This is a genomic window from Pseudomonas sp. P20, from assembly GCF_016463925.1.
GTDB classification, from domain to species: Bacteria; Pseudomonadota; Gammaproteobacteria; order Pseudomonadales; family Pseudomonadaceae; genus Pseudomonas; species Pseudomonas aeruginosa.
The window spans coordinates 57672-110844 of sequence record NZ_JAEMVM010000010.1 but is presented as its reverse complement, the minus strand read 5'-3'; the positions used below and the strand labels follow the sequence as shown (position 1 = coordinate 110844).

Genomic DNA, 53173 nt, shown 5'->3' with positions numbered 1-53173 from the left:
AACGGCAACTGGCTCGGTCCCACCCTGTTCCGCGCAGTGACGCCGAAGATGGGCCTGTACCGCGAGGAAATCTTCGGCCCGGTGCTGGCTTGCCTGGAGGTCGATACCCTGGAAGAGGCGATTGCCCTGGTCAACGCCAATCCCTATGGCAACGGCACCAGCCTGTTCACCCGCTCCGGCGGCGCCGCTCGGCGCTACCAGCACGCGGTGCAGGTCGGCCAGGTGGGGATCAACGTGCCGATCCCGGTACCGCTGCCGTTCTTCTCCTTCACCGGCTGGAAGGGTTCCTTCTACGGCGACCTGCACGCCTACGGCAAGCAGGCGGTGCGCTTCTATACCGAGACCAAGACCGTCACCAGCCGCTGGTTCGACGATGAACCGACGACCGACGAATCGTCGGCCGGCCCGAACATGACCATCCATCTCAAGTGACCCGAGGACCTATGGATTTCGACCTCACCGAAGAACAACGCCTGCTGGTGGAGAGCGCCCGCGCCTTCGCCCGCCACGAACTGGCGCCGAAGGCGGCCGACTGGGACCGCGACCATCACTTCCCGGTGGAAGTCATCCGCGCCGCCGCCGAACAGGGCTACCTCGGCCTGTACATCGCCGAGGAAGACGGCGGCCTGGGCCTGTCGCGGCTGTCCACTTCGCTGATCTTCGAGCAACTGGCCGCCGGCTGCGTGGCCACTACCGCCTACATCAGCATCCACAACATGGCCGCCTGGATGCTCGCCTCGTTCGGCGACGCGGCGCTGAAGGAGGCCTGGCTGCCCGGCCTGATCGGCGGCGAGTCGCTCGCCTCCTATTGCCTCACCGAGCCCGATGCCGGCTCCGACGCCGCGCGCCTGCGCACCCGCGCCCGCCGCGAGGGCGACGAATACGTGCTGGACGGCAGCAAGTGCTTCATTTCCGGCGCCGGCAGCACCCAGGTGCTGATCGTCATGGCGCGCACCGGCGAGGACGGCGCCAGGGGCATCTCCTGCTTCCTGGTGCCGGCCGACGCGCCCGGCATCCGCTACGGCCGCAACGAGGACAAGATGGGCTGGCGCGCGCAGCCGACCCGCACCATCACCTTCGAAGGCGTGCGCATCCCCGCCGGCAACCGCATCGGCCCGGAGGGCCAGGGCTTCGTCTATGCCATGAAAGGCCTCGACGGCGGCCGCCTGAACATCGCCAGTTGTTCCCTGGGCGCCGCCCAGGCGGCGCTGGAGCAGTCGATGCGCTACGTCGAGGAGCGCGAGCAGTTCGGCAAGCCGCTGGCGACCTTCCAGGCCTTGCAGTTCAAGCTCGCCGACATGCTCACCGAACTCACCGCCAGCCGCCAGATGGTCCGCCTCGGCGCCCATCGGCTGGACCGCGGCGACGCCGAGGCGACCCTGTACTGCGCAATGGCCAAGCGCTTCGCCACCGACCGCTGCTTCGATGTCTGCAACGAGGCCTTGCAACTGCACGGCGGCTACGGCTATCTCAACGATTATCCGCTGGAGCGCTGGGTACGCGACACCCGCGTGCACCAGATCCTCGAAGGCACCAACGAAATCATGCGGGTGATCGTCGCCCGCCGCCTGCTGGAGCAGGGTGGCATGCTCGATCGCCTGCTGTGAACGCCGCGAACCATCGCATCCGATAGTGCCGGGACGCCCCGGCCCATGATCCAGTGAGGGACTTCATGAACACTGCCGTCGAACCCTACAAGGCTTCCTCCTTCGACCTGACCCACAAGCTCACCGTGGAAAAGCACGGGCACACCGCGCTGATCACCATCAACCACCCGCCGGCCAACACCTGGGACCGCGACTCGCTGATCGGCCTCCGCCAACTGATCGAGCACCTCAACCGCGACGACGATATCTACGCCCTGGTAGTGACCGGCCAGGGGCCGAAGTTCTTCTCCGCCGGCGCCGACCTGAACATGTTCGCCGACGGCGACAAGGCCCGCGCTCGCGAGATGGCCCGCCGCTTCGGCGAAGCCTTCGAGGCGCTGCGCGATTTCCGCGGGGTGTCGATCGCGGCGATCAACGGCTACGCCATGGGCGGCGGGCTGGAGTGCGCCCTCGCCTGCGACATCCGCATCGCCGAGCGCCAGGCGCAGATGGCCCTGCCGGAGGCCGCGGTGGGCCTGCTGCCCTGCGCCGGCGGGACCCAGGCGCTGCCCTGGCTGGTGGGCGAAGGCTGGGCCAAGCGGATGATCCTCTGCAACGAGCGGGTGGATGCGGAAACCGCCCTGCGCATCGGCCTGGTCGAACAGGTGGTGGACAGCGGCGAGGCGCGCGGCGCCGCCCTGCTGCTGGCGGCCAAGGTGGCACGCCAGAGCCCGGTGGCGATCCGCACCATCAAGCCGCTGATCCAGGGTGCCCGCGAACGCGCGCCGAACACCTGGCTGCCGGAGGAGCGCGAGCGCTTCGTCGATCTGTTCGACGCCCAGGACACCCGCGAAGGGGTCAACGCCTTCCTCGAGAAGCGCGATCCCAAGTGGCGCAACTGCTGAGCCTTCCCATCGAACCCGGCGGGCTGCGCCACAGCCCGCCCGAGCCGAGAGCCCCGACATGAACGTGCTTTTCGAAGAACGCCCGAGCCTGCATGGCTTCCGCATCGGCATTGCCACCCTGGATGCGGAAAAGAGTCTGAACGCCCTGTCCCTGCCGATGATCGAGGCCCTGGCGGCGAAACTCGACGCCTGGGCCGAGGACGCCGGCATCGCCTGCGTGCTGTTGCGCGGCAACGGCGCCAAGGCCTTTTGCGCCGGCGGCGACGTGCGCAAGCTGGTGGACGCCTGCCGCGAGCAACCCGGCGAGGTACCGGCCCTGGCGCGACGCTTCTTCGCCGATGAATACCGCCTCGACTACCGCATCCATACCTACCCGAAACCCTTCATCTGCTGGGCCCACGGCTATGTGATGGGTGGCGGCATGGGGCTGATGCAGGGTGCCGGGATTCGCATCGTCACCCCGTCCAGCCGCCTGGCGATGCCGGAGATCGGCATCGGCCTGTACCCAGACGTCGGCGCCAGCTGGTTCCTCGCCCGCCTGCCCGGCAGGCTCGGCCTGTTCCTCGGCCTGAGCGCGGCGCAGATGAACGCCCGCGACGCTCTCGACCTCGACCTGGCCGACCGCTTCCTTCTCGACGACCAGCAGGACGCCCTGCTCGCCGGCCTGGTGCAGATGAACTGGAACGAGTCGCCCCAAGTGCAACTTCACAGCCTGCTTCGCGCCCTCGAACACGAGGCCCGCGGCGAACTGCCGGAGGCCCAGTTGCTCCCGCGCCGGCCGCGCCTGGACGCACTGCTCGACCAGCCGGACCTGGCGAGCGCCTGGCAGGCGCTGGTGGCGCTGCGCGACGACGCCGACCCGCTGCTTGCGCGTGGCGCGAAGACCCTGGCCGAGGGCTGCCCGATGACCGCGCATCTGGTCTGGCAGCAGATCGAGCGTGCGCGCTACCTGTCGCTGGCCGAGGTGTTCCGCCTGGAATACGCCATGAGCCTGAACTGCACGCGCCATCCGGACTTCGCCGAGGGGGTACGCGCAAGGCTGATCGATCGCGACAACGCACCGAACTGGCATTGGCCGCAGGTGGAATCGATCCCGCAGGCGGTGATCGAGGCGCACTTCGAGCCGACCTGGGAGGGCGAGCATCCACTGGCGGGGCTCTGATCCGCCGCGCCGCCCTCTGCCGAAGGAGGGCGCGGACCCGCCACGTCCATAGCGTCTAAGCTGTTTCACAGCATCCCCAAGAGGCCTCGCGGCCGCCACAGGAGGAGCTCCATGAAACAGATCGCCTTCATCGGCCTCGGCCACATGGGCGCGCCGATGGCCACCAACCTGCTCAAGGCCGGCTACCTGCTGAACGTCTTCGACCTGGTGCAGAGCGCCGTCGACGGCCTGGTCGCCGCCGGCGCCAGCGCCGCCCGCAGTGCCCGCGACGCGGTGCAGGGCGCCGACGTGGTCATCAGCATGCTGCCGGCCAGCCAGCACGTCGAAGGCCTGTACCTCGACGACGATGGCCTGCTCGCGCACATCGCCCCCGGCACCCTGGTGCTGGAATGCTCGACCATCGCCCCGACCTCGGCGCGCAAGGTCCACGCCGCCGCCCGCGAGCGCGGCCTGGCGATGCTCGACGCGCCGGTGTCCGGCGGCACTGCCGGCGCGGCAGCCGGCACCCTGACCTTCATGGTCGGCGGCGACGCCGAAGCCCTGGAGAAGGCCCGGCCGCTGTTCGAGGCCATGGGTCGCAACATCTTCCATGCCGGCCCCGACGGCGCCGGCCAGGTGGCCAAGGTGTGCAACAACCAGCTCCTCGCGGTGCTGATGATCGGTACCGCAGAAGCCATGGCCCTGGGCGTGGCCAACGGCCTCGAGGCGAAGGTGCTGGCCGAGATCATGCGCCGCAGCTCCGGTGGCAACTGGGCGCTGGAAGTCTACAACCCCTGGCCGGGGGTTATGGAGAACGCTCCGGCGTCGCGCGACTACAGCGGCGGCTTCATGGCCCAGTTGATGGCCAAGGACCTCGGGCTGGCCCAGGAAGCCGCCCAGGCCAGCGCCAGCAGCACGCCGATGGGCAGCCTGGCGCTGAGCCTGTACCGTCTGCTGCTGAAGCAGGGCTATGCGGAGCGGGACTTTTCCGTGGTGCAGAAATTGTTCGATCCGACCCAAGGCCAATAGACAGGCAGGCGGGTCCGCGCCCAGGCTGGTCGATTCGACGATGCGAGGAGCCCGCCTTGAACGCCCTGCTGCTGCGTTACCGTTTCCGCCTGCTGTTCTTTTCCACCGTGCTGTTCACGGCGATCCTCGGCCTGCCGTCGAGCACCAAGCCACGGGTGCTCGGCAGCCTCCTGCTGCTGGTGCTGGCCGGGATGAACACCTTGCGCAGACGCAGTCCGCTGGTCTACCTGACGGCCTTCTTCGGCCTGTTCAGCCTGGCCCTGTACACCACTGCGGACTTCAGCAGTCCCTACTCCAGCCTGCCGCCCGGCCTGCTGCGCGGGCTGAGCCTGATCCTGCTGTACCTGACCCTGTTCGCCGCGCTGTTCCGCCGCGTCACCCAGGAGCGCCCGGTGACCCACGAGCTGCTCTACGGACTCTGCGCGCTCTACCTGCAGATGGCGCTGGCCTTCGCTCTCGCCTACTACATGGTCGAACAGATGCAGCCGGCCAGCTTCATCGCCAGCCATGGCGCACTCGGCCTGGATACCTTCGTCTACTACAGCCTGGTGACCCTGACCACCGTGGGCTATGGCGACATCCAGGCGATCAACCCGCTGGCGCGCCTGCTGGCCGGCAGCGAAGGAGTGATCGGGGTCCTGTTCATCGCCCTCGCCGTGGCCCGCAGCCTGACCCTGATGAGCGACAGCGAGGAGGTCTGATTATTAAGCTGGGCTAACGAGTGCATCCCCCGCGCAGCGGTTTATCCCGGCGAGCGCAGGGCGGATGATGCTGATCGACGCCGCTCTGCGGCATTTCTCGAACGGAAGGTGCAGCATGAAAATCGCCCTGATCGGCGCCACCGGCCACGTCGGCCACTATTTCCTCAACGAAGCCCTGCAACGCGGCCACGCGGTGACCGCCCTGGTCCGCGACCCGAGCAAGCTGGCGGCGTGCGACGGCCTCTGCGTAGCGCAGGCGGACGTCAGCGACCCGGCCCAGGTGGCCAGCGCCGTGGCAGGCCACGAGGTGGTCATCAGCGCTTTCAACGGCGGCTGGGGTAGCGCCGACCTCCGCGCCCGCCACGCCGCCGGCAGCCAGGCCATTCTCGACGGCGTGAAACGCTCCGGCGTGCCGCGCCTGCTGGTTCTCGGCGGCGCCGGGAGCCTGGAGATCGCCCCCGGCCAGCGCCTGGTGGACAGCCCGGAATTCCCCGAGCAGTGGAAGCAGGGCGCCCTCGGCGCCGCCGACGCCCTCGACCAACTGCGCGGCGAGCAACGACTGGACTGGGTGTTCCTCAGCCCGGCGATGCTCCTCGAACCCGGCCAGCGCAGCGGCAAGTTCCGCCTCGGCGGCGACCAGGTTCTGTTCGACGCCAAGGGCGAGAGCCGGATTTCCCTGGAAGACCTGGCGGTAGCCATGCTCGACGAGGCCGAGCAGCCCCGTCATCATCGCCAGCGCTTCACCGTGGCCTACTGAAAAGACCAGGCGCCCCTCTCGGGCGCCTTCGTCGTCAGCCTTCGGACTTCGCCGCCGGCGTGACGATATCGAACCAGAAGTCGAAGTCGCCGAGCATGCCGAACAGTTGCCCCAGCAACAGCGGATTGCCGGAACTCTTCAGCTTGCCCTCGAAGACCAGGCGTACCGCCGATACCTCTTTGAGCAGCAGCCGGTTGAGATCGGCGCGGTCGATGCTCACGGTCTGCCCGGCGTCCTCGCTCTGCACGCCGCGCAGGTTGTTCAGGTGCGAGTTCTTCAGTTCCAGCAGGTAGTTCTCACCGATGTCCGGCAGGCGCAGGTTGATGCTCAGCGCCTTGCCCTCCGCAGCGCCGGCGTCCAGGCGCACGCCGAGATAGTCGAACAGCAGGCCGGTGTCCATCGCCGCCAGGGCATCGGCGCTGCCGGCCTTCATCGTCGGCTGGTCGCGCGGTACGCCGTGGCGCAGTTCGTAGGCGGCGCTGAGGTAGCTGTTGCGCCAGCCGGCGTTCTCCGCCTGGTAGCCGAGCTGCTCCAGGGCGTCGGCCTGCAGCTCGCGCGCGGCCCGGTTATCCGGCTCGGCGAAGACCAGCCTGTTGACCACCTCGACCACCCAGCGGTATTCGCCCCTGGCGTACGACGCCCGCGCTTGCTCCAGCAGGCGCTCGGCGCCGCCCATGTATTCCACGTAGCGGCCCGCCGAGTCCTCCGGGCTGAGCGGGTCGAGGCTCGCCGGGTTGCCGTCGTAGTAGCCCAGGTAGCGGTTCAGCACGGCCCGTGCGTTATGGCTGACCGAGCCGTGGTAGCCGCGGTCGTACCATTCCTGGTTGAGGCTGGGCGGCAGGCGCAGGCGGTTGTGCACCTGGCCGATGGTCACGCCCTGGTTGGCCAGGTGCAGGGTCTGGTCGTGCAGGAAGCCGTACAGGTCACGCTGCTTCTCCAGCACCTCGACGATCTCCGCGTTGCCCCAGCGCGGCCAGTTGTGCACTGCGAACATCACCTCGGCCTGCCTGCCGAAACGATGCAGCGCCTGGTTGATGTACTTGCTCCAGCCCAGCGCATCACGTACCTCGGCGCCGCGCAGGGTGTACAGGTTGTGCAGGGTGCCGACCACGTTTTCGGCCATCAGCAGGGCCTTCTGCCGCGGCAGCCAGATGTTCATCTCCGCCGGCGATTCGGTACCCGGCGTGTTCTGGAAGGTGAACGGCACGCCGTCCAGCACCAGGTCCTCGCCCTCGCTTTCGATCAGGCGGGTCGGCGCCAGCAGGCTCAGCGGTCCGCGCGCCAATCCCTTGCCGATGGCCATGTCGACCTGCCCCTGCGGCCCCTTGGGCAGTTGCGTGCCGTACTGGTAGGTGGCGCGGCGCATCATGGCGTTGCCGGCCAGGACGTTCTCCTTGATCGCCGCCTCCATGAAGCCGGCCGGAGCGATGATCTGCACCGCGCCGCTGGCGACCTGCTGTGGCTCTACCAGACCGCGCACGCCTCCAAAGTGATCGGCGTGGGCGTGGCTGTAGATCACCGTACGGATCGGCCTCTCGCCCAGCTCGCGGCTGACCAGTTCGTAGGCCGCCCTGGCGGTGGCCGGGGTGGTCAGGGTGTCGACCACGATCCAGCCGCTGTCGCCGCGGATGAAGGTGATGTTGGCCAGGTCGAAGCCGCGCACCTGGTAGATACCCTCGGCAACCTCGAACAAGCCGTACTTGAGATTGAGCAGGGCCTGGCGTTGCAGGCTGGGATTGATGCTGTCGCGAGGCTTGCCGTCGAGGAGGAAGTCGTAGCCACCGAGCTGCCAGGCGACGCTGCCGTCGGGGTTGCGGATGAGTAACCGCTCCGGGCGCCGGATCAGGCCGCGGTCGGCGCGCTCGAAGTCGGCGCGGTCGGCGAAGGGCAATTTCGCTTCGACCCGCCGCTGGGCCTCGACGGTGAAGGCACTGGGCGGTTTGGGCGCGGTGGTTTCGGCGGCGCCGGCGAGCAGCGGGGCGAGCGCCAGGAGTGCAAGCAGACGGCTCATCGGATACTCCGTTTTATTGTTGTGGGCTTCGGCTGGCACTATGCCGAGCGGCACGGCAATAATTCCAATGCATTCCAGGTCCACATTCGATACGGAGTCCGCATGAGCGATCTACGCCAGTTCCGCCACTTCGTCGCCCTCGCCGAGCACGGCCACTATGCCCGCGCCGCCGAAGCGGTGAATCTCAGCCAGCCGGCGCTGTCACGCAGCATCCAGGCGCTGGAGGGACAGTTGGGTTGCACCCTGGTGGAGCGCGGCAGCCGCGGCGTGGCCCTCACGGCCCACGGCCGGCTGGTGCTGGAACACGCTCGGCGCCTGCTGGCCGGGCATCGCGCACTGCACAACGCGGTGAGCCAGTTGGCCAATCTCGACAGCGGCGAGCTACGCCTGGGCGGCGGTCCCTTCCCCGCCGCACGGCTGTTGCCCGAGGCACTGGCCGGTTTCTCCAGCGCCCACCCACGCGTGCGCGTCGTACTGCTCATCGAAGACTGGCAGACCCTACGCCAGCGCCTGCTGGATGACGCCGTCGAACTCTTCGTCGCCGATATCCGCGAGCTGCAAGGCGATCCGCAGTTGCGCATCCACCCGCTACGCGAGTATCCCGGCGTACTCTTCTGCCGCCCCGGCCATCCGTTGCTGCGTCTGGTGAGGCCGAGCGCCGAGCAACTGGCCGACTACCCGCTGGCCGGCCCGCGCCTGCCCGAGGCAGTCCGCGGCGACCTGGCGCGCCTGCTGCAACGCGAAGAACCGCTCGGCATACAGTGCGACGACGTGCTGATGCTCAAGGGCCTGGTCGGCTCCAGCGAGCTGATCAGCCTGGCGCCCTGGGACGTGGTTGCCGCCGACGTCGAGGCCGGCCGTCTGGCGCTGCTGCCCTGGCCCGCCGGCGCCGAGCCCGCCCGCGCCAAGGGCTCCGCCTACGGTCTGGTCAGCCGCGCCGGCCGCAGCCTGTCGCCGGCCGCGGCAGTGTTCGTCGAGCGGGTGCTGGAACAGGACCGGCGCTTCGCCGCCACCTGAGGATCAGCGCCAGCGAGCGTCGTCGCGGCGCTCCTGCCAGGAACGGTTCCAGTCGCGCCCGCGGTTGTCACGGTCGCGGTCGTGATAGCGCTCGTAGCGGTAGTCGGGACGATGCCGGTGGTCGTTGCGGTCGTAGACCACGCAGGCCGACAGCGGCAGGACGAGGATCAGCAGGGAAAGCAAACGACGCATGGCGCCTCCTGTGCGGTTCCGGCCTCTCCTGCGGATGCGGGAGGATTGCCTGTTCCGGAACCTGCACATCGGACTGCGCGGCGCGCGGGCGGTGCCCGCGGCGAGAGTAAAGCCTGGGTAAATCAGCCGAGGCTACGCAGGTGCAGGACGCCGAACAGCAGCACCTGGAGGCGCTCCAGCCAAGGTGCCGGGCGCGCCTTGAGACGCCCGTTGAGCAGCAGGATCTCGGCGGCATGGACCAGCACCAGCACGCCGGACAACAGCAGGATCGGTCGATGCAACTCGCCCAGCGGGTAGGCCAGGTTGACCAGCGCGACGAGCCAGAACATCGCCAGGGCGCCCTTGGCGAACGACAGAAAATGACTCATGGGAACCTCCTCGTTTCGGTATCGGCAGAGTGTGCCGAGCAAATGCGCCAAGAGGGTCCGCACTTTCGACTGGAAAGCACGACGGCGCCCGCAGGCGCCGCCTTTCCTTGCGCACCTCAGTTGCGCCAGCGAGGTGTCCCGCCCTGCTGGCCCTGGTGTCCCGGACGATCCTGCCGACCGTGTTGTTGCCAGCGTTGCGGAGAATGCCCGCGCCATTGCGGCTGGCCGCCGCGCTGCCAGTTGCCCGGATGCCGCTCGCCACGATGGGCCGGGCGCGATTCGTGGTAGCGCTGCTGGTAGCGATATTGCTCGCGCCGGTAGTCGCGGTGGCCATCGTAGCGGCGTGGCGCCGGGTAGTAGCGTTGGTCGTAGTAGCGCGTCGAGTAGTAGCGCCGTTCGCTGCGCCAGCCATCGTCATACACGCGATAGCGCGGCACTTCGTAGGCGTAGCCGTAGGGCTGGCCGCGATAGTGGCGCCAATCGCCGTCATCGTAGTCGTAGTCATACACCGCGCAGCCACCCAGGCTGGCGAGAAGCAGAAGAAGCGGGACTCTCAGGAATGTGCGCCACATGGCAGCCTCCTGCGGCCCCGCTGCCGACCGGCCGGACGACCGGCGACGCCGCGAGGCGCGCATACGACGTGAAGACTCGGGAAATGGAAGTGGGCTCAGCACCAGCCTTTCTTGGCGTGGCCCGGAGGACAATGGGGCGGGCCGCCGCGATCGTAGCCGTAGTAGCCATCGTCGAACGGATCCAGTTCGACGTAGGCGCCCGGCACCCGAACGCTGCAACCGCTCATCAGGAAGGCCGCCAGTAGCAGCCCGAACAATCGCATGACCATCAGCATTCTCCTTCATCGCAGAACGCAGCCGAACCACGCCTGGACAAGATCCCGATGGAGCGGGAAGCCGGTTGCGGCGGTTGCAACCCGGCTGCAATAGAGACCGAAGGAAAAAACGGAAATTCCCTGAATCCGACCAACGACACGGGCCTCCAGAACGTGACCGCAGCCGGCGTTTCTCGGTAGAGTGCGCGGACCAAGGACTGCCGGCCCCGCCGGAACCGCTCAAGGAGCATGCATGCAACCCATCGACCGCGCCCAGGCACAGCAGCGCGCCAACGACATCCTGGTGTTCCAGCGCGAGCTGCAACGCCTCGACCAGGAGCAGGCGTTCCGCCTCGAACCGGCCCAGGCCCGGCAACTCGCCGACTATCACCTGGCCCTGCTGGACAGCTACCGCGACCGTTTCGACATCGACCACGACCTGCGCAGCCAGCAACTTTCGCTGGGCATGCGGGTAGCCTCGTTCTTCGGCGCCCTGGCCTTCGCCGCCAGCGTGTTCCTGCTGTTCTATCGCTTCTGGGGCCTGTTCCCCACCGTCGCCCAGGTGGCGATCCTGATCGGCAGCGCCTTCGCCGCGTTCTTCGCCACGCTCTGGGTCCAGGCCAAGGACGCCTCGGGCTACTTCAGCAAGCTGGCGGCGATGGTCGCGTTCGCCTGCTTCGTCCTCGACCTGACCATGCTCGGGCAGATATTCAACGTCACCCCCAGCGACCTGGCGCTGGTGCCCTGGGCGCTCTACGCCCTGCTCCTGGCCTACCTGTGCAACGCCCGCCTGCTGCTGGCGGCGGCGATCCTCTGCGTGATGGGTTTCATCGCCGCGCGCGTCGGCACCTGGGGCGGCGGCTACTGGCTGAGCGTAGGCGAGCGACCGGAGAACTTCTTCCCCGCCGCCGCGCTGATCTTCGCCGTGCCGCTGTGCTTCGATCAGCGCAACTTCAGCGGCTTCGCCGTGATCTACCGGGTGTTCGCCCTGCTCGGCCTGTTCCTGCCGATGCTGGTGCTGGCCAACTGGGGCTCAGGCAGCTACCTGGCGTTACCGTCGGCGCTCATCGAGGGGCTCTACCAGGTCGCCGGCTTCGTCGCCGCCGCCCTTGTGATCTGGCTCGGCGCGCGACGCAACTGGGCGGACGTGAGCAATACCGGGATCACCTTCTTCGTCATCTTCCTCTACACCAAGTTCTTCGACTGGTGGTGGGAAGCGATGCCGAAGTACCTGTTCTTCCTGGTGCTCGGCCTCAGCGCCCTGCTGATCCTGCTGGTCCTGCGCCGCCTGCGCACGCCCCTGGGCATCGCCGCGAGGACTGACGCATGAATCGCAACCGTCGCAACGCCCTGATCGCCGGCAGCCTCCTGCTGCTGGCGGCGAACCTGGCCGCCCTCGGTGGCGTCGCCTGGAACCGGTCCGGCGAGGCCGAAAGCAAGCTGGTGCTCAGCCAGCGCGAGCTCCAGCGCAACTGGTCCTACGGTTTCTGGAGCGAAGAGAACAGTGGCGTCGAACTGCGCCTGGAGCTTCGCTCGCCGAGCAGCGAGCCGCCCAGTGACCTCGCTCCCCCGCTGCCGCCCGAGCAGATGCGCGCCCTCGGTTTCAGCATCCCGGACGCGCTCGACGAAGAGAGCGTATGGCGCTACCGCCGCCAACAGGAAAAACAGGTGCTGCTGGTCCTGGAGCTCGACGGCCCGGCCTATCGCCGCGAAGTACGCCTGGCCGAGGAGCGCCTGGCCGAGGCCCGCGCCCGCAGCAAGGCCCTGCCCAAGGACGAAATGCTGTCCAGCCAGATGGAGGCCGCTCGCCACCAACTGAAGCATGAGCAGGGAGAGGCCAGCCGACTGTTCATCGTCGACACCGGCCTCGACCTGGCCGCCCTGCGCCAGCGCTACCCCGAGCGCCAGCGCTACGCCATCGTCAAGGGCCGGGTGCGTCCCTGGTCCGCGGTCGACGGAGGCAGGACGCTGGTCGGCGGCTACATCAGCCGTACCGACCTCGCCGCGATCAACGTGCCACGACAATGGCACGCGGTATTCGCCAAGGTCGACGGACAAAACTACCGGCTAGCGCCGCTGGAACTGCACCTCAGCTTCGGCCAGCGCCTGGAGCCCTGGATCACCAACGCCGTTCGCCGCTGAAACGCCCCGCCTGGCGCACGATGCTTGCATCCGCGCGCCGGGCCCTGCACCCTGGGCACCCGCCAGCCATCCACCGCGCCATGAACAGCGAAATCGATCCAGGCCGCTGCCCGCTGTGCCAGCAATCCAACCGCTGCACCCTGGCCTATCCCGCTAGCGCCACCCAGGCTTGCTGGTGCTTCACCACGGAGATCGATGCGGCCGTGCTGGAGCGGATTCCCGCCGAGCTGCGCCGCCGCGCCTGCCTCTGCCCACGCTGCGCGCAACTGCTGCCGCCCGACGCCGACGACTGATGCGCCTGGACCGCTTCCTCGCCAACCTGCCCGAACTCAGCCGCCGCGACGCGCAGATGCTGATCGCCGGTGGACGCTTGCGCGTGGACGGCCAGGTGGTGCGCGACGGCACCCACGAGGTGCGGGTGTTCAGCCGGGTGGAACTGGACGAGCGGCTGCTCCAGGCTGGCAAGCCGGCGCGCTACTACATGCTGCACAAACCGATGGGCTGCGTCAGCGCCACCCGCGACCCGCAACACCCGACCGTCCTCGACCTGTTCCCGGAAGACCTGCGCGACGACCTGCACATTGGCGGTCGTCTCGACTACAACACCACCGGCCTGATGCTGCTGACCAACGATGGCCAGTGGTCGCGCCGCCTGACCCTGCCGGGCAGCCGGCGCGACAAGGTCTACTACGTGGAAACCGAGGCGCCCATCGACCAACGCTACGTGGATGCCTTCGCCGCCGGCCTCCACTTCCGCTTCGAAGACCTGGTCACCCTCCCCGCGCAGCTCGAACCGATCGGCCCACGCTGCGCCCGCCTGACCCTGCACGAAGGCCGCTATCACCAGGTCAAGCGCATGTTCGGCCACTTCGACAACAAGGTGCTGCGCCTGCACCGCGAGCGCATGGGCGATATTTGTCTCGACCCGCAGTTGCCGCCGGGTGCCTGGCGCCCCCTGAATGCTGAAGAAATCTGTTCGGTGTGAAACCCCGCCGCCCGCCGCCTGTCCACCGAAAGAGGCCGGACCGCAGGGGTTTGGCCGGCCGTCGCGAGCGACGCTAAGCTGAATGGCATCTGTCGGAGCGACAGCCTTTCCCGCATGGAGCAAGAGAAAGCGCCAATGAAAAGATCCCTTGCCGTACTGCTGCTGGCCTTCGCCGTCGGCAGCCTCCACGCGGCGCCCGCCAGCCCAGCGAACGCGCCTTTGCCGCCGGCCGACATCAAGGCGCGGCTGAAGAGCATGAAGCCCGGCGAGTACCTCTGGTACCCTGAGGTTTCCCCGCAGGGACCAGTGACCATCGTGGTCAGCCTTACCGAACAGAAGGCCTACATCTACCGCAACGGTATCGCCATCGGGGTCAGCACCCTCAGCTCCGGCAAGAAGGGCCGGGAGACCCCGACCGGAGTGTTCTCGATCCTGCAAAAGAGCGTCGACCACAAGTCCGACCTCTACAACAGCGCGCCCATGCCCTACATGCAGCGCCTGACCTGGGACGGCATCGCCCTGCACGCCGGCAACCTGCCCGGCTATCCCGCCTCCCACGGCTGCATCCGCCTGCCCATGGCGTTCGCCAAGAAGCTCTACGGCATCACCGGATTCAGCTCCACCACGGTAATCATTTCCAACGCCAGCAGCGCGCCGAAGGAAGTCGACCACCCCGGCCTGCTGGCACCGACGGTAGCGGACGGGCGACCGGTGACGCTGCCGGTGGAGCCCGGAGAAATCGCCTGGAACGACCCCGGCGCGGAACGCGGTCCGTTGTCGGTGCTGATCAGCCGCGCCGACCAGCGCGCCTATGTCTATCGCGGCGGCCAGCGCATCGGCACCGCACCGGTGCAGTTGCCGGCACGCCCGCAAACCGGCATGGCGGTGTTCTCGCTGCTGGAAAAGCCGACCCCGGAAGAAATCAGCGAGACCTCGCCGAACCTGCGCTGGTCGGTGGTCCAGGTGAGCAACCCGGGACAGGGCCTGACACCCTCCGAGCAACTGGGCAAGATCCGCATGGACCCGACCTTCGTCCGCGAAATGCTCGGTGCCATGGACGTCGGCAGCACCCTGGTGATCACCGACTGGGCCTCGACCCGGGACACCCACAGCGACTCCGATTTCACGGTGATCGCCACGGAAACACCGAACAATCCGACGAAATCGCTTAAAAAGTAGTCGGCAAGTTGTTCAAAAATCGAGCACAATGCCTCTCATCCGGTAAAAACCACACTGAACCGATGGGAATACTGCTCGTATGCCAACCTTCCTCCGTGCCGCCCTGCGCAGGCTGAGCCTGGCGGGCGCCACCCTTTGCGCACTGGCCAGCGGGCCGGTATTCGCCATGCCACTTCCCTCCGCCAAGGACCTGCAGAAACTCGCTCCCCAGGCCAGCCTGCCGACCCTCGAACTGGCCCTTACCGCCTATGCCTGCGCGAGTGCCAGCCAGGGCGGCGACAACGGCCTGCTGACGGTGATCGACTACTCGCGGCCGTCGCGCGACAAGCGTCTCTGGGTATTCGACCTGAAGGCCCGCAAGCTGCTCTTCGAAGAGTGGGTGACCCACGGCAAGAACAGCGGCGATGACCTTGCCACCTCCTTCTCCAACCGGCCGAACAGCTACCAGTCGTCGATCGGGCTGTTCCAGACCGGCCAGCTCTATACCGGCAAGCATGGTCAGTCGCTGCGCCTGGTTGGCCTGGAGCCGGGCTTCAACGACAAGAGCGAAGAACGCGCCATCGTCATGCATTCCGCTGCCTACGCCGATCCCAGGGTGGTTCCCGGACTCGGTCGCCTGGGCCGCAGCCAGGGCTGCCCTGCGGTACGCCCGGCCGTAGCCGCCCGGCTGATCAACACCCTCAAGCGCGGCAGCTACGTGTTCGCCTACTACCCACAGCCGAAGTGGCTGGAAACCTCGCGCTTCCTCGCCCCGCAGAGCTGCGCCGTGGCACGTGCGGCGCGTACGCCGGAAGTCATCGCCAGCCTGCTCAAATGAACCGCCGGGGCGGCGGCCGCGCCGTCCCTTTCCTTCCCGGCATCCCGAAATCGCAGCATCGGTACTTGCCTCGCGGCATTTCGTCGGATTCCAGCCCCCCTTCCCCCATCCAAAAGCGAAACAGGGCTTGCAGCCCGGCACGCCGGCTGCTTAACTGACGCTCACGTTGTGACTGACCAGTCACAAACGACTTCCAAGAAAGCCCGCGTGACTGCCCGCGCTTCGGCGCCGGCCTTTCCTGCCCGGCCAATAGCCGCTTCGCCAAAATCCGAGAGGATTTCGGACGCTCTCTATTTGCCTGTAAGTCGTTGAAAATCAAAAGTTTATCAAATCCATCCGAATGACATTCAACTGTCATTGGGAGGCGCTTTCATCTGCCCATGAGCATTTTGTATTCGCCGCGACAAGCAGGTCGCCGCGTTCCCATCGAACGATTCCAGGAGGAAGCGACATGAGGCCGGAAACAGCCATCATCGAGATCCACGGGCAATACAGGATTCACACCGAGTTCTACGGCAACCCCGCGGCGCAGCAGACCATCATCCTGGTCAACGGCTCGCTGTCGACCACAGCGTCCTTCGCCCAGACCGTGAAGTACCTGCAGCCGCATTACAACGTGGTGCTCTACGACCAGCCGTATGCCGGCCAGTCCAAACCCCATAACGAAAACCACACGCCGATCAGCAAGGAATGCGAGGCCAGGATCCTGCTGGAACTGATCGAACGCTTCCGTGCCGAGGTAGTGATGTCGTTCTCGTGGGGCGGCGTCGCCACCCTACTGGCCCTGGTGCAACGTCCCGGACGGATCCGCAGGGCGGTGGTCAACTCATTCTCGCCTCAGCTCAACCCGGCCATGCTCGACTACCTGCATCGCGGCCTCGACTACCTCGCCGCCTGCGATCGCACCCAGATCGGCAACCTGGTCAACGAAACCATCGGCCGCTACCTGCCGCAGTTGTTCAAGCGCTACAACTTCCGCCACGTCAGCAGCCTGGACGAGCACGAATACCACCAGATGCACTTCCATATCCGCGAAGTGCTGCGCCTGAACGCCGATAGTTATACCGAGAGCTTCGCCGGCATCGAGATCCCGGTGCTGTTCATGAACGGCGAGCTGGACATCTACACCACGCCCCACGAAGCCCGCCAGTTCGGCCAACTGATCCGCGGCGCGGAATTCCACACCATCCGCAATGCCGGCCACTTCATCGACGTCGAGCACAAGGCCGCCTGGCAACAGACCCAGGACGCCCTGCTGGCCTTCCTCCGCCCGCAGCGCACGCAGCCGCTCAACCCGATCTACCGCCCCCAGCCCAACGGCGCCAGCGTCCCCCTCGCCGCCCTCGCCAGCTAACCGCCACCGCCACGGGGAGCCCCGCTCCCCTGGCGGAAAAACCCAGCGAAATCAACAAAAACCCCGCCCCGGGCTTCACCTGCCGCCGCGCATCTGGTAAAAAGGCGCCCTGGCCGCAAAAGCCATCCGAGCGGGCGTCGTATAATGGCATTACCTGAGCTTCCCAAGCTCATGACGAGGGTTCGATTCCCTTCGCCCGCTCCAGTATTTCCGGGCCTTCCAGCCGCCCAGGCGCATCGAGCGCAAGTGCTGGGGGCCGTTTCGGGGGCCGTTTGCGTGCGTCACTGGCAAGTGCGCACGGAGAGCGAACAAACGGCAGAGAGCCAGGTTCCAATGCCCGCCCCGCCTGGCAACCCCTCGTTTTATGTTGACCCATCGAAATTGGGTAATTTTGGTAATTCGTTTTCAGAACTGCCATTTCCTCCTTTCAATTCAATAGCTTACAGAAGCTTTTTAAAGGTAATAATAGGGTAATTTTGAGGTAATCGAATTACCTTTGTGCTGGGTAAGCTCGCCGATTTATGAACCCCTTATAAATCAATGGCTTACAAAAAAATTACCTTTCCAATTACCCTAAATTACCTTTCAAGGTAATTGCTGAAAGCCAGTAACCACGCGGCATACAGCCCGCTTAGAACCCCAAATTACCGAAATTACCTTTTTCCGAGGGGTCAACAGAAAAACGCCCCCAGGAAGGCCCCTTGCCGCCCTCAGAAAAGGGCCTCTGGTGCAGGGATTCGCAGGGATTTCCGAGTTCGGAAATCGGAAGGTAGCGCCCAGCCTGGGCCGTTGGCGGCGCTGTGCAGAAGTGCAGAAAAAGAGGTCTATTTAGAGCGGAGGCGTGGCGGGGGGACGACTGCGCGCGCCGAGCGGAATTGCGCAAAAACCATTCATTTTTCCTTTAAAATGGCATTTCTCGATAGAGAAAGCTGATTGGCGCCAACCGGTGGTTGTAGGCGAGATTTGAGCTGTGATGGGTGACAGGAGGTCCCATGCCGTTAAGCGCTGAGGAGCAGGCAATTTGCGATGGCGCCATCGCGTTCGCCAGAGCGAACAAGAAGTCCATTGCAAAGCGGCTAACAAGCCCCCAGATATATGCTCGAGAGGAAAACCCCGTGTCAGTTTTCATGGCCGGGTCCCCTGGGGCAGGCAAGACAGAAGCCTCGATCGAGCTCCTGTCTCAGTTCGACGAGATCGGGTCAAAGGTTCTACGGATCGATCCAGACGAATTGCGGTCTGAGTTCGAAGGGTACACGGGAGGGAATTCCTGGCTGTTCCAACCTGCCGTCTCTATTTTGGTAGAGAAGATTCATGATTTGGCCCTGGATCAGCGACAGTCATTTCTCTTGGACGGCACGCTAGCCAACTACGAGATAGCAGAGCGGAACATCCAGCGATCCTTGCGCAAGGGCAGGACTGTGCTAATCCTGTACGTGTACCAGCGGCCTGACCTTGCATGGGAATTTGTCCAAGCTCGAGAGCGAGTAGAGGGAAGAAAAATCCCGATCGAAGAGTTTGTGAGACAGTATTTCGCGGCGAGAGACGTCGTGAATCGGCTCAAGCAACGCTTCGGAGGGTCGATAGAGGTGGATCTGCTGCTGAAAAACAACGACGGATCCCACCGTGTTTACGAGGCGAACATAGACCGGATTGACAGCCATGTCCCCGAAACCTATGATCGCGCGTCCCTTGAGCAGATGCTTTTACAGCGAGGCTAAGGATTGAAATGAGCATTTTTACAGTGAAAAAGCCGGGCACAACCACGAAATTCTCTGAATTCGTTCGTAACGCGTCTTCCGAAGAGAAGAAGCGTGTATACAAAGTCGTGATGAAGAAATCCACCGAGCGCCAATGCAAGGTGCTAGCAGCAGCTGCTGCAGGCTGAACTCAAAGAGATTCGAAAAGGCCCTCATCAAGTGAGGGCTTTTTTTTGCCTCGCGCAAAAGCTCGGTAGATCAACGGAGCGAAGGCAGGCCCAAGGCAGTGAACCTCACAACCTCCTCCCCGATCAGCTCATTGACCTGCTGCAGGCGCGCCTGCATTGGCTCGAGTTCCAGGCTGGCCCAGACCGCTGCCGCGTCGCTGATGGATCCGAACCCACCAGCGTTCTGCGGCACAACCCCCATCAGTTGCGGATAGACCCGCAGGCCGGCGAGCTGGTCGTCGCGGCTGATGTTTTTGATCGAGCCGAACTCGTCCTTGGCCGCCACCTCGCTGACCGGAATCAGTTGGATCCCCTCCTTCTTCCCGTTCGGCGCGTAAACGAACAGGTTGCGGAAATTGCCCGGCCCCTTCGCGGTCTTCAGCGCCGTGCGCAGCGCGTCGATGTCTTCCTCGTTCTGTGCGGCGTCGGTCATGTAGAGGATGAAGCCGGCGTGGCTGCCGTTGTTGTAGTACTTGCGCCGGAACAGCGTGGCCGACTCGTTCAGCAGAGCGCTCTGTAAGGCGCAGAACCACTCCGGCACCCCGTAGATTTCCTGGTTGATGTCGGCCTCGCGCAGCTGGATCACGCTGCCCTTCTCGAATTCGTGCTCATCCTTCCAGCTGCGCACCTGGTAGAACGTCTCCAGATCGGTGCCGCGGCGTATGTATTTCGCCAGAGGCGCCTGCAGCGGCATCCGCGTGCCCAGGCGAGAGCGAGGCTGCTCGAGGTAGGCCGAGCCGAATGTCAGCCAGTCCAGGGAGAACTGCTCGAACGTCGCCCGGCTGAGCAGGCGGTGTGGGATAAACGTCTTGGCCAGCATGTTGCGCTTGAACTTCAGGCCCGACTGCAGGTAGACGCTCGACCCCACCGCCTTGGCCAGCCCCTCCATGGACAGCGGCGGCTCGTACCACCGCCCGTTCGACCAGCACTCGAGGTAGTCGAGGATGCCCCGCCCGTCGAGCACCGGCATCGGGTCGCCGAAGGTGAAGGCCTCGGCACGGCCACCCTGGCGCGGGATGAACTCGCCTTCCTGGGCGGACTGGACTGTAACTGGCTGCTGGCGGCGGTGGCTGCGACGTTTGCTCATCCGAAAATCTCCATGCGGCCGGTATTCGCGGGGGTCTGCCCCTCGAGCGGCTCGTTCTGCAATGCGTGGAATAGCGCCCAGGCCAGATCGGCGTGGCCGGTGTTGTCGTTGCGGCCGGCGGTATAGGTGAACTGGCGCCCACCGGCCGTGATGGTCTTGCGGATAGCCATCAGCGCCTGGGCCAGGTCGGTCCAGCCGGCGTCGAATTCGAGGCGGCCGTTCTTGATCACTGACCAGGCCTTCATGACCAACTGCGTCTTCACCTCGGGCGAGTAGCTGAAGGTGCGCACCCCCGGGAAGAACTGGCGCACCAGCTGCGCGACGCCAGAGCCCATGCCGGTGGTGTCGACGCCGATGTAGGTGACCCAGTAGCGCTGGGTCACCTTGCGGATGAACTCGGCCTGCTCGGCGAAGTCCTTGCCGCGGAATTGATGGCGCTCCAGCACGCGGAACTTGCCGCCCGGTACCGCCGGCGGCGCCACCACCACCAGACCCGCGGTGTCGCCCGTCTCGGCGGGGTCATAGCCCAGCCACACCTGGCGATCACCGAACGGCCGCAGCGCGAACGGCTTGTAATCCTCCGACCACAGGTCCCAGCTATCGACCATGCACGGCTGCAGCATGGTCAGCGGGAAAATGCTCGCGCCGTCGTCGACGAACTGGCACATCAGCAGGTTCTGGAAAGCCTCGGCGTCGTACTCGAGACGCAGCTCGGCGATGTCGAACAGGTCGCAGCCACGGGCCTCGGCATCGAGGATCGTGACGATCTGGCGCCAGATGCGGTCCTCGCACAGCCGCCCTTGCTGCAGGGCGTCATGACTTACGTCGATCTTGATGCGATCGGCGGCCGGCTTGCCCTTGTTGAAGCGCTCGCCAGTCCAGAACGTGTAGGCCTCATGCGCCATCGAACTGGGCGTCGAGAAGTAGGTCCGGCGGTAGCGCTTCTGCATCGCCATACCGCTGGCGACCTTGTTCAGCTCCTTGAACTTGAACGTCCAGAAGAACTCGTCGAAGTAGAAGTTACCGTGGTAGCCCTGGGCAGTCCGCGCGTTGGTACCGAGGAAGTGCAGTTCCGCGCCGTTCGGCAGGATGATCGGGTCGCCCTTCAGTTCGACACCTACCGCATCGCGCGCAAAGGCCTGGATATACGCCTTGAAGATGTGCGCTTGGGCCTTGCTGGCCGACAGGAATATCTGGTTGCGCCCCGTTTCCAGCGCGTCGATCAGCGCCTCGCGGGCGAAGTAGAACGTGGCGCCGATCTGTCGCGACTTGAGAATCACGCGGGTTCGCTGATTACCCGCGCGGTACCAGTCTTTCTGGTAGTCGAAGCAACCGTCGAGGAAGGCCTCGACCAGTTTCTCGGTCAGTTCCTCGTTGATGTCGTTGCGCTTCGGCTTGCGCTTGGGACCTTCGTTACGCTTGGCAAGCTCGGGGTTCAGGTCGGTTTCCGTACCACCGCCCTGGTAGCGCTGGATCCGCGCCTGACGCTCAAGCTGCCGATGCAGCAGGTCGATTTCCTTGTAGTCACCGCCGGTCTTGCCGTCCTTCAGGATCAACTGAACCAACCGGGCTTCCAGGGCGCCCCCGATCCGTTCTACGCTGTCGGCCCGGTCCCATCCGTCGCGGTCCTTCCATGAGTGAAGGGTCTTGTCCTTCTCGCCCAGGTGATCGGCGATGTCGCAGACACGCCAACCCATCCAGTACAGGAATTTGGCCTGGCGGCGGTTGTCACGGATGGGAATTTCGACGGCAGCGTTCATGGCGCAGATGCTGCCGCCCACCCTCGCCCCTCAGTAGCGCCGCCCCTTGTAGCTCCGCCCCCTACAATCCCGCGTGATTGCTGGGCCGCGCGCGCGTCCCGAACATGCCCCTCATTGCCATGCACCCCACATCAGCCGCATTGAGGACTCCCGGCATGAAGAAATTCCGCAGCAAATGGTTCCGCATCGCCGTCGAAGGGGCGACCACGGACGGCCGCAACATCGAGCGCGACTGGATCGAGCAGATGGCCGCGCAGTACGACCCGAACACCTACGGCGCGCGGATCAACTGCGAGCACATCAAGTGGGCCTGGCCGGCTGGTGAGTTCGGCGCCTATGGCGACGTGCTGGCGTGCAAGGCGGAAGAGATCGACATCAACGGGCAGAAGAAGCTCGCCCTCTTCGCCCAACTGGAGCCCAACCAGGCGCTGCTGGAACTGAACAAGCAGCGGCAGAAGGTCTACACCTCGGTCGAGATCGATCCCAAGTTCGCCGACACCGGCAAGGCCTACTTGGTCGGCCTGGCCATCACCGACTCACCCGCCAGCCTGGGCACCGAGGCGCTGTCCTTCAGCGCCAAGAACGGGACCCTCGCCAGCCGCAAGACCAACCCCGACACCCTGTTCAGCGCTGCCGAAGAGGGCACCCTCGAATTCGAGGAATACGAGGACAAACCCTCGGTCGGCGCGGCGCTGTTCACCAAGGTCAAGGAACTGCTCAAGGGCAAGGAAGCCCGCACCCAAGCCGAGTTCGGCCAGGTCGGCGAGGCCGTCGAAGCGATCGCCGAACACAGCCGCGACCTGGGCGAGCAACTCGGCGAGCAGAAGAAGCAGACCCAGCAACTGGCCAGCCAGTTGGACAAGGTCACCAAGGAACTGGCGGACCTCAAGAGCACCCTCGATAGCACCCGGGACCACAGCCAACAGCAGCGGCCCCCGGTCACCGGTGGCGGCAGTGTCGCCCTGACCGACTGCTAACCGTCCCCCGCCCCGGTATCCAAAGGAAAAGCACCATGCGCAACGAAACCCGCAAACAGTTCGACGCCTACCTGGCGCAACTCGCCAAGCTCAACGGCGTGAGCTCCGCAGTCCAGACCTTCGCCGTCGAGCCGAGTGTCCAGCAGAAGCTGGAGCAACGCATTCAGGAGTCCAGCGAGTTCCTGAAGCAGATCAACGTCTACGGCGTCGACGAGCTGCAAGGCGAGAAGATCGGCATCGGTGTCAGCGGCACCATCGCCAGCCGTACCGATACCACTGGCGACGGTGTACGCAAGCCGCGCGACGTGTCCGCGCTCGACAATCAGCGTTACGAGTGCAAGCACACCGACTTCGACACCGCAATCACCTACGCCATGCTCGACGCCTGGGCCAAGTTCCCGGAGTTCCAGGCCCTGCTGCGCGACGCGATCCTCAAGCGCCAGGCCCTCGACCGCCTGATGATCGGCTTCAACGGCACCAGCGCCGCGGCTACCACCAACCGCGCCGCCAACCCGCTGCTGCAGGACGTGAACATTGGCTGGTTCCAGCAGTACCGCAACAACGCTCCGGCACGGGTACTGAAGGAAGGGAAGACCACCGGCAAGGTGGTAGTCGGCAACGGCGCCGACGCCGACTACAAGAACCTCGACGCCCTGGTGTTCGACGTGGTCAGCAGCCTGATCGATCCCTGGCACCGCCGCGACCCGGGCCTGGTGGTGATCCTCGGCCGCGAGCTGGTCCACGACAAGTACTTCCCGATGGTGAACAAGGACCAGCCGGCAACCGAGAAGATCGCCACCGACCTCATCCTGTCGCAGAAGCGCATGGGTGGCCTGCCGCCGGTGGAAGTGCCCTACGTGCCCGAGAAGGGCCTCATGGTCACCACCCTGAAGAACCTGTCGCTCTACTGGCAGATCGGCGGTCGCCGCCGCTACCTGAAGGAGGTACCGGAGAAGAACCGCATCGAGAACTACGAGTCCAGCAATGACGCCTACGTCGTCGAGGACTACGGCCTCGGCTGCCTGGTCGAGAACATCGAAGTCGCGGAGTAGATGACATGGCCTTCAGTCCCGCCAAGGCGCACTTCCTGCGCGTGACCGCCGCTCAAGAGGCGGCGGCCACTGCCCCGCACCAGGGCATGGAAGGCGCGAACGCCTATGAGCTGCAGCTCGCCCAGCTGTATCAGGATCGCAGCCGCCTGAAGAACATCCAATCCGGCGAAGGCAAGGCAGCGCTCAAGGTCGAGCTGCTGCCGGCCTACCAGCCGTACATTTCCGGCGTGCTTCAGGCCGGCAAGGGCGCCCAGGACGAGGTGGTCACCACCGTCATGCTCTGGCGCATCGATACCGGCGATTACGCCGGCGCCCTGGACATCGCCGACTACGTGCTCGCACACGACCTGGTCATGCCCGACCGCTTCGCGCGTACCGCCGGCTGCGTCATCGCCGAAGAAATCGCCGAGGCCGCGCTCAAGGCACAGAAGACCGGCGGCAGCTTCGACCTTGCGACCTTGCATCGCACCCTCCTGCTCACCGACCAGGCCGACATGCCCGACGAAGCCCGCGCGAAGCTCTATCTCGCCGCCGGCCATGCCACTCTGGAAGGCCTTTCTGTAGAGAGCCCCGGCCAACCCGGGCAGGTGCAAGCCGGCATCGATCTACTCAAGCGCGCGATCCAACTGCACGACAAGTGCGGCGGGAAGAAGGATTTGGAGGCCGCCGAACGGCTCCAGAAGAAACTGACCGCCTCTGGCGGTTGACCGAGCGTACCCCGCGCCCCGCCGGCTCGGGGCCGATCTGCCAGGTCCTCTCCTTCCTGAGCAGTGACGCCCCGACCACCGGCGACCTCAAGCGAGCAGCAGCATGAGCGGATTCATCGCCAACGGCCCGGTCCCAGCCGGGCACATCAACAGCGATCCCTTCTGGCCCACCATCGAGCTCGAGCATGTGCGCGCGAACCTGCGCATCGACTCCAGCGTCGATCCGGCGCGCCTCGAAGTTGCAGTCATTGCCGCGGTGATCAGCGTCAACCGCGAGCTGCGGGCCTGGCGCCTTGAGAAGATCGCGGCCGGCTATGCCGAACTCGCCCAGGTGCCGTCCGACAAGGTGCGGGACACCTCCGAACTGGAGCAGCTGTATCTGCGCGCAGTGCAGTCTGCCACCGCCGCCGAAGTGGCCGAGCGCTACCGCTGGTACGACACCACCACCAGCGGCAACGACAAGGCCCAGGACATCGCAACCACCATCGACGACTACCGCCGCGACCAGCGCTGGGCGATCCGCGACTTTCTCAAGCGTCCCCGCACGACGGTGGAGCTGATCTGATGGCCGCCGTCGCGATCGCCCACCAGAACGACACCGTCGAGGCGCTGTGCTGGCGGCTCTACGGCCGCACCGCCGGCGTGACCGAGGCAGTCCTCGAGGCGAACCACGGCCTGGCCGACCACGGCCCCACCCTCCCCCCTGGCCTCAAGGTCACCATGCCGGACATTCCGACGGCCGCCCCGGAACGGCAGATGGTGAACCTATGGGACTGACCACTTTGCAAGGAACCACCCCGCATGGCTGACCTCACCACCACCGCCACGGCCGGTGCCATCATGGGCCTCGGCCTGGGCGTAACCCTTCCGGTCGACGGCGGCATGCTGTTCGGCGCCCTGCTCGGCGCCTGGCTGGCCACCGGCACGAAGCAGGACCTGAAGGCCTGGTCGCGCCTGCTGTCGCTGATCCTGCCGACCTGCGTCGGCTACCTGTTCGCCGATGTCGCCCTCGCACGCGTGCCCTGGCTGACCAACCTGGCCTTCTCTGCTTTCGTCTGCGCCCTGGTGGTCATTCCCCTCAGCCTCAAGGCGGTCGCCTGGGTCGACAAGGTCGACTTCGACGACCTCTGGCGCCGCATCCGAGGAGGTCGCTGACATGCTCATGACTGCCGTTCCGTTGATCGCCGCCCTGGCCTATATCGCCGCAGCGCTGCGCCTGGTCTGCTACCAGCGCTGCGGCGCTCGCTTCCGCCGCAGCATCTCGTTGCTCGCCAGCCTGCTCGGCGCATCCATGGCCATCTGCGGCCTGGAAATCCTGCTCTACCGCCCACCGGTCAGCATCTGGCACGCCATCGTCGCCGCCCTGCTGTGCCTGCTGATCTTCCGTTCCCGCGGCAACGTCGCCGCCCTGCTGAGGCCTTCCCCATGACCCTTCGATATGGTGACCGTTCTCAAGAGGTCCTCCAGCTTCAGCGTCGACTGAACACCTGGGCCGGCGCCAACCTCTACGAGGACGGCCACTTCGGCGCCGCCACCGAGGACGCGGTGCGTGCCTTCCAGCGTTCGCATGGACTGGTCGCCGATGGCATCGCTGGCCCGAAGACCCTGTCCGCCCTCGGCGGCGCTGACTGCTCGCACCTGCTGCAGAACGCCGACCTCGTCGCCGCCGGAGCTCGCCTCGGCCTGCCGATGGCGACGATCTATGCAGTCAACCAGGTCGAGTCGAACGGCCAGGGGTTCCTGGGCAACGGCAAGCCGGCAATCCTGTTCGAACGCCACATCATGTACCGCCGTCTCGCCGCCCACGATCAGGTCACCGCCGACCAACTGGCCGCACAGTTCCCCGCGCTGGTGAACCCTCGCCCGGGCGGCTATGCCGGTGGAACCGCAGAGCACCAGCGCCTGGCGAACGCGCGCCAGATCGACGATACCGCCGCCCTGGAGTCGGCCAGTTGGGGCGCCTTCCAGATCATGGGTTTCCACTGGCAACGCCTGGGCTACGTCAGCGTGCAGGCCTTCGCCGAGTCCATGGGGCGCAGCGAGTCGGCCCAGTTCGAAGCGTTCGTCCGCTTCATCGACACCGACCCGGCGCTACACAAGGCGCTGAAGGCTCGCAAATGGGCCGACTTCGCCCGCCTCTACAACGGCCCCGACTACAAGCGGAACCTCTACGACACCAAGCTCGCGCGGGCCTACGAGCAACACGCCAACTGCGCCGAGGCCAGCGCGTGAGCCTTCTGCGCCAGGTGCTGTACAGCGCCGCCCTGTTCGGCGTCCTCGGCCTGCTCCTGTGGGTGCAGCAGCAGCGCATCGACCTGGCGCAGGCCCGACTGGCCCAGGCCGAGCTGGCGAGGAAAGCCAGCGACGCCCAGCTTTCCCGCCAGGCCGGCACCATCACGGCCCTCGAGGCCGCCCTTTCCCGCGAGCGCCAGGCCCAGGCCGACCTGGACCAACAGCGGCAGCAGCTGCGCCAGGCGCTGGCCATCCGCGAACGCTTGATCGAGGACCTGAAACGTGACGATGAACCCTATCGCCAGTGGGCTGACCAGCCTCTGCCTGATGCTGCTCGCCGGCTGCAACAGCGCCCCGCTATCACCGGAGCGGCCGCTTATCATCAGTGGCTGTCCCGCCGTGACGCCCTGCAGCCTGGAGTCAGCGGCACCGAAGGACAACGGCGGCCTACAGACTGAAGTCGAGCGTATCGGCCTGGCCTGGGCCGAATGCGCCGCGAAGGTCGACATGATCATCCGCACCCAAGGGGCTGCTACCCATGAACAAGCCCGATAGTCTGAAGGCACATCTGCTCGCCGCCGTGCCGGAACTCAGGAACAACGGCGACCGCCTGGTGATATTCATCGACAACGGCAGGGTCCGCAGCACCTCGGCCGAGAGCCTGTCCTTCGAATACGCGTATGACCTGCAGGTGATCCTTACCGACTTCGCCGGGCACCCCGACAGCGTGTTTCTGCCGCTGCTCGGCTGGCTGCTGGTGAACCAGTCGGAGCTGCTGGCCAACCTCACCAAGGTGCAGGACGGCATCACCTTCGAGGCCGACATGCTCGACCGCCGTAAGGTCGATCTCGGTATCGTTCTGCCGCTGACCGAGCGTGTCGTCGTCAAGCGCCGCGAGGATGGCCGCTACGACGTGAGTCACCCGGAAGAGCCCCAGCTCACCGAGGCCATCGAGGTCGATGGGCCGATGCAGATGCTCGCCAACGGCGAGCTGCTGGCCGAGTGGACACCGCCGAAGCCCACCGAGGCCGTCATGCTCGAGACACCGCAGATCAGGCGCCCGGCCAATGGCTGACAGCCTCCAGGCTCTGGAAGACTGGGCAGGGCCGATTCTCCGCGCCCTCGAGCCAGGCCCTCGTGCTGCCCTCGCGCGTTCGCTCGCCCGCGATCTACGGCGCAGCCAACAGACGCGCGTGATGGCACAGCGCAACCCCGACGGCAGCGCCTACGAGCCACGCAAGAAGCGCGAACTGCGTGGCAAGCAGGGCCGTATTCGGCGCAAGATCAAGATGTTCCAGAAGCTGCGCACGGTGCGCTATCTGCGCGCCAAGGGCGACGCCCAGGCAATCACCGTTTCCTTCGCCGGCCGGGTCACGCGGATCGCGCGAGTCCACCAGTACGGGCTGAAGGATCGCGCCGAGCGTGGCGCCCCAGAGGTCCGTTATGCACAGCGGCGTCTACTCGGTTTCACCGAAGCCGACCTTGAGATGATCCGCGAGGGGCTGCTCGCTCACATTCCAGCCTGAGCATGTACGCGTGGCCGCTACAAACGCCGCTGGCTGCCTCCCGCGCGCGCGTCGCCCACTATCGGCGGCATGAACGACTTCGCCGCCCTCTCCCGCATGATCGAGAACCTGATCCGCCTCGGAACCATCGCCGCGGTGGACCATGCCGCGCAGCGCGTCCGTGTGTTGACCGGTGACCTGCTGACCGGCTGGCTGCCCTGGGCATCGCCGCGGGCCGGTGCCGACCGGGAATGGAACGCCCCCACCCTGAACGAGCAGGTACTGCTCTTCAGCCCATCCGGGCAGACCGCCAATGGCGTGGTCCTGACCGGCTTGTTCAGTGACCTGATCCCGCCCAACGGCGACCGCGACGCCCTGCATCGCACCACCTACCGCGACGGCGCGGTGATCGAGTACGACAGCGCCGCCCACCACCTGCGCGCAGTTCTTCCCGCCGGCGGTACCACCGAGCTCATCAGCGACGGCGGTATCCGCATCGTCGGCGACATCACCCACCAGGGCGACTACATCCAGACCGGCAACCAAACCGTCACCGGCAAGGTCACCGTGAGCGTCGACGTGATCGCCAAGGGCATCAGCCTGGTCGGTCATACCCACGGCGGCGTCATGCCGGGCGGCGCTACGACGGGGAAACCGCAATGAACGCCCATACCGGCGGCGCCATCGACCGCTTGGCACACATCCGCCAGTCGATCGCCGACATCCTCACCACTCGCATCGGTACCCGCGTCATGCGACGCGAATATGGCAGCCAGTTGCCGGAGCTGATCGATGCTCCGTTCAACGACACCACCCGGCTACAGGTCTATGCCGCCACCGCCATGGCCCTCATGCGTTGGGAGCCGCGCATCCGCCTGAGCCGTGTCCAGATCAACGGGCAGAACCTGGCCGGCCAGGTGCTCATGGAGATTGACGCCATCCTGGTGGACAGCAACGAGCCACACAACCTGAGCATCCCCCTGCAGATGGGTGCCAGCGCATGACAACGAACTTCGTCGCCATCGACCTCAGCCAGTTGCCGCCACCACACGCGGTGGAGCAGCTGGACTACGAGCAGATACTCGCCGAGCGCAAGGCCTACGCCATCAGCCTCTGGCCAGAAGATCAGCAGGCGGAAATCACCGCCCGCCTCGCCCTGGAGTCCGAGCCGCTGACCAAGCTGCTCGAGGAAAACGCGTACCGCGAAATGCTCTGGCGCCAGCGGGTCAACGAGGCGGCTCTCGCCAACATGCTGGCCAGCGCCCAGGGCGCCGACCTCGACCAGCTCGCCGCGAACTACAACGTCAAGCGCCTGGTCATCCAGCCCGGAGATCCGTCGAAGGTTCCGCCCGTGCCGGAACTGCTGGAGTCCGACGACAGCCTGCGCGAGCGCGCGCAGATGGCCTGGGAAGGCCTCAGTACCGCGGGACCGCGTAACAGCTACATCTTCCACGCCCGCGCCGCCGACGGCCGCGTCGGCGATGCCTCAGCCGTCAGCCCCTCGCCCGCAGTTGCAGTGATCACCGTGCAGTCGGCCATCGGTAACGGCACCGCGCCAGCAGAGCTGCTGGCCGTCGTAGAGCGCTATCTCTCAGACGAAGATCGCCGCCCAGTCGCCGACCGACTGATCGTCCAGAGCGCCGAAGTCATCGAGTACAGCATCAGCGCATCGCTGTTTCTTACGACCATCGGCCCCGAAGCCGAGCCGATCCAGGCCGCCGCCCGCGCGCAGCTCGAGGCCTATGTCTTTCAACGACGGCGGTTGGGGATGGAAGTATCAGAGTCGGCGATCCATGCCGCGCTGCACGTCGAAGGGGTTCGTAAAGTCGAACTCGCCGGCTGGGCAGACATCGCCGCCACTGCAAGCCAGGCGCCGTACTGCACGAACATCACGCTCACTATCGGTACCGAGCCATGACCGCGGTGCCACTGCTACCTCGCAACGCCTCAGAGCTCGAACGCCTGGCAGCCCAGGCGCTGGCGGAGATACAGCGGGTACCGATCCCGCTGCGCACGCTCTGCAACCCTGATACCTGCCCTGCGAATCTGCTGCCGTACCTCGCGTGGGCGTTTTCCGTTGACCGCTGGAGCAGCGCGTGGCCTGAATCGGCACGCCGCGGCGCCATCCGCTCGGCATTCTTCATCCATTCGCGCAAGGGCACGATCGGCGCCTTGCGCCGCGTAGTTGAACCACTGGGGTATCTGATCGAGGTCCGTGAGTGGTGGCAGCAGGCGCCGGCCGGCATCCCCGGAACCTTCGAACTGCTGGTCGGCGTACTCGAAACCGGTATTACCGAAGAGATGTACGAGGAACTGACCTGGCTGATCGACGACGCCAAGCCGTTGACCCGGCACCTCGTCGGCCTCGCCATCAGCCTTGAGAGCACCGGCAGCGTGCGCCTGGGTGCAGCCGTCTACGACGGCGACGAAATCGACGTTTATCCCCCGAGCCCCCGCGACATCGAAGTCACCGGCACCATCGGCCGGGGCGGTCGCGATCACACCATCGATACCCTGGATGTGTACCCATGATCGATCAGAATTCACAGTTCTTCGCCATCCTGACCAACATCGGCGCGGCCAAGCAGGCCAACGCCGATGCGCTGGGCATCCCATGGAAGATTACCCAGATGGGCGTGGGTGACGCGGGCGGCACCGACCCGATTCCCTCCCCCACCCAGACCGCGCTGGTCAACGAGCGACGCCGGGCGCCGCTCAACCAGTTGAAGGTGGATCCGCAGAATGCGGCGGTGATCATCGCCGAACAGATCATCCCGGAGAACGTAGGCGGATGGTGGATCCGTGAAATCGGGCTCTACGATGCCGACAACGACCTTGTCGCGGTCGCAAACTGCGCGCCCAGCTTCAAACCGTTGCTGAATCAGGGATCGGGACGCACACAGGTTGTGCGCATGAACCTGATCGTCAGCAACTCCGCCAACGTCGAGTTGAAGATCGATCCTGCAGTGGTGCTTGCCACGCGCGCCTATGTACTCGACCAGTTGAAGAGCTACGCCCCGCTCTTCTCACCGGCATTCAGCGGAGCACCAACAGCCCCCACGCCACCACTGTTCGCACACGACCAGAAGCTTGCGACGACCGAGTACGTCAGAATGGCCCTGGGTAGCGCCGCGCGCGCAATCTCATACACCGGCAATACGGTGCTGGATGAACCGGTAATCGGTTCGATCCTCGTCGCGGGCTCGCATGACCGCGATTTCACATGGACCACGCCGAACCTGTCTGTTCTTCCAACTGGCGCGTCGTTCCACATCGTCAACATCAGCGGTTCGACACTGACGCTGGTCCAGCGTACCGCAGCGGATCACTACATCAGCGCGGACGATCCTTCCGGCGTCGCAATCTCGTACACGATACCGAACAATGTCACCGCAACTATCTCGAAGTACCAGCCAGGCCTTTGGCTGATCAGCCACGTGTCACGCCCGACCGCTGCGCTGAAGAGCCTCGTGGATGGGCTGATAGACGGAACGAAGCCCGCAGGGAAAGCCGTGCAACTCGCGAACTCTCGCAAGCTCACGCTGAGTGGCCAGGCCAGCGGCAGTGTTCAGTTCGATGGCTCGAGCGACGTAACGATCGACGTCCGGCTCGCCGATAACCTCGTCCTGACGGGCTCCCCCAGCGCACCGACGCCGGCGGCGTTCGATAGGGATTCGTCGATCGCCACGACCGAATATGTGCGTGCCGCTCTCGGTAGCATGGCCGGCGCAGCGGTGCTGACGGGCGATGCTATCCTCGACGCCCCCCTCGTCGGCCTGACTGTGGTGGCCGGCGCACATAACCGAGAGGCGACGTGGACGACGCCGCAGCTTTCGGCGCTCCCACAAGGCGCCTCGCTGCGCTTGGTCAACCTGAGCGGCTTCACCGTAACGCTGGTGCAACGCTCGACAACCGACCGCTTCATCAGCGCAACCGACCCATCCGGGACTGCTACCACCTACATCATCCCCAACGGCACGTCGATTTCCCTCACGAAATACCAGGCGTCGATGTGGCTTATCGAAGCCACCCCGGCATTCCCCGCGCTGCGCTCGTCGCCGGGCTATCAGAAGCTGCCGAGCGGCCTGATTCTGCAGTTCGGCAGCGTCAGCATTCCGCCCGGCACCGGCGAAAGCACCGGATGGGCCACGCTACCCATCGCGTTCCCGAATGGTCCATTGACCGTCGTGCCGTCGCTGCAATACGGCGGGACCAGTTCGAGCTGGTACGGGTTCAGCGTCTGGTCAGGAAGCATTACGCCCACGGCGATCGCCTGCTCACTGAACAGCGGTTCGACGCCGCGCGAGGTGGCCGGCGCCGTGAACTACGTTGCAATCGGATACTGAGGACAGAACATGGCGCACTTCTTCGGCGCAGATCCCGTCGCTTTCTACGACACAGCGATCAACACCGACATCCCCGACGATGCCGTAGAGATCACCGCAGACGAGCACGCCGCTCTGCTCGCGGCCCAGGCGCGCGGCAAGCGCATCGCCGCCGGCAAAGACGGTCGGCCGATCCTGCTGGACCCACCTGCACCCACGCGGGACGAACTGGAGAGCTTCGAGCGCATCTGGCGCGACGCACGGTTACGCGAAACAGACCCACTGGTTGCCCGGCACCGCGACGAGATCGAGGCCGGGGACGTGCCCACGCTCGACGCCGAGAAATACAGCGCACTACAGACCTACCGGCGCGCACTCCGGGACTGGCCGGAAGCTGGAGAGTTTCCGCTCGCAGAACACCGGCCGAGAGCGCCGGAATGGCTGGCAGACGAACTGGCGTCCTGACATTTTGTAGAGCACCGTGCCACAAGGCGCCTCGCTCGCTGTTCAACCGCGCGCGCGGCAGCCTGTGCAGTGTCATCCAACCACTGCACAGGCACACCCAATGGCCGCTGACCAATATCATCACGGTGTCCGGGTCCAAGAGATCAACGACGGGACCCGCCCCATTCGCACCATCGCCACCGCGATCATCGGCCTGGTAGCCACCGCCGACGACGCCGACGCCACCGCCTTCCCGCTCGATACGCCGGTACTCATCACCAACGTTCAGGCCGCCATCGGTAAGGCTGGCACTAGCGGTACGCTGGCCGCCAGCCTGCAGGCGATCGCCGACCAGTCCAACGCCGCCACTGTGGTGGTGCGGGTGAAGCCGGGCGAAGATGAAGCAACGACCAACAGCGCCGTCATCGGTGGCGTCAGCACCGAAGGCAAGTACACCGGCATGAAGGCCTTGCTTGCCGCCAAGGCCCGCTTGGGCGTGGTGCCGCGTATCCTCGGCGCGCCGGGCTTGGACACCCAGCCGGTCGCTACCGCACTCATCGCCATCGCCCAGCAACTCCGCGCCTTCGCTTATGTCGCCGCCAGCGGCTGCAAGACAAAGGAAGAGGCCGCCGCCTACCGCGAAAACTTCGCGGCACGCGAGGCCATGGTGATCTGGCCGGACTTCCTGACTTGGAGCACCGTGGTCAACCAGACCGTGCCAGCGCCAGCCGTCGCACGCGCCCTGGGCCTGCGCGCCCGGATCGATCAGGAGGTCGGTTGGCACAAGACCCTGTCGAACGTCGCCGTCAACGGTGTGACCGGCATCAGCGCCGATGTGTTCTGGGACCTGCAGAGCCCCAGCACCGACGCCAACTACCTCAACGAGAACGAGGTGACCACCCTGGTACAGGAAGGCGGCTTCCGCTTCTGGGGGTCGCGCACCTGCAGCGATGATCCGCTGTTCGCCTTCGAGAACTACACCCGCACCGCCCAGGTGCTGGCCGACACCATCGCCGAGGCGCACATGTGGGCGGTCGACAAGCCCATGCATCCGTCACTGGTGCGCGACATCGTCGAGGGCGTGAACGCCAAGTTCCGCGAACTCAAAGGACTCGGTCTGATCATCGACGCCCAGGCCTGGTACGACCCCAACGTGAACGACAAGGACACGCTCAAGGCCGGCAAGCTGCGCATCACCTACGACTACACCCCGGTGCCGCCGCTCGAGGACCTGACCTTCTTCCAGAAGATCACCGACAGCTACCTCGTCGACTTCGCCAGCCGCGTCAACGCCTGACACCCAGCGCTCCCCGGACGGGGAGCCGACCCACCTGATTCCCGGAGAGCCCTACCATGGCCATGCCGCGCAAGCTCAAGAACATGAACCTCTTCAACGACGGCGGTAGCTACCAGGGCGTCGTGAAGTCCTGCACCCTACCCCCGCTGGCCCGCAAGATGGAGGCCTTCCGCGGGGGCGGCATGAACGGCCCGGTCAAGGCCGACCTAGGCTTCGACGATGACGGCATCCAGTTCGAGTGGACCCTCGGCGGCCTGGATCTGACAGCCCTCAAGCAGTACGGCGCAGTCAGTGCCAGCGGCGTCATGCTGCGCTTCGCCGGCTCATTCCAGCAAGACGATACCGGCGAAGTCACGCCCGTCGAAATCGTCGTTCGTGGCCGGCACGAGACCATCGAAATGGGTGACGCCCAGCCCGGCGAAGACACCGAGCACAAGATCACCACCACCTGCAGCTACTACAAGCTCGTCGTCAACGGCGAGGAAGTCATCGAGATCGACCTGCTGAACTTCGTCGAGAAGGTCAACGGCAAGGACCTGCTCGAGGCACAGCGCAAGGCCATCGGCCTGTAATCCCTTCCCGCCGGCCCGGCCGGCGGTTTCTCTCCCCCTTGGATACCGACGCCCATGAAAACCGAACAGTCTCCCGCTGACCTGCAGAACGCTCCCGACAACGTCGTCCCCCTCGACCAGCCGATCAAGCGCGGCGCCCAGTCCATCGAATCGCTCACCCTGCGCAAGCCCTCATCTGGCGAACTGCGCGGCCTGCACCTGCTCGACCTGCTGCAGTTCGATGTGGCCGCGACCATCAAAATCCTGCCGCGCATCAGCCAGCCGACCATCACCGAGCCCGAGGCCACCGGCATGGACCCGGCCGACCTGCTCGCCTGCGGCCAGGTGATCGCCGGTTTTTTGCTGCAGAAGCGGGCGAAAGCGGCAGCCTCCCTGATCGCGTAGAAAACGCCATGGCCGACCTGGCCGTGACGTTCCACTGGGCGCCGGACCATATGGACCGGCTCTCGCTCACCGAACTGATGGAATGGCGCGAACGCGCCCGGGTACGGAGTTCCGCCGATGGCGAATGACCTGCAGCTGCGCGTGCTGCTCAGCGCGATCGACAGAGCCACCGCGCCCTTGCGTCGCATCATGCAAGGCAGCGACGCGACGGCCCGGGCGCTCAAGGCAACTCGCGAGCGCCTGAAGCAGCTCAACGCTCAGCAGAGCGACGTGCGCGCCTTCCGCACCCAGCGCGGCGCCCTGGAGCAGGTCAGCACCGCGCTGGCCGGGCAACAGGCCCGGGTGAAAGCGCTGGCCCAGCAGATGGCCGCCGCCGGCAACCCCACCCGCGCGCTCACCCGCGACTACAACCGGGCCATCCGTGAAGCCGGTTTCCTCAAGCAGCAGCACCTGCAGCACAGCCAAGCCCTGCAGCAACTGCGCACGCGCCTTAGCAACGCCGGCATCAGCACCCGCAACCTCGGCCAGCATGAGCGCGACCTGCGCGCGCAGATCCAGGCAGCCAACGGCGCTATCAACAGCCAGGCGCAGCGCTTGCGCAACCTCAGCCAGCAGCAGGAACGCCTGACCCACGCCCGCAACACCTACAGCCGCGGCATCCAGAGCGCCGCCGCGCTGGCCGGCACCGGCATGGCGGCGCGCGCGACGGGCATGTACACCGGCGACAAGCTGCGGCAGATGCTCGGCGTGGGCTACGAGTTCGACGCAACGATGTCGGCCACCCAGGCGGTGACCCGCATCGAGCGCAAGGACGATCCGCAGATGCAGGCGCTGCGGCAACAGGCCCGCACCCTGCCGCTGTCCAGCAAATTCACCGACAAGGAAGTCGCCCAGGGCCAGTACTTCCTGGGCCGCACCGGCTACAACGCGAAGCAGATCCTCGGCGCCATGCCCGGCATGCTCAACCTGGCCGCCGCCGGCGACATGGACCTCGGCGACACTGCTGACATCGCCTCGAACATCCAGACGGCGATGGGTATTCCAGCCGAGAAGATGGACCAGGTGGCCGACGTACTGACTGCGGCATTCACCCGGAACAACGTCGACATCCGCATGCTCGGCGACTCGCTGAAGTACTCCGCCGGCGTCGGCCGCGAGTACGGCCAGAGCCTGGAGACGGTCACCACCGCCACGGCTCTGCTCGGCAACGCCGGCGTCCAGGGCAGCATGGCCGGCACCTCGATGCGCTCTGTGCTGACCCGCCTGGGCACGTCCAAGGCGGTAGCCAAGCTGGGCGTCCAGACCAAGGACGCCAACGGCAACATGCGCGATATGCTGGACATCCTGAAGGACATCAACAAGAAGACCGCCGGCATGGGCAACGTGCAGCGCGGCGCGATCTTCAAGGACATCGCAGGGCAGTATGCGGTGACCAGCTTCGGCACCCTGATGCGCGCCGTCGAGGGCGGCCAGTTCCAGACCATGCGCGAAAGCCTGAACAACTCCGAGGGCGAGGCCGCGAGGGTCGCCGCTACCCAGCTGGACAACCTCAAGGGCGACATGACGATGCTGCATGCGGCCCTGGAAAACATTTCGGTCGAGCTGTTCGACAAGAACAGCCCCTGGCTGCGCGAGCTCGCCGCCGATCTCAGTCACCTGCTGCACAACGTCGGCGAGTTCCTGAAGGCCAACCCGCAGGTCAGCAAGGGCATCGTCATCACCGTCGCCGCGTTCTCGGCGCTGATGGCCACCGTCGGCAGCCTGGCCATCACCCTCGCCGGCATCCTCGGCCCGATGATCGCGGTCCGCTTCATGCTCAGCACCATCGGCATTCGCCTGCCCGGGCTGATCGGCCTGCTGAAACTGCTGTTCGCACCGATCCGCATGCTGGCCGGCCTGTTGATCGGCCCGCTGGTGACCGCCCTGCGCGTCGTGAGCATCGCGCTGTGGGGCCTGGCCGCCAACCCGGTGGTCCTGGCAATTGCCGCCGTCGTGGCGGTGCTGGCCGGCGCCGCGTACCTGATCTATCGCAACTGGGACGCCGTCAAGGCGTACCTGCTCGAGATGTGGGAAGAGATCCAGGCGGGCCTGAACGGCGGGATCGGCGGGATCATCCGCATCCTCCTCGACTTCAACCCACTCGGCCTGATGTACCGCGCCTTCGCCGGCGTCCTGGGCTACCTGGGCATCGACCTGCCGGCGCGCTTCAGCGACTTCGGCAACATGATCGTCCAGGGCCTGGTGAACGGCCTGCTCGCCGGCTTAGGGCAGATCAAGCGCGCGGTCCAGCGCGTCGGCGGCGCCGCGATCGACTGGTTCAAGGACAAGCTCGGCATCCATTCGCCGTCGCGGGTGTTCGCCGACCTGGGCGGGTTCACCATGGCCGGCCTGGCCCAGGGCCTCGGCGCCGGCCAGGCCGGCCCGCTGGGCGTGATTGCACGTCTCGGCCAAGGCCTGGTCAGCGCGGGTCGTCAGGCTGTCGCCGGCCTCGACGGGGAGTTTGCCCGAGGCCCCCGCCCTGCGATCACGCCACCGACGTTCGACCAGCCGCTGCTGGCCATGCTGGGCGACCTGGGCAAGAGCGCCAGCGCCATCGGTGCCCTGGTGCTCGGAGCCAGCGCCCCGGCGCAGGCCATCACCATCGACAACCGTCCCTCGGTCAGTTCGGCGCCAGCAGCGATCAGCGTCGGCGGCGACACCTACTACATCACCATCCAGGCCGGCGCGGGCAGCGACACCGCAGACCTGAAACGCACGCTCAGCCAACTGCTGGACGAGCGCGAACGCAACAAGGCGGCACGCCTGCGCGCCCGCCTGCAGGACCGGGAGTAACCACCATGATGCTGTCCCTCGGGATGTTCGTCTTCAGCCTGCACACGCTGGCCTATCAAGAGTTCCAGCGGCAGACCGAGTGGCGACACGCCAGCAGCAGCCGCATCGGCGCCCAGCCGGCGCGCCAGTTCGTCGGCCGCGGAGACGACGCGATCACCCTGCCTGGCGTGCTGCTGCCGGAGCTGGCCGGCAGCGCGTTGAGCCTGGACGTGCTGCGGCAGATGGCTGACACCGGGTCGGCCTGGCCCATGGTCGAGGGCACCGGACGCATCTACGGCCTGTGGGTGATCGAGCGCGTCACCGAGACGCGGACACTCTTCTTCGCCGACGGCACCCCGCGGCGGATCGAGTTCTCCCTCGAGCTCAAGCGCATCGACGACGGCCGCACCGATCTGCTCGGCTCGGTCCTCGGTACCGCCGGCAACCTGCTGAGACGCATCCTGTGATCGATGCCGCCCTCGCCCGCGTAACGGGCTACCTGACCAGCGCCGTCGACCAGCTGCAGCGCGACGCCGGCTACCCGGTGCCGGTGTTCCGGCTCACGGTCGACGGCAACGACATCGCCCAGCTCATCAGCCCTCGGCTGATCGCCCTGGATCTGACCGACAATCGCGGCCTCGAGGCCGATCAGTTGAGCGTGACACTCAGCGATCATGACGGGCTGCTCGCGATCCCCCCGCGCGGCGCCGTGCTGCACCTCTGGCTGGGCTGGAGTGACAGCGGACTGGTCGACAAGGGCACCTACACCGTCGACGAAACCGAGCACAGCGGCGCGCCGGACGTGCTCAGCATCCGCGCCCGCTCAGCGGACCTGCGCAAGGGCCTGAAGGTCAAGCGCGAGCGCAGTTGGAGCAGCCCGAAGACGCTGGGCGACGTGCTCACCGACATCGCCCTCGGCAACAACCTGAAGCCGGTGCTCGCGCCGGCGCTGGCGGGCCTGCCGATCCTGCAGCTGGACCAGGCCAACGAGTCCGACGCCAACCTGCTGACACGCCTGGGCGAGGACTTCGATGCGGTGGCCACCGTGAAAGCTGGCTGCCTGCTCTGCCTGCCGGCCGGCGGCGGCAAGACTGCCAGCGGCCTGGCGCTGCCGCACATCACCCTCACCCGCCAGGATGGCGACCAGCACCGCTATCTGCAGGCCGACCGCGACAGCTACGACGGCGTGCGCGCGTACTTCTACGACGTGAACAGCGCGAAGAAGCAAGAGGCCATCGCCGGTGCCAAGGGCGACAACCTCAAGGACCTGCGCCACACCTACAGCGACCGCCAGAGCGCCCTGCGCGCTGCCCGCGCCGAGTGGAACCGCCTGCAGCGTGGCAGCGCCACGCTCAGCTACGTGCTCGCTAGAGGCCGGGCGGACCTGATCCCGGAGCTGACCTACACCCTGCAGGGCGTGAAGACGGAGATAGACGCGATCATCTGGTACGGCGGCAATGTGCAGCACAGCCTCAGCGCCGACGGCGGCTACATCACCAGCCTGGAGCTGGAAAGCAAGCTGCCCGAGGACCTGGTCAGCGACCTGGCCGACGACACCGGCGGCGACTACACCGGCATCATCGCCTACTACCGCGACGAGAAGAGCGGGACGGAGAAGACCATCACCGCGGGAGACCAGAGCAAGCCGCGCCGCCTGCGCTACCTGTACAGCACCAAAGCGACGGCGAAACGTGCGGTGGATCGGGAGTGGAAGCGGCTGCAAGCAGGCACGGCACGGCACGGATATGGCACCAGCTAAGGATGCGGACGAACGAGGCTGGGCGAATTTTCTGAGGTGGTTCCCAAGCCTGCCTTGTCTCAAAAATTTGGTTTGTTGAAATGAGGATCGACGTGTAGTCTTATCTCAATAAGCCTATTTTTTGAGACTCGTCATGCTGAAAAATCCACCTCCGACGATCATGAACCCTTTCCTAAAGCTAGACTTTAAAAACCCCGTGCTATTGAGGGAATACATGGCCCTGCATAGCCCGCTCGATTCGAAGGGCCGGTATCTCCACTATGACAAGCTTCGATTCAGACTCCATAAGGAACTGGATCACACCATTGCTTGGTCGCTCGTAAAACAGGCTAGAAGAAGCCAGTTAAAAGAGGTTATCAAGTTAGGAGAGCCAGCGCAGCCAGGTCACTTGCTCCTGACCCCAAACATACAGCGGGCAATTTCCGAGTGCGACAGGAGAACTACTACTGCCGCATTAGAGTGGATGTGCAATAAAATTGGCGAACAGCAGCACTTAGAATATCTACTAAATGACTTAGTAGAAGACGAAGCTATTAGTAGCAGTCAGCTAGAAGGGGCCGCAACAACTACCCAAATCGCGAAAGATATGTTAAAGCGGAAGCGTCAACCCCGGACCCCTTCCGAGAAAATGATACTTGGCAATTTCAAGATGATGAACTTTGCCTGGAAGAATAGAAATCTCCCCTTGAGCTTAGATCTGATTGCTGAACTCCACTCAACAGGGGTAGAAGGAATTGACGACGAAAAATACCGGCCTGGCACTTTTAGGCAAACCGATGATGTTGTAGTGGTCGACGGAGAAGGCAATACAGTTCACATACCGCCACCTGCGGACGGCCTTGAAGAACGGCTACAGAGACTGGTTGACTGGGTGAATACTGACCACTGCCACGCAAAGGATGACCACTATATTCACCCGCTGGTAAAAGCAATCATAATTCACTTTTCCATAGGCTTTGAGCATCCCTTTCATGATGGAAACGGCCGAGTTGCAAGATCATTGTTTTACTGGCTTTTGTTCAAGCACGAATTTGGCGCTTTCAGATACATTGCCATAAGCACCCTATTGAAATCAGCACCAGCCAAGTACGGCAAAAGCTACCTATATACTGAAACCGACAATCTCGACTTGACCTACTTTATTGATTACCAGTGCGACATCATAAGCAGGGCAATCGATGCTTACATGGACCAATACAACAAAACCTTAAGAGACATCGAAGAATTTAACGCCTTTCTCTATAAATCCGGCCTCTACGGGGAGCTTAGCGACAAACAAAGAACCATCTTTCAAGTAGCAAAAAATGGACGCGCAACCAACTTCACAGCCCAAAATGTTCGTGAAAACCTACGCTGCTCTTACAATACCGCTTCAACGGCACTTAATGGACTAGTAGAGAAAGGCCTCTTCACGAAGTACAAGGAAGGAAGGGAGTGGGTCTTCTCCATGCTTCCCCGTGGCGACATCATCAGCAATTGGAAAAGATAGCGTCGGCCCGACTATGGTGGAATCACCACAACTGGCGACGATGGAGGACCGTACGGCGTGAATTCCATGCCCCGATGGAACAAGATTCTGCCACCAACCGTGTGTGCCACACACATGGTTGCCAACGACAGAAAGATGCGGGAGGCCGCAACCATTCTTGGGTGTCCAAAAGGCTCATGTCCCAAGGGAAAAAACAGAAGCCCAGCGCTGGGCCGGGCTTCTGATGGAGTGTCGTGAGTTGGCTACCCGCCGGGTATGAATCGTGCGGCGGTAAAAGCAATGCCGGCAAGAACAACAGCCGTACCAACGAACCACTTGGTCTGAGAGCCGAACTCAGAGGCAATGGCCGCCTTGAGTTCAGCCATGTCCGTCTTGGTGGCCATCGTCTTCTCTATGCCATCGAGTTTGGTTTCGACACGCGCCAACCGCTCCCTCATATCAGGAAGCAGTTTCTCCAACGTCTCTATGCGCTTTTCCAAGTCGTCACCTCCGGGTGGCTGGCTACCCGTAGTATCGCCACCACCACGTCGTCCTGTCCAATGAGCCTGGATTATCTCACCCACGCTGGTCCCTGCCTTCTTTGAATGCCGCGATCTTGTACATGCTGATCAGCGAGAAATGCCCGCATTGGGGGCACGTCACACCAGCACACTTCGTCCAACCATCGGCCTTGTCCGCCATACCGATACAGAAAGGAATCAACACAGGATCGTCATCCGACTTGCCCGTCTCAGGATCGATCTTAATGTGGAAATCCCAAGTTCCATCATGGTCACAATGGGGGCATTTCGAGTAGCGGCCGGCATGCTCGAAGAAGCGAATTAAGTCGCTAGCCCTAAGCACACCCATTCGGGATTCATCAATTTTCATGGTGGTCATAGGGACGTTATCCGTTGTTCACCTAGGTCAGCACTGACGTAACGGCAGTCCATGTCACGTTCTCAACGGGAACAGATCATGCCAGCCTTTTGGCATCAGCGACAACGGCCTCCAGTTCCGCGAGGCGCTGCTCCAGAATCTTCAGACGTTTCTTTTCCTCAGCAGCAAGCTGTATTTCTCGCTGCTCACCCTCGTCCAGTTCGCGCCAGAGTGCCAGCAGAGCCTGCTCGCGGGGATCGGTAGGCGTTGCCTCAACCTTCTGCGGGTCTGCCCCTCTCCACATTGGTCCTTCACCGGTGAGTAACCAATCCAGTCTGACGCCTCTCTCCTCCGCCGTACTTACGCAAATTGTGTAAGGCACGGAGTCACGTGAGCGCCAGTTGCCAAGCGTTGATCGCTTGATCTGCAGAAGCTCACTCAGCTGATTGTCGTTCTTGACCCCGTAAACACTCAGGAGGCGGTCCACAACGGCGTTAGCGCTCTTGTTTCCCAAAATAGGAAATTCCTGTTGACTTACTCAAAATGAGGCAATAGCCTTACTCACAACGAGAACATCTTATCCGTATGGGAACACCCAAGCCATGACCCCTAATCAGATCCGTGCACGTCTCGTCGAAAAGGGCAGCAGCTACCGAAAGTTCGCGCTGGCTCGCGGCTACGAGCCGCGCAATGTCACCCAAGTGGTGGCTCGGTGGGCAGGAGCGGAACGTTTGCCCAACGGTCGCCTCGCCTACGCGATTCTGAAGGACCTATCTGAAGAGATAGGTGCCGATGTCGTCCCCGGCATTCGCCGACCCGCAACCGAACAGTAATGACCGCCGCCCTGGGGAGATACCAGAAGATGAAACGCCCGCTCCTAGAAACGCGGCGCCAGGTGGTCAGCGCGATCATCGGCGCCTACCCCGGCGGACGCGAATGCGCCGCCGCCCGCCTGGGCCTCGACCTGAAGAAGTTCGACAACCACGCCTACGAGAACGCCGGCAGCAAACCGCTCAGCGACGACCAGTTGCTCCTGCTCGAGCAGGAAACCGGCACCAGCCACTTCCCCGAGTATGTCGCCCACCTGTACGGCGGCATGTTTGTGCAGATGCCCGACCCGGTCCAGTTGGACAACCTCGACCTGTACGCCCGTGGCGTCACCACCGCCATCAGGCGCGGCGAGGTCGACCGCATCATCGCCGAGGCGCTGCGCGATGGAGAGATCGACGAGGCCGAACTCGCCGAAATCATCGTCGCCCATCGCCAACACCTGGCCGCACGGCACGCCGAGGTCGGCGCAGTGATCACCCTGCATCGGAGGGTCAAGGCGTGAGCGTCTACAAGCTCGTCTGCCCCTGCTGCCACAGCCGGATGCGGATCCGTTCCTCCGAAGGCCAGACTCCGTGCTTCCGCTCGATGTACGCGCAATGCACTAACGCGCTCTGCGGCGCCACCTTCACCGGCTCCCTTAGCTGGGACTACCAGCTCAGCCCCTCTGGCCTCGAGCGGCCACTACTGGTGCTCCCCATGGCGCCATCGAAGACCCGTCAACTGGCACGCCGCGACCTCGCGGCCGCAACCAACCAACTGGACCTGCTGGATCATGTGGAGTGCATGCAATGAACAGCACCAACGACTACCGCAGCACCATGCAGAAAGCCGCCGCAGCGTACCTGCAGGCCCACGCCAACCAATATCTTTCCTCCGGCTCCGACCGGTTGTTCGATGCCTGTGTCAACCATCTGGCCAAAGGCCTCGAGGTCCCCCAATTCATGGCCGAACAACTCGCCCAGCGCGCGTGGGATGAAGTCTTCGCGGGGCCAGAGCCGATCTGGCTGGGCATCGACTGGGGCCAGGGAGACGACGAGGTGGTCTACCTGATCGACACCCGCAATCACTGCCGCTTCCCGATCCCGGCTCGCTATCTGCCCGCGCACCTGCTCAAACAGCGCCCCCAGCACACCCAGTAATCCCTGAAACACGCCCTACCCACTGCCGTGGGTTTGGGGAAGTTACGCCCAGAATTCGAGGTATCCCGCCATGAGCGGCCATATTTCAATCACCGTCGAAGTCGACCAGAACCAGGCTGAGAAGTACCTGCTCTGGCTGGTCAGCCAGTACGAAGCCGCCATGGCCGAGTGCTGGTACGACGATCGCTACCGCTATACGCCGCAGGGGCTGCGCGGCAAGCGCATCCTCGAGGACCGCCCACACATTGCTGGCATCTGCCGGACCATCCGCGAACTGCGCAAGCAGATTCGGGGGCGCGCATGAAGGAAATGGACCGCGAGCTCAAGGCCGACGTGCTGCGCCGCCTACAGGATCAGTACGGCCTGACGCCGATCAAGGGCACGAAGTACATGCGCAAGGGCGAGTGCCCGACGTGCGGCAAAAAGGAGCTCTACACCCTGGTCGACAGCCCCTGGTTCATCCGCTGCGGGCGCGGCAAGTGCGGCGACACCTGGCACATCAAGGAAATCTACCCGGAGCTCTTCGACGACTGGAGCAAGCGAGCGCCGGCCACCGACAAGGAACCCGCCGCCTCGGCCCGGGCGTACCTGGCCCATGCCCGCGGCTTCGACCTGGCGCTGATCGATGGCTGGTACAGCCAGGAAAACTACTGGGACCGCGACCTTGAGATCGGTAGCGCGACAGTACGCTTCCCGCTGAAGAAAGGCGGCTACTGGGAACGCCTGATCGATCGCCCGAGCCGCTTCGGCAAGAAGAAGGCGCGCTTCAAGCCGGGCGACAGCCCGCGCGGCGTCTGGTGGTGCCCACCCAGCGTCGACCTGCAGGAGGTGAAGGAGCTGTGGATCGTCGAAGGTATCTTCGACGCCATCGCGCTGCTGCACCACGGCATCGACGCCGTGTCGGCCATGAGTTCCAACGCCTTCCCCGAGCAGTCTTTGCGCGAACTCGCGACAGCCCGTGGCGGCAAGCTGCCGAAACTGATCTGGGCGCTGGACAACGAACCCGGCGCCCACAGGTACACCCGGCGGTGGGTGACCGAGGCGCGTGCCCTGGGCTACGTCTGCGAAGCGGCCCAACTACCGCAGCGCAACAACCGCAAATTCGACTGGAACGACCTGCACCAGCGCTGGATGTTCATCGATGACGCGGCCGAGCGCGTCGCGCAGATCGAGAAAGACCTCAAGACCGCGCGTCATGAGGGCGCGCTGCTGATCGCCGAGAGTGCCGCCGAGAAGGCCCTGCTGATGTACGACTGGGGCAAGCGCGGTGAATTCCACTTCCGCTTCGCCAACCGCCTCTACTGGTTCAAGCTGGATATCGAGAAGTTCAACAAGGCCATGCAGAGCCTGGAGGACAGCGACAACCACGACGACCAATTGCTGAACCAGAAACAGATGCGCGACAAGGCCCTGCAGCAAGCCGGCAGCGTCGTGGAAATCGCCAACTGCTTCCCCCAGGCCCTGTACTTCCAGCGCAACGAGGTCACAGACGAGAGCTGGTACTACTTCCGCATCGATCGCCCCGACGACGAGAGCGTGAAGAACACCTTCACCAGCGCCCAGGTCGCGGCGGCCAGCGAGTTCAAGAAGCGCCTGCTCGGCGTGGCGGCCGGGGCGATATTCACCGGCAGCGGCGCGCAGCTCGACCAGATCATGAAGCTGCAACTCACCGGCCTGAAGACGGTGGCCACCATCGATTACCTGGGCTACAGCCGGGAGCATGCCTGCTACGTCCTGGGCGACGTGGCGGTGCGCGGTGGCGTGATCGAGAAGGCCAACGCCGAAGACTTCTTCGAGTTCCAGAAGCTGCGCCTGAAGACCCTGCAGCGCTCGATCAAGCTGCAGATCGCCACCGACGCCAAGGACTACCGCCCAGAGTGGCTGGACTGGCTGTGGACCTGCTTCGGCGCCAAGGGCCTGGTGGCGCTGGCGTTCTGGTTCGGCTCGCTGTTCGCGGAGCAGATCCGTGCCGAGTTCCAGTCCTTTCCGTTCCTCGAGGCCACCGGCGAGGCCGGTGCCGGCAAGTCCACGCTGATCACCTTCCTATGGAAGCTGCTCGGCCGGGCGGACGAGGAAGGCCAGGACCCGTCGAAGATGACCAAGGCGGGCCTGCGCCGCTGGCTGACCCAGCTGTCGAACATGCCCATGGTCATGCTCGAGGCCGACCGCAGCGACAACAGCCGCGCCGGCGGCGCCGCCAAGTCATTCGACTGGGACGAGTTCAAGCCGCTGTTCAACGGCCGCGCGCTGGGCGTGACCGGCCAGAAGACCGCCGGAAACGAGACCTACGAGCCCCCCTTCCGCGGCACCCTGGTGATGAGCCAGAACGCCACGGTGCAGGCCTCCGAAGCGATCATGACCCGTATCGTGAAGCTGCACTTCATTCGCCCGGAGATCACCCGCGAGAGCCAGGCCGCGGCTGACAACCTCAACCACCTGGACGTGCTCGAGGTCAGCCACTTCCTGCTGATGGCCATCCGCGCGGAGGCCCGCGTGCTGGAGTGCTTCCGCGAGCGGCTGAAGGTTCACAGCGCGACGCTGCGCGGTCTGAAGCAGATTCGTATCGAGCGACTGATACTCAACCACGCGCAGATGATGGCCCTGGTCGACGCATTGCGCCTGGTGGTGCCGCTGTCCGAGCACCAGCTCGCCTGCGCTCAGCAGGCCCTGATGACGATGGCCCTGGAGCGCCAGGACGCCGTCAACGCCGACGCGCCCGAGGTGGCCGAGTTCTGGGAGGTCTACGACTACCTCGAAAACCTCAGCGAAGAGCCGGTGCTCAACCACAGCAAGAACCCCGGAACCATCGCCATCAACCTCAACGAGTTCGTGAAGCTGGCAGCCGACCACCGCCAGAAGGTGGCCGACGCGGCAACCCTGCGCGACCTGCTGAAAGAGTCCCGCCGGCACAAATTCATCGAATACAAGGCCGTCGACAGCGCAGTACGGGCGGCACACGCCCGCCAGAACCCTTTCACCAACCGACCCAGCACCGTCAAGTGCTGGATTTTCCAAGCCTGACCGGCGCGGCAACGCCGGGACTGCAACCCCAAAGGAGAGACACCATGCAACTGAATGTATCCCGCGGCGCACCCGCTACTGGCAAGACGGTCCGCCTGCGCCAAATCGCAAAGGCTGACGGCCAAAGCGAGAACCAGATTCTGGTGGGTCGTCACATGACGACAGCAGCACTGAAAGACGCGGTTTGGCACCTCTCCAATCGCGGCGCGACGGTCATCTGCATCGACGAGTGCAGCGAAGAGCAGATCGCGGCTCTGGAGCGCTACCAGCACCGCATGCCGGACCACCTGACCATCCATGCCGTTGTAGCGAACTGATCAACAGACACCCAGCCCAGGCGCGGCAACGCCGGGACCACAAACCGATAGGAGAGACACCATGCAACCCCTCCCCCACGACTATCTGCGGTTGATCCACGACTTCCAGGCCAGGCAGCAGGAGAACGAGGTAGCCGGCATCACAGCGTTGAAACGCCTGCTCCCGATCGCACAGCGCGACAGCGGCCAGAGCGGCGTGATCGGTCGGTTCCTGCTCGGCCTGTACAACGGCCAGGCTCACCGCTTCGACCTCACCGAGCTGCGCGGCCTCGACCCAGCGCTGTTCGATGCGTGCCTGTCCGTGCTGCGCATGGACTATGCCCCGAAACAGGAAGTGCATGAGTACTTCGAGGACGGCGACGCGATCTGGCAGGACCTGCGCAAACGCTGGGCCGCAGCATCGCTGCCGGCATAGGGAGACTGACTGTGGATGTGATCGACCAGGCCAACGAACGGGCCGAGAACATGATCCAGGCCGCCCTGGCCCAGCGGACGAACACTCGCCCGGCGCCCAGCGCCCTCTGGTGCGAGGACTGCGGCGAGCAAATACCCGAGGCTCGCCGCCAGGCCGCCCCGGGCTGCGAGTGCTGCATCAGCTGTCAGGAACTGCGCGAGCACCCCGCGCGGCGCTGAAGAAGAGGCGCCAGGGAGCGGCAACTCCCTGGCGCCGACCACCCCAAAGGAGAGACACCATGCAAGCGAATCAACCCCAAGGCGGCAACGCCAAGGCTAGCACAGCCACGTCAGCCACCCGCACTCGTCCAGCGATGGCCAGCAAGCGGCTGGACCTTCCGAGCACCTGCGACATCTGCGGCAACGCGCGTTCCACCGGCAAGCACCAGCGCTGCAGCCGGATTCGCCAACAGGCCAAGGCGGTCGAGTGGGCCAGCTACATGGCCAACCTGGCGGCCAAGAAAGCGCAGGGAGGGCGTCGGCATGCTTAAGCGTACCCTCTACCACTTCCACTTTTGCTGCGGCCTGGGCGGCGGCGCCGCTGGCTTCAACCGGGCGCGTCCGCGAGTCGGCAACGTCGAGGCCGAATGGGTCTGCCTCGGCGGAATCGACGTGGACCCGGCCGGATTGCGCGATTTCGAGCGCTTGGCCGGCGTCCCGGGCACCCTGCTGGACCTGTTCACCCGCGACCAGTACGTGCGGTTCCACGGCAAGGAGCCGCCGGCAGGCTGGCGGGAGGCGACCCCGGAGGATGTTCGTCGCGCCGCGGGCGGGCGCCGACCGGACACCGTGTTCATTAGCTCGCCCTGCAAGGGTGCCAGCGGCCTGCTGTCGGAGAAGATGAGCTTGACTCCGAAGTACCAGGCGCTGAACGAGTTGACGCTGCGCTGCATCTGGCTGATGGGCGAGGCATGGGCTGATGACCCGGTGCCGCTGATCGTCTTCGAGAACGTCCCGCGCCTGGCCAGCCGCGGTCGGCACCTGCTGGACCAGATCAACAGCCTGCTCGGTGGCTTCGGCTACGCCGTGGCGGAAACCACTCACGACTGCGGCGAACTCGGCGGCCTGGCGCAGTCCCGGAAGCGCTTCCTGCTGGTCGCGCGGCACGTCGAGAAAGTGCCGCCCTTCCTGTACGAGCCGGAAAAGAAGAGCCTGCGCGCCGTCGGCGACATCCTCGGCCGCATGCCACTGCCCGGCGATATCGAGGCCGCCGGCCCGATGCACCGCGTACCGTCCTTGCAGTGGAAGACCTGGGTGCGCCTCGCTCTGGTGCGAGCCGGCAGCGACTGGCGCAGCCTGAACGACCTGGCCGTCGAGGACGGCTACCTGCGCGATCTGATCATCGTGCCGGAGTACCAGGCCGGCTACATGGGCGTCCACGGCTGGAACGACAGCATGGGCACCATCGCCGGTCGTAGCGGGCCCACGAACGGGGCGTTCTCGGTAGCGGACCCGCGCGCGCCGGCAAACGCTCTGCAATACCAGCAGTACGGTGTCCGCCGCTGGACCGACACCTCGGGCGCCATCATCGGCGTCAAGTCGCCCGGCCAGGGTACGTACTCCGTCGCCGATCCCCGCGGCCAGAGCTTCGGCAAGTACCCCGTCACCGACTGGGACGGCCCGTCCGGAACCGTGATCGCGGCCAGTACTACTGGCCAGGGTGCTTTCGCAGTAGCAGACCCGCGCCCGGGCGGCGTCCGGCACAACAACGTGTTCCGCGTCGTCAGCATGGGCAGCCACGCCGGAACCGTCACTGGCGGGCACTCGCCGAGCTCCGGCGGCCAGGCTGTTGCCGATCCCAGGTACCACAACTGGCACCCTGGGGCGAGCAGCCGAAAATTGCACGTCGGCGAGTGGGGAAACGCTACCGGCACGGTCACCGGCTCCCAGCAGGTTGCCAGCGGCGCGCTGTCGATCGCTGATCCGCGCGTGCTCGATCGCACCAAGGGCGACGCGTACCTGACCGGCGGCCACTACGGCGTAGTGGGGTTCGACCAGTCCGCCGGCGCAGTGTCGGCCAGCGCCAGGCACGACAATGGCCGGTGGAGCGTCGCCGACCCACGCATGCCGGCGGCGAACGACCGGCTCACCTGCATCATCCAGTCGCTGGATGGCACCTGGCACAGGCCGTTTACCACCCTGGAACTCGCCGCACTGCAGAGCTTGGTCGACCCCGAAGAGCAGTTGGTCCTCGACGGCCTGAGCGACAGCGACTGGCGCGAGCGCATCGGCAACGCCGTACCACCGGCCGCGGCCGAGGCCATCGCCGGCGTGATGGGCACCACCCTGCTGCTGGCCGAGCAGGGCGAGACGTTCATGCTCAGCAATACGCCCATCTGGGTGCGCCCGGTTGCGGTGGCGCTGAGCGTCGCGCAACAGGAGGTGCAGCAATGAAAGCCCTTTCCCCGCGCCAGAGTGACATCTTCGCCGCCGGCGCCCAGCGCCTGCAGATGACCGAGAGCATCGAGCTGACCATCCAGAGCATGCAGGCCTATGGCGCCGATCATGAGCACTGGGGAGTGGCCTGGTCGGGTGGCAAGGACTCCAGCACCACCCTGACGCTGCTTATCTGGCTGATCGACACCGGCCGGATCAAGGCCCCGAAGTCGCTCACCGTGTTCTACGCGGACACCCGCCAAGAGCTGCCGCCGCTGGCCATCGCGGCGCACCAGATCATGGACGAGTTGCGGGACCGCGGCATCCGCGTCGAGGTGGTATGCGCACCGCTCGACAAGCGCTTCATGGTCTACATCCTGGGCCGCGGCGTGCCCCCGCCGAACAACAACACCCTGCGCTGGTGCACCCGTCAGATCAAGATCGACCCGATGCAGGCCGCCCTCGAGCAACGCCTGGCCGCGCTCGACGGCAATGTGCTGATGATCACCGGCGTGCGCCAGGGCGAGAGCGCCATCCGCGACAAGCGGATCGAGATGTCCTGCGGCAAGGACGGCGCCGAGTGCGGCCAGGGCTGGTACCAGAAGGTCCTGCCCGAGGCAAAAGGCCTAAAGGGCCGGCTCGCCACCCTGGCCCCGCTCCTGCACTGGCGTGTCTGCCACGTCTGGGAGTGGCTGAAGCACTGGGCGCCACTTGCCGAGTTCGGCGACTGGTCAACCGCGATGATCGCCGACGCCTACGGCGGCGACGAAGCCGAAGAGATCAACGCTCGTACCGGCTGCACCGGTTGCCCGCTGGCCAGCGAGGAGAAGGCGCTCGAAACCGTGCTGGCCATGCCGCACTGGGCATACCTGGCGCCGCTACGCGGCCTGAAAGAGCTATGGCGGGAGCTTCGCGAGCCCCAGCACCGCCTGCGCAAGGCCGGCATCGAGCGGCTGAAGGACGGCAGCATCGCCGCGAACCCCCAGCGCATGGGGCCGATCCTGCTGGAGTCCCGCTTGATGGGCCTGGAGCGCGTACTGGCCATCCAGGCCGAGTGCAACGCCGCAGCCGACCACCTCGGTCGCCCTCGCATCGACCTGATCAACGCCGAGGAAGAAGCCCGCATCCGCGAGCTGATCGCCGCCAGCACCTGGCCGGATGGCTGGGACGGCGACGAGCCAATCGCCACCATCCCTCTCGACAAAATTTTCGCCGACGGCGCGGTGCAGCCGCTGCTGTTCTGCTGAGGACTGCACCATGCACGACTTACTTAAAATGCTGGACAACCCGCGCAACTTGCTGAACTTCTCGCTGGCAGTTCTGGTTGTCCTGGCTGTGTTCTTCATGTTGAAGAGCGGCGCGCAATCTGCTTCGCAACCAGCCCCCTCCCTTTCCACGTCCATGGAAGCACACTCAAGGGGGAAGCAACCGTGAAAGCACTGAGCATTCGCCAACCATGGGCCTGGCTGGTCGCCAATGGCCACAAGGACATCGAGAACCGCGACTGGGCGACCAACTTCCGCGGCCGCTTTCTGATCCACGCAGCCAAGGGCATGACACGCGACGAGTACGAGGAGGCCCGCGACTTCGCCGCGTACAACGGCGTGACCATCCCAGCGCCGCACGAACTGGAGCGCGGCGGGATAGTCGGCGAGGCCAGCATCATCGGCTGCGTCGATCGCTGCAACTCACTGTGGTTCTTCGGCCGATACGGGTTCGAACTGGCTGACGCCAAGCCACTGCCGTTCCAGCCCATGAAGGGCCAGCTGGGGTTCTTCGAAGTTGAGGTAGTGCAATGACTGATCGGGCCAACCGCCAGCACCTGCTGGTATGCGAAGCCCGGTACTGGCTCCGGCGTGGTATCACCACGCCGGATAAAGTCGCCGAGCTGAGAGAAACCCTTAAGCGGCGGGGGGAAAGCGCCGTCGAGCAGTTGATAGCGGAAATGCGCCGACAGTGGCAGGCGCGGACAGAGTGGCTAGGTGGTGAAGATGGCTGAACTGGACAGATTCATGCGGGAGGCCGAAGTGCTGGAAGCCACCAGCCTGGCGCGCTCGACACTCTGGCGGGAGGTGAAGGCCAAGCGCTTCCCCAGTCCGGTACAGATCACGCCAGGGCGAGTAGGCTGGAGACAATCCGATATCAACCGCTGGCTGGAAAACCCGATGGGATGGACACCAACAAGGGCCGCGTGAGCGGCCCTACTTCTTGGTGTCGATGACGTTCTTTTCGAGCCAGGCGGCCCAGCGATCGAGCCCGCGCTTCTTCTCTTGGAAGTAGTCGTAGCGGTCGTAGTGCTTGGATGACACATCGTTGAAGGCGTGGCCCTGGATCCTGTCCCGCAGCTCCTTGGTCAGCCCGGCTTTCGCCATCAGCGTCTTGCAGGTCCGACGGATGTCCCGAAGCGTGAACGGGCCGTTGAACGACTTGTGATGCCGACCGTACAGCTTCGTCACCGCCCTGGACAGAGACTGGGGGTTCAGTGATTTCCCTTCCTCCTTGCCCTGGAACGGATACGCGCTCTTCTCGCTGATGCAGTCCATTTCCTTCAGGCTCGCCCGCATCAGCTTGTTGTAGGGCACCACATGCATCGCCCGCTCACCTTCGCCGCCCTTCCCGTTACGGATCATCACATGGTCCCGCTGATACATCGTCCGATCAGAGCGGAGCAGCTGCTCCGGTCGTTGACCACCGCTGGCGATCAAGAACTTGAGCAACTCGGACGTCGTGAGGGACAGCTTCTCCGGCAGCAGATGCCAGAGCGCTTGCAACTCATTTTCCGTGAGTGCACGGTCCCCGGGCTGCTCCCAGTCTTCCTGTACAGGGATGCTAGCCACCGGATT

The 53173-nt window shown here is 65.0% G+C and carries 69 protein-coding genes, 1 tRNA gene and 1 pseudogene (2 of these 71 only partly in view); 60 read left to right on the top strand and 11 right to left on the bottom strand.

The window, feature by feature from the left end; translation table 11 throughout:
• From JHD77_RS15065 to JHD77_RS15035, 7 genes are all read left to right on the top strand, one after another.
• Positions 1-432, top strand: the end of a protein-coding gene (locus JHD77_RS15065) for a CoA-acylating methylmalonate-semialdehyde dehydrogenase (RefSeq protein ID WP_016851965.1). The gene continues 1077 nt to the left of window position 1, outside the view; only the last 432 of its 1509 coding nucleotides appear in the window; its start codon lies off the left edge, out of view; the stop codon is at positions 430-432.
• 11 nt (positions 433-443) lie between these two features.
• Complete coding sequence (locus JHD77_RS15060; RefSeq protein ID WP_003085499.1) at positions 444-1607, top strand: isobutyryl-CoA dehydrogenase; 1164 nt, start codon at positions 444-446, stop codon at positions 1605-1607.
• Positions 1608-1672: 65 nt separating this feature from the next.
• Positions 1673-2491, top strand: coding sequence for an enoyl-CoA hydratase (locus JHD77_RS15055; protein ID WP_003085498.1), 819 nt, complete (start codon positions 1673-1675; stop codon positions 2489-2491).
• Positions 2492-2549: 58 nt separating this feature from the next.
• A complete protein-coding gene (locus JHD77_RS15050) occupies positions 2550-3653 on the top strand; it encodes an enoyl-CoA hydratase/isomerase family protein (RefSeq protein WP_003114169.1) in 1104 nt (367 codons plus the stop codon).
• A 111-nt stretch (positions 3654-3764) separates the two neighbouring features.
• Entirely contained in the window at positions 3765-4661 is an 897-nt protein-coding gene (mmsB, locus tag JHD77_RS15045; RefSeq protein WP_003116513.1) for a 3-hydroxyisobutyrate dehydrogenase, read from the top strand.
• Positions 4662-4717: 56 nt separating this feature from the next.
• Positions 4718-5362 (top strand): potassium channel family protein, encoded by a 645-nt coding sequence (locus tag JHD77_RS15040; protein ID WP_003085490.1) that lies wholly within the window; start codon positions 4718-4720, stop codon positions 5360-5362.
• A 115-nt stretch (positions 5363-5477) separates the two neighbouring features.
• Positions 5478-6119, top strand: coding sequence for an NAD(P)-dependent oxidoreductase (locus tag JHD77_RS15035; RefSeq protein WP_031756374.1), 642 nt, complete (start codon positions 5478-5480; stop codon positions 6117-6119).
• A gap of 34 nt (positions 6120-6153) precedes the next feature.
• On the opposite strand, the gene JHD77_RS15030 is transcribed toward JHD77_RS15035, so the two are convergent.
• Positions 6154-8130, bottom strand: coding sequence for an alkyl/aryl-sulfatase (locus JHD77_RS15030; protein WP_031756373.1), 1977 nt, complete (start codon positions 8128-8130; stop codon positions 6154-6156).
• Between the two features lie 102 nt (positions 8131-8232).
• Between JHD77_RS15030 and JHD77_RS15025 the strand changes: the two genes are divergently transcribed.
• On the top strand, positions 8233-9147 hold the full coding sequence (locus JHD77_RS15025) for a LysR family transcriptional regulator (RefSeq protein ID WP_003116515.1): 915 nt from the start codon (positions 8233-8235) through the stop codon (positions 9145-9147).
• Between the two features lie 3 nt (positions 9148-9150).
• Here the strand turns inward: JHD77_RS15025 and JHD77_RS15020 are convergent, their stop codons facing one another.
• From JHD77_RS15020 to JHD77_RS15005, 4 genes are all read right to left on the bottom strand, one after another.
• On the bottom strand, positions 9151-9339 hold the full coding sequence (locus JHD77_RS15020; protein ID WP_003098351.1) for a hypothetical protein: 189 nt from the start codon (positions 9337-9339) through the stop codon (positions 9151-9153).
• 122 nt (positions 9340-9461) lie between these two features.
• The gene (locus JHD77_RS15015; RefSeq protein WP_003085479.1) at positions 9462-9707 is read right to left on the bottom strand and encodes a DUF1145 domain-containing protein; all 246 of its coding nucleotides are present in this window, start codon (positions 9705-9707) and stop codon (positions 9462-9464) included.
• Positions 9708-9823: 116 nt separating this feature from the next.
• A complete protein-coding gene (locus tag JHD77_RS15010; RefSeq protein ID WP_003114164.1) occupies positions 9824-10279 on the bottom strand; it encodes a hypothetical protein in 456 nt (151 codons plus the stop codon).
• A 95-nt stretch (positions 10280-10374) separates the two neighbouring features.
• Positions 10375-10554 carry a hypothetical protein gene (locus tag JHD77_RS15005; RefSeq protein ID WP_003098355.1) on the bottom strand — a complete coding sequence of 60 codons (180 nt, stop codon included), beginning with the start codon at positions 10552-10554 and terminating at the stop codon, positions 10375-10377.
• A gap of 232 nt (positions 10555-10786) precedes the next feature.
• Between JHD77_RS15005 and JHD77_RS15000 the strand changes: the two genes are divergently transcribed.
• From JHD77_RS15000 to JHD77_RS14955, 10 genes are all read left to right on the top strand, one after another.
• Positions 10787-11863: a DUF2157 domain-containing protein gene (locus tag JHD77_RS15000; protein WP_003114162.1), complete on the top strand. Its 1077-nt coding sequence runs from the start codon at positions 10787-10789 to the stop codon at positions 11861-11863.
• Positions 11860-12675 carry a DUF4824 family protein gene (locus tag JHD77_RS14995; protein ID WP_031756370.1) on the top strand — a complete coding sequence of 272 codons (816 nt, stop codon included), beginning with the start codon at positions 11860-11862 and terminating at the stop codon, positions 12673-12675. The genes JHD77_RS15000 and JHD77_RS14995 overlap by 4 nt, the downstream gene beginning before the upstream one ends.
• An 80-nt stretch (positions 12676-12755) precedes the next feature.
• Positions 12756-12968 carry a cysteine-rich CWC family protein gene (locus tag JHD77_RS14990; RefSeq protein ID WP_003098360.1) on the top strand — a complete coding sequence of 71 codons (213 nt, stop codon included), beginning with the start codon at positions 12756-12758 and terminating at the stop codon, positions 12966-12968.
• Positions 12968-13660, top strand: coding sequence for a pseudouridine synthase (locus JHD77_RS14985; protein WP_003098362.1), 693 nt, complete (start codon positions 12968-12970; stop codon positions 13658-13660). Before JHD77_RS14990 ends, JHD77_RS14985 begins: the two co-directional genes overlap by 1 nt.
• Before the next feature lie 135 nt (positions 13661-13795).
• Complete coding sequence (locus JHD77_RS14980) at positions 13796-14839, top strand: L,D-transpeptidase (protein WP_003098363.1); 1044 nt, start codon at positions 13796-13798, stop codon at positions 14837-14839.
• 79 nt (positions 14840-14918) lie between these two features.
• Positions 14919-15656, top strand: a complete 738-nt coding sequence (locus JHD77_RS14975; RefSeq protein ID WP_003085453.1) for a murein L,D-transpeptidase catalytic domain family protein — start codon at positions 14919-14921, stop codon at positions 15654-15656.
• A 451-nt stretch (positions 15657-16107) separates the two neighbouring features.
• Positions 16108-17010: a (R)-3-hydroxydecanoyl-ACP:CoA transacylase gene (phaG, locus tag JHD77_RS14970; protein WP_014603238.1), complete on the top strand. Its 903-nt coding sequence runs from the start codon at positions 16108-16110 to the stop codon at positions 17008-17010.
• A 130-nt stretch (positions 17011-17140) separates the two neighbouring features.
• Positions 17141-17214 (top strand) — tRNA-Gly (locus JHD77_RS14965).
• Positions 17215-18002: 788 nt separating this feature from the next.
• Positions 18003-18728 (top strand): zeta toxin family protein, encoded by a 726-nt coding sequence (locus tag JHD77_RS14960; protein ID WP_048521442.1) that lies wholly within the window; start codon positions 18003-18005, stop codon positions 18726-18728.
• An 8-nt stretch (positions 18729-18736) separates the two neighbouring features.
• A complete protein-coding gene (locus tag JHD77_RS14955) occupies positions 18737-18895 on the top strand; it encodes a hypothetical protein (RefSeq protein ID WP_162836249.1) in 159 nt (52 codons plus the stop codon).
• Between the two features lie 70 nt (positions 18896-18965).
• Here the strand turns inward: JHD77_RS14955 and JHD77_RS14950 are convergent, their stop codons facing one another.
• Positions 18966-20021 (bottom strand): phage portal protein, encoded by a 1056-nt coding sequence (locus tag JHD77_RS14950; protein ID WP_058172995.1) that lies wholly within the window; start codon positions 20019-20021, stop codon positions 18966-18968.
• Positions 20018-21781, bottom strand: a complete 1764-nt coding sequence (locus JHD77_RS14945) for a terminase ATPase subunit family protein (protein WP_058173075.1) — start codon at positions 21779-21781, stop codon at positions 20018-20020. The genes JHD77_RS14950 and JHD77_RS14945 overlap by 4 nt, the downstream gene beginning before the upstream one ends.
• Positions 21782-21936: 155 nt before the next feature.
• Between JHD77_RS14945 and JHD77_RS14940 the strand changes: the two genes are divergently transcribed.
• From JHD77_RS14940 to JHD77_RS14820, 26 genes and pseudogenes are all read left to right on the top strand, one after another.
• Positions 21937-22758, top strand: a complete 822-nt coding sequence (locus JHD77_RS14940) for a GPO family capsid scaffolding protein (RefSeq protein WP_015967183.1) — start codon at positions 21937-21939, stop codon at positions 22756-22758.
• Positions 22759-22793: 35 nt separating this feature from the next.
• Entirely contained in the window at positions 22794-23810 is a 1017-nt protein-coding gene (locus tag JHD77_RS14935) for a phage major capsid protein, P2 family (RefSeq protein ID WP_023127746.1), read from the top strand.
• Between the two features lie 5 nt (positions 23811-23815).
• Entirely contained in the window at positions 23816-24517 is a 702-nt protein-coding gene (locus JHD77_RS14930) for a phage terminase small subunit (RefSeq protein ID WP_191519324.1), read from the top strand.
• A 103-nt stretch (positions 24518-24620) separates the two neighbouring features.
• On the top strand, positions 24621-25082 hold the full coding sequence (locus JHD77_RS14925) for a head completion/stabilization protein (protein WP_058172994.1): 462 nt from the start codon (positions 24621-24623) through the stop codon (positions 25080-25082).
• Positions 25082-25294, top strand: a complete 213-nt coding sequence (locus tag JHD77_RS14920; RefSeq protein ID WP_058172993.1) for a tail protein X — start codon at positions 25082-25084, stop codon at positions 25292-25294. The genes JHD77_RS14925 and JHD77_RS14920 overlap by 1 nt, the downstream gene beginning before the upstream one ends.
• A 24-nt stretch (positions 25295-25318) precedes the next feature.
• Positions 25319-25672 (top strand): putative holin, encoded by a 354-nt coding sequence (locus tag JHD77_RS14915; RefSeq protein ID WP_003098379.1) that lies wholly within the window; start codon positions 25319-25321, stop codon positions 25670-25672.
• Position 25673: 1 nt separating this feature from the next.
• Entirely contained in the window at positions 25674-25946 is a 273-nt protein-coding gene (locus tag JHD77_RS14910) for a phage holin family protein (protein ID WP_058172992.1), read from the top strand.
• Positions 25943-26749 carry an N-acetylmuramidase domain-containing protein gene (locus JHD77_RS14905; RefSeq protein ID WP_058172991.1) on the top strand — a complete coding sequence of 269 codons (807 nt, stop codon included), beginning with the start codon at positions 25943-25945 and terminating at the stop codon, positions 26747-26749. Before JHD77_RS14910 ends, JHD77_RS14905 begins: the two co-directional genes overlap by 4 nt.
• Positions 26635-27108 (top strand): annotated as a pseudogene (lysB, locus tag JHD77_RS14900) (Rz-like lysis system protein LysB); the annotation flags it as partial. The gene JHD77_RS14905 and the pseudogene lysB, both read left to right, overlap by 115 nt.
• The gene (lysC, locus tag JHD77_RS32365; RefSeq protein ID WP_024007653.1) at positions 27032-27304 is read left to right on the top strand and encodes an Rz1-like lysis system protein LysC; all 273 of its coding nucleotides are present in this window, start codon (positions 27032-27034) and stop codon (positions 27302-27304) included. The pseudogene lysB and the gene lysC, both read left to right, overlap by 77 nt.
• Positions 27288-27824: a phage tail protein gene (locus JHD77_RS14895; protein ID WP_024007654.1), complete on the top strand. Its 537-nt coding sequence runs from the start codon at positions 27288-27290 to the stop codon at positions 27822-27824. The genes lysC and JHD77_RS14895 overlap by 17 nt, the downstream gene beginning before the upstream one ends.
• Positions 27817-28275, top strand: coding sequence for a phage virion morphogenesis protein (locus JHD77_RS14890; RefSeq protein ID WP_024007655.1), 459 nt, complete (start codon positions 27817-27819; stop codon positions 28273-28275). The genes JHD77_RS14895 and JHD77_RS14890 overlap by 8 nt, the downstream gene beginning before the upstream one ends.
• Before the next feature lie 69 nt (positions 28276-28344).
• Positions 28345-28917 (top strand): phage baseplate assembly protein V, encoded by a 573-nt coding sequence (locus tag JHD77_RS14885; protein ID WP_023096274.1) that lies wholly within the window; start codon positions 28345-28347, stop codon positions 28915-28917.
• A complete protein-coding gene (locus JHD77_RS14880; RefSeq protein WP_024007656.1) occupies positions 28914-29258 on the top strand; it encodes a GPW/gp25 family protein in 345 nt (114 codons plus the stop codon). The genes JHD77_RS14885 and JHD77_RS14880 overlap by 4 nt, the downstream gene beginning before the upstream one ends.
• The gene (locus JHD77_RS14875; RefSeq protein WP_023127416.1) at positions 29255-30172 is read left to right on the top strand and encodes a baseplate assembly protein; all 918 of its coding nucleotides are present in this window, start codon (positions 29255-29257) and stop codon (positions 30170-30172) included. The genes JHD77_RS14880 and JHD77_RS14875 overlap by 4 nt, the downstream gene beginning before the upstream one ends.
• Positions 30169-30786, top strand: a complete 618-nt coding sequence (locus tag JHD77_RS14870; protein WP_022580422.1) for a phage tail protein I — start codon at positions 30169-30171, stop codon at positions 30784-30786. Before JHD77_RS14875 ends, JHD77_RS14870 begins: the two co-directional genes overlap by 4 nt.
• Positions 30783-32600, top strand: coding sequence for a phage tail protein (locus tag JHD77_RS32360; RefSeq protein ID WP_031293741.1), 1818 nt, complete (start codon positions 30783-30785; stop codon positions 32598-32600). Before JHD77_RS14870 ends, JHD77_RS32360 begins: the two co-directional genes overlap by 4 nt.
• 9 nt (positions 32601-32609) lie before the next feature.
• The gene (locus JHD77_RS14860; protein WP_022580420.1) at positions 32610-33044 is read left to right on the top strand and encodes a phage tail assembly chaperone; all 435 of its coding nucleotides are present in this window, start codon (positions 32610-32612) and stop codon (positions 33042-33044) included.
• Positions 33045-33144: 100 nt separating this feature from the next.
• The gene (locus tag JHD77_RS14855; RefSeq protein ID WP_042163814.1) at positions 33145-34320 is read left to right on the top strand and encodes a phage tail sheath protein; all 1176 of its coding nucleotides are present in this window, start codon (positions 33145-33147) and stop codon (positions 34318-34320) included.
• Positions 34321-34376: 56 nt separating this feature from the next.
• Positions 34377-34892 carry a phage major tail tube protein gene (locus tag JHD77_RS14850; protein WP_023093077.1) on the top strand — a complete coding sequence of 172 codons (516 nt, stop codon included), beginning with the start codon at positions 34377-34379 and terminating at the stop codon, positions 34890-34892.
• A 54-nt stretch (positions 34893-34946) separates the two neighbouring features.
• A complete protein-coding gene (locus tag JHD77_RS14845; RefSeq protein ID WP_024007659.1) occupies positions 34947-35276 on the top strand; it encodes a phage tail assembly protein in 330 nt (109 codons plus the stop codon).
• 8 nt (positions 35277-35284) lie between these two features.
• On the top strand, positions 35285-35404 hold the full coding sequence (locus JHD77_RS14840) for a GpE family phage tail protein (protein ID WP_003098394.1): 120 nt from the start codon (positions 35285-35287) through the stop codon (positions 35402-35404).
• On the top strand, positions 35394-38108 hold the full coding sequence (locus JHD77_RS14835) for a phage tail tape measure protein (protein ID WP_058172989.1): 2715 nt from the start codon (positions 35394-35396) through the stop codon (positions 38106-38108). Before JHD77_RS14840 ends, JHD77_RS14835 begins: the two co-directional genes overlap by 11 nt.
• Before the next feature lie 5 nt (positions 38109-38113).
• Entirely contained in the window at positions 38114-38554 is a 441-nt protein-coding gene (locus JHD77_RS14830) for a phage tail protein (protein ID WP_015967206.1), read from the top strand.
• Entirely contained in the window at positions 38551-39846 is a 1296-nt protein-coding gene (locus JHD77_RS14825) for a phage late control D family protein (protein ID WP_191519325.1), read from the top strand. The genes JHD77_RS14830 and JHD77_RS14825 overlap by 4 nt, the downstream gene beginning before the upstream one ends.
• A gap of 133 nt (positions 39847-39979) precedes the next feature.
• On the top strand, positions 39980-41335 hold the full coding sequence (locus tag JHD77_RS14820) for a Fic family protein (RefSeq protein ID WP_042163804.1): 1356 nt from the start codon (positions 39980-39982) through the stop codon (positions 41333-41335).
• Positions 41336-41577: 242 nt separating this feature from the next.
• Here the strand turns inward: JHD77_RS14820 and JHD77_RS14815 are convergent, their stop codons facing one another.
• From JHD77_RS14815 to JHD77_RS14805, 3 genes are all read right to left on the bottom strand, one after another.
• Positions 41578-41814, bottom strand: a complete 237-nt coding sequence (locus tag JHD77_RS14815) for a hypothetical protein (protein WP_024007748.1) — start codon at positions 41812-41814, stop codon at positions 41578-41580.
• 76 nt (positions 41815-41890) lie between these two features.
• Positions 41891-42214, bottom strand: coding sequence for a hypothetical protein (locus tag JHD77_RS14810; RefSeq protein ID WP_024007747.1), 324 nt, complete (start codon positions 42212-42214; stop codon positions 41891-41893).
• A 76-nt stretch (positions 42215-42290) separates the two neighbouring features.
• On the bottom strand, positions 42291-42707 hold the full coding sequence (locus tag JHD77_RS14805; protein ID WP_024007746.1) for a helix-turn-helix transcriptional regulator: 417 nt from the start codon (positions 42705-42707) through the stop codon (positions 42291-42293).
• A gap of 88 nt (positions 42708-42795) precedes the next feature.
• Between JHD77_RS14805 and JHD77_RS14800 the strand changes: the two genes are divergently transcribed.
• The 16 genes from JHD77_RS14800 to JHD77_RS14730 all read left to right on the top strand — a co-directional run bounded on the left by JHD77_RS14800 (position 42796) and on the right by JHD77_RS14730 (position 52525).
• Entirely contained in the window at positions 42796-43026 is a 231-nt protein-coding gene (locus tag JHD77_RS14800) for a hypothetical protein (protein WP_071575217.1), read from the top strand.
• Positions 43027-43055: 29 nt separating this feature from the next.
• Positions 43056-43526 (top strand): YmfL family putative regulatory protein, encoded by a 471-nt coding sequence (locus JHD77_RS14795; RefSeq protein WP_031293865.1) that lies wholly within the window; start codon positions 43056-43058, stop codon positions 43524-43526.
• Complete coding sequence (locus JHD77_RS14790; RefSeq protein ID WP_003098408.1) at positions 43523-43816, top strand: ogr/Delta-like zinc finger family protein; 294 nt, start codon at positions 43523-43525, stop codon at positions 43814-43816. Before JHD77_RS14795 ends, JHD77_RS14790 begins: the two co-directional genes overlap by 4 nt.
• On the top strand, positions 43813-44163 hold the full coding sequence (locus JHD77_RS14785; protein WP_024007744.1) for a hypothetical protein: 351 nt from the start codon (positions 43813-43815) through the stop codon (positions 44161-44163). Before JHD77_RS14790 ends, JHD77_RS14785 begins: the two co-directional genes overlap by 4 nt.
• Before the next feature lie 70 nt (positions 44164-44233).
• Positions 44234-44467 (top strand): hypothetical protein, encoded by a 234-nt coding sequence (locus tag JHD77_RS14780; RefSeq protein ID WP_003098410.1) that lies wholly within the window; start codon positions 44234-44236, stop codon positions 44465-44467.
• Positions 44464-47184 (top strand): toprim domain-containing protein, encoded by a 2721-nt coding sequence (locus JHD77_RS14775; protein ID WP_031293862.1) that lies wholly within the window; start codon positions 44464-44466, stop codon positions 47182-47184. The genes JHD77_RS14780 and JHD77_RS14775 overlap by 4 nt, the downstream gene beginning before the upstream one ends.
• Positions 47185-47228: 44 nt before the next feature.
• Positions 47229-47501 (top strand): hypothetical protein, encoded by a 273-nt coding sequence (locus JHD77_RS14770; protein WP_024007742.1) that lies wholly within the window; start codon positions 47229-47231, stop codon positions 47499-47501.
• A gap of 61 nt (positions 47502-47562) precedes the next feature.
• Positions 47563-47916 carry a DUF7673 family protein gene (locus tag JHD77_RS14765; RefSeq protein ID WP_022580407.1) on the top strand — a complete coding sequence of 118 codons (354 nt, stop codon included), beginning with the start codon at positions 47563-47565 and terminating at the stop codon, positions 47914-47916.
• 11 nt (positions 47917-47927) lie between these two features.
• Positions 47928-48134, top strand: coding sequence for a TraR/DksA family transcriptional regulator (locus JHD77_RS14760; RefSeq protein ID WP_023093091.1), 207 nt, complete (start codon positions 47928-47930; stop codon positions 48132-48134).
• 59 nt (positions 48135-48193) lie between these two features.
• A complete protein-coding gene (locus JHD77_RS14755) occupies positions 48194-48445 on the top strand; it encodes a hypothetical protein (protein WP_024007741.1) in 252 nt (83 codons plus the stop codon).
• Positions 48438-50348, top strand: coding sequence for a DNA cytosine methyltransferase (locus JHD77_RS14750; RefSeq protein WP_058172988.1), 1911 nt, complete (start codon positions 48438-48440; stop codon positions 50346-50348). The genes JHD77_RS14755 and JHD77_RS14750 overlap by 8 nt, the downstream gene beginning before the upstream one ends.
• The gene (locus JHD77_RS14745) at positions 50345-51577 is read left to right on the top strand and encodes a phosphoadenosine phosphosulfate reductase domain-containing protein (protein ID WP_191519326.1); all 1233 of its coding nucleotides are present in this window, start codon (positions 50345-50347) and stop codon (positions 51575-51577) included. The genes JHD77_RS14750 and JHD77_RS14745 overlap by 4 nt, the downstream gene beginning before the upstream one ends.
• 10 nt (positions 51578-51587) lie before the next feature.
• Entirely contained in the window at positions 51588-51764 is a 177-nt protein-coding gene (locus JHD77_RS14740; protein WP_182835626.1) for a hypothetical protein, read from the top strand.
• Positions 51761-52129 carry an ASCH domain-containing protein gene (locus JHD77_RS14735; RefSeq protein ID WP_033936101.1) on the top strand — a complete coding sequence of 123 codons (369 nt, stop codon included), beginning with the start codon at positions 51761-51763 and terminating at the stop codon, positions 52127-52129. The genes JHD77_RS14740 and JHD77_RS14735 overlap by 4 nt, the downstream gene beginning before the upstream one ends.
• Positions 52126-52329, top strand: a complete 204-nt coding sequence (locus tag JHD77_RS33090; RefSeq protein WP_033936102.1) for a DUF7696 family protein — start codon at positions 52126-52128, stop codon at positions 52327-52329. Before JHD77_RS14735 ends, JHD77_RS33090 begins: the two co-directional genes overlap by 4 nt.
• Positions 52322-52525 (top strand): helix-turn-helix transcriptional regulator, encoded by a 204-nt coding sequence (locus tag JHD77_RS14730; protein WP_003098423.1) that lies wholly within the window; start codon positions 52322-52324, stop codon positions 52523-52525. Before JHD77_RS33090 ends, JHD77_RS14730 begins: the two co-directional genes overlap by 8 nt.
• Before the next feature lie 6 nt (positions 52526-52531).
• On the opposite strand, the gene JHD77_RS14725 is transcribed toward JHD77_RS14730, so the two are convergent.
• Positions 52532-53173, bottom strand: partial view of a tyrosine-type recombinase/integrase gene (locus JHD77_RS14725; protein ID WP_042163790.1) — the 3' portion only. 561 nt of this gene lie beyond the right edge of the window; the window shows 642 of its 1203 coding nt (coding positions 562-1203); the start codon falls outside the window, past its right edge; it ends in the stop codon at positions 52532-52534.

Excerpts from the sequence above, each read along its gene's own strand:
- JHD77_RS14745 (WP_191519326.1), top strand. The coding sequence starts at position 50,345 with ATGAAAGCCCTTTCCCCGCGCCAGAGTGACATCTTCGCCGCCGGCGCC.
- JHD77_RS15015 (WP_003085479.1), bottom strand. The coding sequence starts at position 9,707 with ATGAGTCATTTTCTGTCGTTCGCCAAGGGCGCCCTGGCGATGTTCTGG.
- JHD77_RS14855 (WP_042163814.1), top strand. The coding sequence starts at position 33,145 with ATGGCCGCTGACCAATATCATCACGGTGTCCGGGTCCAAGAGATCAAC.
- JHD77_RS14980 (WP_003098363.1), top strand. The coding sequence starts at position 13,796 with ATGAAAAGATCCCTTGCCGTACTGCTGCTGGCCTTCGCCGTCGGCAGC.
- JHD77_RS14780 (WP_003098410.1), top strand. The coding sequence starts at position 44,234 with ATGAGCGGCCATATTTCAATCACCGTCGAAGTCGACCAGAACCAGGCT.
- phaG (WP_014603238.1), top strand. The coding sequence starts at position 16,108 with ATGAGGCCGGAAACAGCCATCATCGAGATCCACGGGCAATACAGGATT.
- JHD77_RS15055 (WP_003085498.1), top strand. The coding sequence starts at position 1,673 with ATGAACACTGCCGTCGAACCCTACAAGGCTTCCTCCTTCGACCTGACC.
- JHD77_RS14765 (WP_022580407.1), top strand. The coding sequence starts at position 47,563 with ATGCAACCCCTCCCCCACGACTATCTGCGGTTGATCCACGACTTCCAG.
- JHD77_RS14910 (WP_058172992.1), top strand. The coding sequence starts at position 25,674 with ATGCTCATGACTGCCGTTCCGTTGATCGCCGCCCTGGCCTATATCGCC.
- JHD77_RS14755 (WP_024007741.1), top strand. The coding sequence starts at position 48,194 with ATGCAAGCGAATCAACCCCAAGGCGGCAACGCCAAGGCTAGCACAGCC.
- JHD77_RS15035 (WP_031756374.1), top strand. The coding sequence starts at position 5,478 with ATGAAAATCGCCCTGATCGGCGCCACCGGCCACGTCGGCCACTATTTC.
- JHD77_RS14835 (WP_058172989.1), top strand. The coding sequence starts at position 35,394 with ATGGCGAATGACCTGCAGCTGCGCGTGCTGCTCAGCGCGATCGACAGA.
- JHD77_RS14730 (WP_003098423.1), top strand. The coding sequence starts at position 52,322 with ATGGCTGAACTGGACAGATTCATGCGGGAGGCCGAAGTGCTGGAAGCC.
- JHD77_RS14990 (WP_003098360.1), top strand. The coding sequence starts at position 12,756 with ATGAACAGCGAAATCGATCCAGGCCGCTGCCCGCTGTGCCAGCAATCC.
- JHD77_RS14955 (WP_162836249.1), top strand. The coding sequence starts at position 18,737 with ATGAGCATTTTTACAGTGAAAAAGCCGGGCACAACCACGAAATTCTCT.
- JHD77_RS14895 (WP_024007654.1), top strand. The coding sequence starts at position 27,288 with ATGAACAAGCCCGATAGTCTGAAGGCACATCTGCTCGCCGCCGTGCCG.
- JHD77_RS15010 (WP_003114164.1), bottom strand. The coding sequence starts at position 10,279 with ATGTGGCGCACATTCCTGAGAGTCCCGCTTCTTCTGCTTCTCGCCAGC.
- JHD77_RS14820 (WP_042163804.1), top strand. The coding sequence starts at position 39,980 with ATGCTGAAAAATCCACCTCCGACGATCATGAACCCTTTCCTAAAGCTA.
- JHD77_RS14930 (WP_191519324.1), top strand. The coding sequence starts at position 23,816 with ATGGCCTTCAGTCCCGCCAAGGCGCACTTCCTGCGCGTGACCGCCGCT.
- JHD77_RS14920 (WP_058172993.1), top strand. The coding sequence starts at position 25,082 with ATGGCCGCCGTCGCGATCGCCCACCAGAACGACACCGTCGAGGCGCTG.
- JHD77_RS14795 (WP_031293865.1), top strand. The coding sequence starts at position 43,056 with ATGAAACGCCCGCTCCTAGAAACGCGGCGCCAGGTGGTCAGCGCGATC.
- JHD77_RS14950 (WP_058172995.1), bottom strand. The coding sequence starts at position 20,021 with ATGAGCAAACGTCGCAGCCACCGCCGCCAGCAGCCAGTTACAGTCCAG.
- JHD77_RS14845 (WP_024007659.1), top strand. The coding sequence starts at position 34,947 with ATGAAAACCGAACAGTCTCCCGCTGACCTGCAGAACGCTCCCGACAAC.
- JHD77_RS14840 (WP_003098394.1), top strand. The coding sequence starts at position 35,285 with ATGGCCGACCTGGCCGTGACGTTCCACTGGGCGCCGGACCATATGGAC.
- JHD77_RS14850 (WP_023093077.1), top strand. The coding sequence starts at position 34,377 with ATGGCCATGCCGCGCAAGCTCAAGAACATGAACCTCTTCAACGACGGC.
- JHD77_RS14860 (WP_022580420.1), top strand. The coding sequence starts at position 32,610 with ATGGCGCACTTCTTCGGCGCAGATCCCGTCGCTTTCTACGACACAGCG.
- JHD77_RS15020 (WP_003098351.1), bottom strand. The coding sequence starts at position 9,339 with ATGCGTCGTTTGCTTTCCCTGCTGATCCTCGTCCTGCCGCTGTCGGCC.
- JHD77_RS14960 (WP_048521442.1), top strand. The coding sequence starts at position 18,003 with ATGCCGTTAAGCGCTGAGGAGCAGGCAATTTGCGATGGCGCCATCGCG.
- JHD77_RS15000 (WP_003114162.1), top strand. The coding sequence starts at position 10,787 with ATGCAACCCATCGACCGCGCCCAGGCACAGCAGCGCGCCAACGACATC.
- JHD77_RS14975 (WP_003085453.1), top strand. The coding sequence starts at position 14,919 with ATGCCAACCTTCCTCCGTGCCGCCCTGCGCAGGCTGAGCCTGGCGGGC.
- JHD77_RS14830 (WP_015967206.1), top strand. The coding sequence starts at position 38,114 with ATGATGCTGTCCCTCGGGATGTTCGTCTTCAGCCTGCACACGCTGGCC.
- JHD77_RS14885 (WP_023096274.1), top strand. The coding sequence starts at position 28,345 with ATGAACGACTTCGCCGCCCTCTCCCGCATGATCGAGAACCTGATCCGC.
- JHD77_RS14925 (WP_058172994.1), top strand. The coding sequence starts at position 24,621 with ATGAGCGGATTCATCGCCAACGGCCCGGTCCCAGCCGGGCACATCAAC.
- JHD77_RS14940 (WP_015967183.1), top strand. The coding sequence starts at position 21,937 with ATGAAGAAATTCCGCAGCAAATGGTTCCGCATCGCCGTCGAAGGGGCG.
- JHD77_RS14870 (WP_022580422.1), top strand. The coding sequence starts at position 30,169 with ATGACCGCGGTGCCACTGCTACCTCGCAACGCCTCAGAGCTCGAACGC.
- JHD77_RS14935 (WP_023127746.1), top strand. The coding sequence starts at position 22,794 with ATGCGCAACGAAACCCGCAAACAGTTCGACGCCTACCTGGCGCAACTC.
- JHD77_RS32360 (WP_031293741.1), top strand. The coding sequence starts at position 30,783 with ATGATCGATCAGAATTCACAGTTCTTCGCCATCCTGACCAACATCGGC.
- JHD77_RS14880 (WP_024007656.1), top strand. The coding sequence starts at position 28,914 with ATGAACGCCCATACCGGCGGCGCCATCGACCGCTTGGCACACATCCGC.
- JHD77_RS14905 (WP_058172991.1), top strand. The coding sequence starts at position 25,943 with ATGACCCTTCGATATGGTGACCGTTCTCAAGAGGTCCTCCAGCTTCAG.
- JHD77_RS33090 (WP_033936102.1), top strand. The coding sequence starts at position 52,126 with ATGACTGATCGGGCCAACCGCCAGCACCTGCTGGTATGCGAAGCCCGG.
- JHD77_RS14915 (WP_003098379.1), top strand. The coding sequence starts at position 25,319 with ATGGCTGACCTCACCACCACCGCCACGGCCGGTGCCATCATGGGCCTC.
- JHD77_RS14770 (WP_024007742.1), top strand. The coding sequence starts at position 47,229 with ATGCAACTGAATGTATCCCGCGGCGCACCCGCTACTGGCAAGACGGTC.
- JHD77_RS14775 (WP_031293862.1), top strand. The coding sequence starts at position 44,464 with ATGAAGGAAATGGACCGCGAGCTCAAGGCCGACGTGCTGCGCCGCCTA.
- JHD77_RS15050 (WP_003114169.1), top strand. The coding sequence starts at position 2,550 with ATGAACGTGCTTTTCGAAGAACGCCCGAGCCTGCATGGCTTCCGCATC.
- JHD77_RS14890 (WP_024007655.1), top strand. The coding sequence starts at position 27,817 with ATGGCTGACAGCCTCCAGGCTCTGGAAGACTGGGCAGGGCCGATTCTC.
- JHD77_RS15030 (WP_031756373.1), bottom strand. The coding sequence starts at position 8,130 with ATGAGCCGTCTGCTTGCACTCCTGGCGCTCGCCCCGCTGCTCGCCGGC.
- JHD77_RS15025 (WP_003116515.1), top strand. The coding sequence starts at position 8,233 with ATGAGCGATCTACGCCAGTTCCGCCACTTCGTCGCCCTCGCCGAGCAC.
- JHD77_RS14750 (WP_058172988.1), top strand. The coding sequence starts at position 48,438 with ATGCTTAAGCGTACCCTCTACCACTTCCACTTTTGCTGCGGCCTGGGC.
- JHD77_RS14810 (WP_024007747.1), bottom strand. The coding sequence starts at position 42,214 with ATGACCACCATGAAAATTGATGAATCCCGAATGGGTGTGCTTAGGGCT.
- JHD77_RS14800 (WP_071575217.1), top strand. The coding sequence starts at position 42,796 with ATGACCCCTAATCAGATCCGTGCACGTCTCGTCGAAAAGGGCAGCAGC.
- JHD77_RS14740 (WP_182835626.1), top strand. The coding sequence starts at position 51,588 with ATGCACGACTTACTTAAAATGCTGGACAACCCGCGCAACTTGCTGAAC.
- JHD77_RS14785 (WP_024007744.1), top strand. The coding sequence starts at position 43,813 with ATGAACAGCACCAACGACTACCGCAGCACCATGCAGAAAGCCGCCGCA.
- JHD77_RS14985 (WP_003098362.1), top strand. The coding sequence starts at position 12,968 with ATGCGCCTGGACCGCTTCCTCGCCAACCTGCCCGAACTCAGCCGCCGC.
- JHD77_RS14995 (WP_031756370.1), top strand. The coding sequence starts at position 11,860 with ATGAATCGCAACCGTCGCAACGCCCTGATCGCCGGCAGCCTCCTGCTG.
- JHD77_RS14945 (WP_058173075.1), bottom strand. The coding sequence starts at position 21,781 with ATGAACGCTGCCGTCGAAATTCCCATCCGTGACAACCGCCGCCAGGCC.
- JHD77_RS15005 (WP_003098355.1), bottom strand. The coding sequence starts at position 10,554 with ATGCTGATGGTCATGCGATTGTTCGGGCTGCTACTGGCGGCCTTCCTG.
- JHD77_RS15060 (WP_003085499.1), top strand. The coding sequence starts at position 444 with ATGGATTTCGACCTCACCGAAGAACAACGCCTGCTGGTGGAGAGCGCC.
- JHD77_RS14875 (WP_023127416.1), top strand. The coding sequence starts at position 29,255 with ATGACAACGAACTTCGTCGCCATCGACCTCAGCCAGTTGCCGCCACCA.
- mmsB (WP_003116513.1), top strand. The coding sequence starts at position 3,765 with ATGAAACAGATCGCCTTCATCGGCCTCGGCCACATGGGCGCGCCGATG.